At 65.8% G+C, this 57,671-nt stretch carries 51 protein-coding genes, 1 tRNA gene and 3 pseudogenes (1 of these 55 running past the window's edge); 38 read left to right on the top strand and 17 right to left on the bottom strand.

Annotation, left to right across the window (positions count from 1 at the left end; genetic code table 11):
• Window positions 1–41 precede the first annotated feature (41 nt).
• Window positions 42–1,135 (bottom strand): annotated as a pseudogene (locus tag IPP98_15455) (IS3 family transposase).
• Window positions 1,136–2,009: 874 nt separating this feature from the next.
• Here IPP98_15455 and IPP98_15460 point away from each other — a divergent pair.
• The 7 genes and pseudogenes from IPP98_15460 to IPP98_15490 all read left to right on the top strand — a co-directional run bounded on the left by IPP98_15460 (window position 2,010) and on the right by IPP98_15490 (window position 10,907).
• Window positions 2,010–2,640: pseudogene (locus tag IPP98_15460) on the top strand (hypothetical protein).
• A gap of 96 nt (window positions 2,641–2,736) precedes the next feature.
• Window positions 2,737–3,844: pseudogene (locus IPP98_15465) on the top strand (site-specific DNA-methyltransferase).
• 1,495 nt (window positions 3,845–5,339) lie between these two features.
• Window positions 5,340–5,663: a hypothetical protein gene (locus IPP98_15470; protein ID MBL0180491.1), complete on the top strand. Its 324-nt coding sequence runs from the start codon at window positions 5,340–5,342 to the stop codon at window positions 5,661–5,663.
• Between the two features lie 179 nt (window positions 5,664–5,842).
• A complete protein-coding gene (locus IPP98_15475) occupies window positions 5,843–6,343 on the top strand; it encodes a hypothetical protein (protein MBL0180492.1) in 501 nt (166 codons plus the stop codon).
• A 567-nt stretch (window positions 6,344–6,910) separates the two neighbouring features.
• Entirely contained in the window at window positions 6,911–7,768 is an 858-nt protein-coding gene (locus IPP98_15480) for a hypothetical protein (GenBank protein ID MBL0180493.1), read from the top strand.
• On the top strand, window positions 7,705–8,151 hold the full coding sequence (locus IPP98_15485; GenBank protein MBL0180494.1) for a hypothetical protein: 447 nt from the start codon (window positions 7,705–7,707) through the stop codon (window positions 8,149–8,151). Before IPP98_15480 ends, IPP98_15485 begins: the two co-directional genes overlap by 64 nt.
• Window positions 8,152–8,384: 233 nt before the next feature.
• Window positions 8,385–10,907 carry a carbohydrate binding family 9 domain-containing protein gene (locus IPP98_15490; GenBank protein MBL0180495.1) on the top strand — a complete coding sequence of 841 codons (2,523 nt, stop codon included), beginning with the start codon at window positions 8,385–8,387 and terminating at the stop codon, window positions 10,905–10,907.
• Window positions 10,908–11,066: 159 nt separating this feature from the next.
• Here the strand turns inward: IPP98_15490 and IPP98_15495 are convergent, their stop codons facing one another.
• A complete protein-coding gene (locus tag IPP98_15495; protein MBL0180496.1) occupies window positions 11,067–11,450 on the bottom strand; it encodes a hypothetical protein in 384 nt (127 codons plus the stop codon).
• Between the two features lie 710 nt (window positions 11,451–12,160).
• Between IPP98_15495 and IPP98_15500 the strand changes: the two genes are divergently transcribed.
• The 20 genes from IPP98_15500 to IPP98_15595 all read left to right on the top strand — a co-directional run bounded on the left by IPP98_15500 (window position 12,161) and on the right by IPP98_15595 (window position 28,872).
• The gene (locus IPP98_15500; GenBank protein ID MBL0180497.1) at window positions 12,161–12,748 is read left to right on the top strand and encodes a hypothetical protein; all 588 of its coding nucleotides are present in this window, start codon (window positions 12,161–12,163) and stop codon (window positions 12,746–12,748) included.
• Window positions 12,749–12,922: 174 nt separating this feature from the next.
• A complete protein-coding gene (locus IPP98_15505; GenBank protein ID MBL0180498.1) occupies window positions 12,923–13,336 on the top strand; it encodes a PH domain-containing protein in 414 nt (137 codons plus the stop codon).
• A 352-nt stretch (window positions 13,337–13,688) separates the two neighbouring features.
• On the top strand, window positions 13,689–13,964 hold the full coding sequence (locus IPP98_15510) for a hypothetical protein (protein ID MBL0180499.1): 276 nt from the start codon (window positions 13,689–13,691) through the stop codon (window positions 13,962–13,964).
• Between the two features lie 57 nt (window positions 13,965–14,021).
• Window positions 14,022–15,077 carry a hypothetical protein gene (locus IPP98_15515; protein ID MBL0180500.1) on the top strand — a complete coding sequence of 352 codons (1,056 nt, stop codon included), beginning with the start codon at window positions 14,022–14,024 and terminating at the stop codon, window positions 15,075–15,077.
• Between the two features lie 37 nt (window positions 15,078–15,114).
• A complete protein-coding gene (locus IPP98_15520) occupies window positions 15,115–16,260 on the top strand; it encodes a hypothetical protein (GenBank protein ID MBL0180501.1) in 1,146 nt (381 codons plus the stop codon).
• 105 nt (window positions 16,261–16,365) lie between these two features.
• On the top strand, window positions 16,366–17,520 hold the full coding sequence (locus IPP98_15525) for a hypothetical protein (protein MBL0180502.1): 1,155 nt from the start codon (window positions 16,366–16,368) through the stop codon (window positions 17,518–17,520).
• Window positions 17,521–17,621: 101 nt separating this feature from the next.
• A complete protein-coding gene (locus IPP98_15530; GenBank protein MBL0180503.1) occupies window positions 17,622–18,014 on the top strand; it encodes a hypothetical protein in 393 nt (130 codons plus the stop codon).
• 383 nt (window positions 18,015–18,397) lie between these two features.
• Window positions 18,398–18,901, top strand: a complete 504-nt coding sequence (locus tag IPP98_15535) for a hypothetical protein (protein ID MBL0180504.1) — start codon at window positions 18,398–18,400, stop codon at window positions 18,899–18,901.
• Window positions 18,902–19,447: 546 nt separating this feature from the next.
• Window positions 19,448–19,888 (top strand): hypothetical protein, encoded by a 441-nt coding sequence (locus tag IPP98_15540; GenBank protein ID MBL0180505.1) that lies wholly within the window; start codon window positions 19,448–19,450, stop codon window positions 19,886–19,888.
• Window positions 19,889–19,948: 60 nt separating this feature from the next.
• Window positions 19,949–20,257, top strand: coding sequence for a hypothetical protein (locus IPP98_15545; protein MBL0180506.1), 309 nt, complete (start codon window positions 19,949–19,951; stop codon window positions 20,255–20,257).
• Window positions 20,254–20,445, top strand: coding sequence for a hypothetical protein (locus tag IPP98_15550; GenBank protein ID MBL0180507.1), 192 nt, complete (start codon window positions 20,254–20,256; stop codon window positions 20,443–20,445). The genes IPP98_15545 and IPP98_15550 overlap by 4 nt, the downstream gene beginning before the upstream one ends.
• A gap of 45 nt (window positions 20,446–20,490) precedes the next feature.
• Entirely contained in the window at window positions 20,491–20,889 is a 399-nt protein-coding gene (locus IPP98_15555; protein MBL0180508.1) for a Gmad2 immunoglobulin-like domain-containing protein, read from the top strand.
• Between the two features lie 72 nt (window positions 20,890–20,961).
• A complete protein-coding gene (locus tag IPP98_15560; protein ID MBL0180509.1) occupies window positions 20,962–21,966 on the top strand; it encodes a hypothetical protein in 1,005 nt (334 codons plus the stop codon).
• A gap of 25 nt (window positions 21,967–21,991) precedes the next feature.
• Window positions 21,992–23,236: a hypothetical protein gene (locus IPP98_15565; GenBank protein MBL0180510.1), complete on the top strand. Its 1,245-nt coding sequence runs from the start codon at window positions 21,992–21,994 to the stop codon at window positions 23,234–23,236.
• An 80-nt stretch (window positions 23,237–23,316) separates the two neighbouring features.
• Window positions 23,317–23,805: a hypothetical protein gene (locus IPP98_15570; protein ID MBL0180511.1), complete on the top strand. Its 489-nt coding sequence runs from the start codon at window positions 23,317–23,319 to the stop codon at window positions 23,803–23,805.
• A 193-nt stretch (window positions 23,806–23,998) separates the two neighbouring features.
• Window positions 23,999–24,994 carry a hypothetical protein gene (locus IPP98_15575; GenBank protein MBL0180512.1) on the top strand — a complete coding sequence of 332 codons (996 nt, stop codon included), beginning with the start codon at window positions 23,999–24,001 and terminating at the stop codon, window positions 24,992–24,994.
• 227 nt (window positions 24,995–25,221) lie between these two features.
• A complete protein-coding gene (locus tag IPP98_15580) occupies window positions 25,222–25,719 on the top strand; it encodes a TonB family protein (protein MBL0180513.1) in 498 nt (165 codons plus the stop codon).
• Between the two features lie 350 nt (window positions 25,720–26,069).
• Window positions 26,070–26,924 (top strand): hypothetical protein, encoded by an 855-nt coding sequence (locus tag IPP98_15585; GenBank protein ID MBL0180514.1) that lies wholly within the window; start codon window positions 26,070–26,072, stop codon window positions 26,922–26,924.
• 167 nt (window positions 26,925–27,091) lie between these two features.
• Window positions 27,092–27,547 (top strand): hypothetical protein, encoded by a 456-nt coding sequence (locus IPP98_15590; GenBank protein MBL0180515.1) that lies wholly within the window; start codon window positions 27,092–27,094, stop codon window positions 27,545–27,547.
• A 101-nt stretch (window positions 27,548–27,648) separates the two neighbouring features.
• Window positions 27,649–28,872 carry a beta-lactamase family protein gene (locus IPP98_15595; protein ID MBL0180516.1) on the top strand — a complete coding sequence of 408 codons (1,224 nt, stop codon included), beginning with the start codon at window positions 27,649–27,651 and terminating at the stop codon, window positions 28,870–28,872.
• A 10-nt stretch (window positions 28,873–28,882) separates the two neighbouring features.
• On the opposite strand, the gene IPP98_15600 is transcribed toward IPP98_15595, so the two are convergent.
• The gene (locus IPP98_15600; protein ID MBL0180517.1) at window positions 28,883–29,863 is read right to left on the bottom strand and encodes a phosphotransferase; all 981 of its coding nucleotides are present in this window, start codon (window positions 29,861–29,863) and stop codon (window positions 28,883–28,885) included.
• 182 nt (window positions 29,864–30,045) lie between these two features.
• On the opposite strand from IPP98_15600, the gene IPP98_15605 reads away from it, so the two are divergent.
• Together IPP98_15605 and IPP98_15610 are read left to right on the top strand one after the other, a co-directional pair.
• Entirely contained in the window at window positions 30,046–31,749 is a 1,704-nt protein-coding gene (locus IPP98_15605; protein MBL0180518.1) for a beta-lactamase family protein, read from the top strand.
• Window positions 31,750–31,814: 65 nt separating this feature from the next.
• Window positions 31,815–32,351 carry a hypothetical protein gene (locus IPP98_15610; GenBank protein ID MBL0180519.1) on the top strand — a complete coding sequence of 179 codons (537 nt, stop codon included), beginning with the start codon at window positions 31,815–31,817 and terminating at the stop codon, window positions 32,349–32,351.
• Window positions 32,352–32,406: 55 nt separating this feature from the next.
• Here IPP98_15610 and IPP98_15615 read toward each other — a convergent pair whose 3' ends face one another.
• From IPP98_15615 to IPP98_15625, 3 genes are all read right to left on the bottom strand, one after another.
• Window positions 32,407–34,203 (bottom strand): putative Ig domain-containing protein, encoded by a 1,797-nt coding sequence (locus tag IPP98_15615; protein MBL0180520.1) that lies wholly within the window; start codon window positions 34,201–34,203, stop codon window positions 32,407–32,409.
• A gap of 86 nt (window positions 34,204–34,289) precedes the next feature.
• Entirely contained in the window at window positions 34,290–34,667 is a 378-nt protein-coding gene (locus IPP98_15620; protein MBL0180521.1) for a type II toxin-antitoxin system death-on-curing family toxin, read from the bottom strand.
• A 21-nt stretch (window positions 34,668–34,688) separates the two neighbouring features.
• A complete protein-coding gene (locus tag IPP98_15625) occupies window positions 34,689–34,916 on the bottom strand; it encodes an AbrB/MazE/SpoVT family DNA-binding domain-containing protein (GenBank protein ID MBL0180522.1) in 228 nt (75 codons plus the stop codon).
• 175 nt (window positions 34,917–35,091) lie between these two features.
• Between IPP98_15625 and IPP98_15630 the strand changes: the two genes are divergently transcribed.
• Window positions 35,092–35,165: transfer RNA gene (locus tag IPP98_15630), tRNA-Pro, on the top strand.
• Window positions 35,166–35,234: 69 nt separating this feature from the next.
• Here IPP98_15630 and IPP98_15635 read toward each other — a convergent pair.
• A complete protein-coding gene (locus IPP98_15635; protein MBL0180523.1) occupies window positions 35,235–35,999 on the bottom strand; it encodes a hypothetical protein in 765 nt (254 codons plus the stop codon).
• Window positions 36,000–36,073: 74 nt separating this feature from the next.
• Entirely contained in the window at window positions 36,074–36,820 is a 747-nt protein-coding gene (locus IPP98_15640; GenBank protein MBL0180524.1) for a hypothetical protein, read from the bottom strand.
• 163 nt (window positions 36,821–36,983) lie between these two features.
• Between IPP98_15640 and mscL the strand changes: the two genes are divergently transcribed.
• The 5 genes from mscL to IPP98_15665 all read left to right on the top strand — a co-directional run bounded on the left by mscL (window position 36,984) and on the right by IPP98_15665 (window position 43,117).
• The gene (mscL, locus tag IPP98_15645) at window positions 36,984–37,412 is read left to right on the top strand and encodes a large conductance mechanosensitive channel protein MscL (protein MBL0180525.1); all 429 of its coding nucleotides are present in this window, start codon (window positions 36,984–36,986) and stop codon (window positions 37,410–37,412) included.
• A gap of 630 nt (window positions 37,413–38,042) precedes the next feature.
• On the top strand, window positions 38,043–38,852 hold the full coding sequence (locus tag IPP98_15650) for an ERF family protein (protein MBL0180526.1): 810 nt from the start codon (window positions 38,043–38,045) through the stop codon (window positions 38,850–38,852).
• Window positions 38,853–40,248: 1,396 nt separating this feature from the next.
• Window positions 40,249–40,989, top strand: coding sequence for a hypothetical protein (locus tag IPP98_15655; protein ID MBL0180527.1), 741 nt, complete (start codon window positions 40,249–40,251; stop codon window positions 40,987–40,989).
• Window positions 40,990–41,107: 118 nt separating this feature from the next.
• Complete coding sequence (locus IPP98_15660; GenBank protein MBL0180528.1) at window positions 41,108–42,199, top strand: DUF4935 domain-containing protein; 1,092 nt, start codon at window positions 41,108–41,110, stop codon at window positions 42,197–42,199.
• A 258-nt stretch (window positions 42,200–42,457) separates the two neighbouring features.
• Complete coding sequence (locus tag IPP98_15665; protein MBL0180529.1) at window positions 42,458–43,117, top strand: hypothetical protein; 660 nt, start codon at window positions 42,458–42,460, stop codon at window positions 43,115–43,117.
• Window positions 43,118–44,219: 1,102 nt separating this feature from the next.
• On the opposite strand, the gene IPP98_15670 is transcribed toward IPP98_15665, so the two are convergent.
• The 5 genes from IPP98_15670 to IPP98_15690 form a co-directional block, all read right to left on the bottom strand.
• The gene (locus IPP98_15670) at window positions 44,220–44,798 is read right to left on the bottom strand and encodes a hypothetical protein (protein MBL0180530.1); all 579 of its coding nucleotides are present in this window, start codon (window positions 44,796–44,798) and stop codon (window positions 44,220–44,222) included.
• A 92-nt stretch (window positions 44,799–44,890) separates the two neighbouring features.
• On the bottom strand, window positions 44,891–45,346 hold the full coding sequence (locus tag IPP98_15675) for a hypothetical protein (GenBank protein MBL0180531.1): 456 nt from the start codon (window positions 45,344–45,346) through the stop codon (window positions 44,891–44,893).
• Window positions 45,347–45,539: 193 nt separating this feature from the next.
• Complete coding sequence (locus IPP98_15680; GenBank protein MBL0180532.1) at window positions 45,540–45,695, bottom strand: hypothetical protein; 156 nt, start codon at window positions 45,693–45,695, stop codon at window positions 45,540–45,542.
• A 70-nt stretch (window positions 45,696–45,765) separates the two neighbouring features.
• On the bottom strand, window positions 45,766–46,233 hold the full coding sequence (locus IPP98_15685; protein ID MBL0180533.1) for a hypothetical protein: 468 nt from the start codon (window positions 46,231–46,233) through the stop codon (window positions 45,766–45,768).
• Window positions 46,234–46,279: 46 nt separating this feature from the next.
• Window positions 46,280–46,528 (bottom strand): hypothetical protein, encoded by a 249-nt coding sequence (locus tag IPP98_15690; protein MBL0180534.1) that lies wholly within the window; start codon window positions 46,526–46,528, stop codon window positions 46,280–46,282.
• A 139-nt stretch (window positions 46,529–46,667) separates the two neighbouring features.
• Here IPP98_15690 and IPP98_15695 point away from each other — a divergent pair, with 139 nt between their 5' ends.
• Window positions 46,668–47,519, top strand: a complete 852-nt coding sequence (locus tag IPP98_15695; GenBank protein MBL0180535.1) for a hypothetical protein — start codon at window positions 46,668–46,670, stop codon at window positions 47,517–47,519.
• Window positions 47,520–48,060: 541 nt separating this feature from the next.
• On the opposite strand, the gene IPP98_15700 is transcribed toward IPP98_15695, so the two are convergent.
• Window positions 48,061–49,425, bottom strand: a complete 1,365-nt coding sequence (locus IPP98_15700) for a copper resistance protein CopC/CopD (GenBank protein ID MBL0180536.1) — start codon at window positions 49,423–49,425, stop codon at window positions 48,061–48,063.
• 301 nt (window positions 49,426–49,726) lie between these two features.
• On the opposite strand from IPP98_15700, the gene IPP98_15705 reads away from it, so the two are divergent.
• Window positions 49,727–50,404, top strand: coding sequence for a response regulator transcription factor (locus IPP98_15705; GenBank protein ID MBL0180537.1), 678 nt, complete (start codon window positions 49,727–49,729; stop codon window positions 50,402–50,404).
• On the top strand, window positions 50,340–51,824 hold the full coding sequence (locus IPP98_15710) for a HAMP domain-containing protein (protein ID MBL0180538.1): 1,485 nt from the start codon (window positions 50,340–50,342) through the stop codon (window positions 51,822–51,824). The genes IPP98_15705 and IPP98_15710 overlap by 65 nt, the downstream gene beginning before the upstream one ends.
• Window positions 51,825–52,374: 550 nt before the next feature.
• On the opposite strand, the gene IPP98_15715 is transcribed toward IPP98_15710, so the two are convergent.
• The 3 genes in view from IPP98_15715 to IPP98_15725 are tightly spaced (at most 6 nt apart) and all read right to left on the bottom strand, a layout consistent with a single transcriptional unit that may run on beyond the window.
• Complete coding sequence (locus IPP98_15715) at window positions 52,375–55,644, bottom strand: efflux RND transporter permease subunit (protein MBL0180539.1); 3,270 nt, start codon at window positions 55,642–55,644, stop codon at window positions 52,375–52,377.
• 6 nt (window positions 55,645–55,650) lie between these two features.
• A complete protein-coding gene (locus IPP98_15720) occupies window positions 55,651–57,093 on the bottom strand; it encodes an efflux RND transporter periplasmic adaptor subunit (protein ID MBL0180540.1) in 1,443 nt (480 codons plus the stop codon).
• Window positions 57,094–57,671, bottom strand: the 3' end of a protein-coding gene (locus tag IPP98_15725) for a TolC family protein (GenBank protein ID MBL0180541.1). 748 nt of this gene lie beyond the right edge of the window; 578 of the gene's 1,326 nt are visible here — the last part of the coding sequence; its start codon lies off the right edge, out of view; it ends in the stop codon at window positions 57,094–57,096.

Here is a 57,671-nt window from a genome sequence, read left to right on the forward strand (position 1 = left end):
CGTAGGCTTACCCGTCAAGGATACAGTCCCAAGCTAGACTCTCAGGCCGCTTCCGATCTCGGCAAAAAGGTCCGCGGCGGCACTCGGCCGAGACTGCGATGGGGCCGCGCGGTGTTGTAGAGCTCCAGCCAGTCCTCGGTCACCTGCCGCACCTCCGCCAGCGACGTGAAGACCCAGGCATCGAGGACTTCGTGGCGGTACGTCTTGTTGAAGCGTTCGATGAAAGCGTTCTGGTTCGGCTTGCCCGGCTGGATGTGATGGAGCACGACGCCATGCTGCTCACACCACCGCACGAGGGCCTGCGCGATAAACTCCGGCCCGTTGTCGCACCGCAGCATCGCCGGCGCGCCGTGCATCGCCACCAACTGTTCCAGCACCTGCACCACGCGCACGCTCGGCAGCGACGTACTGATCTCGATCGCCAGCGCCTCTCGATTGCCTTCGTCCAGCACATTCAGGGTCCGGTAGCAGCGCCCGTCGTAGAGCGTGTCGCCCATGAAGTCGAGCGCCCAGGTCCGGTTCAGCACTGCTGGAGCCTCCAGCGCCAAGCGCGGCCGCGTCAGCACCCGCTTCTTCCCCCGGCGCGGCAGATTCAGCCGGAGCGCGCAGTACACGCGATGCACGCGCTTCCAGTTCCACCCGTGGCCTTGGGCGCGCAGCGTGTCGAAGCAGTGCCAGAAGCCCCATTTGCTCTGCGCCGTGACGAGCGCCGTGAGCGCGTCGATGATCGGCGTGTCAGCGGCCGAGCGGTCCTGGGCTGGGCGATACCACGCCGTCCGCGAGCATCCAGCGATCCGACAGGCCCGCACCACCGACAGGGTGTGCTCCTGCACCAGCATCGCCGCGACGACCCGTCGCGCAGACGGCCCTACAGTTTTCGGTTGAGCACATCCTTGATCGCGGCGTTCTCGAGGGCCAGCTCCGCGTACATCCGCTTCAGCCGGGCGTTCTCCTGCTCGAGCTCCTTCAGGCGGCGCAGCTCTGGCACCGAGGTCCCGCCGTACTTCGACTTCCAGGCGAAATAGGTCGGGCGACTGATGCCGTGCTTGCGGAGCAGCTCGGCCACCGGCATCCCGGCCTCGGCTTCCTGCAGCACCGCGACGATCTGGGCCTCGGAGAACTTCGACTTCCTCATATCCCCTCCTTCGGGCGAGAAAGTCTAACTTACTGTGTATCCGCTGAGGGTAAGCCTGCAGAATTTACTCTAGTTTTTGAACTGCCCAAGTTTTTGGGGGGAGACGTCAACTGGGTCCGCCGCCGGCGTAACACTGAGAAGCCCCGGATGGGGCAGGTGGCGGGGGTGGTGCCACACAGGCGGGGGGGTGGCTGTAGCTTCCTTGTAGGGTTCTTGGACAGGCGGATCTGAGGGATAATTGTAGTTAGGATGACGACCTACAATCACGACAGAAGATTTTTGGTGGTCGATTGCGACGCGGAGTCCGTCGCGGTGGCACGCAGGGTGGGATCGGTGCCCGGTGCGCCGCGCAGGAAGCGCTTCTCGAGGGCGGGGCCGCACGACGCTCCGCGGGATGGCCGACAGCGGCCGACCGATTGCCCAAGCCGGCTTGCCCGGTAGCCGCTGCGGCCTCCCGCCTTCCCTGCTCCGTCGAGGCAGCTGCCCCACGGCCCCGCGCAGGAGGTGCTGGCCCAGGCGCAGCGCACCCGTCTCGCATCGATAACCGCAGTGCCCCACGACCACCGTGCACGGTCTGCATCCTAACAAGCGTTTGCTGCGGGCGTGGCCATGGCGGTGCGGCCGCCGCCAAAGGCTCTACCTTTGAGGTACGCGGCGGCCGCACCTGGCCTCGCCGCAGAAACGCACGCCGTTAGACGGCCAATGGGCGAGCCCATCTCGCAACCCAGAGTCGCCCCTGATCGGCAGTATCGGCGAGGGCTCAAGCGCCGTCCTACACCAGAACAGGCAAGCTAGATTGTGCGAACTAGCTTCCAGCGCCAACACGAAATGCTCGAATTCCTGGTCACGCCATGCCACCAGCTTCTGGGGTCTCATGCCCGACAAGACATTTGGGGACTACCAATCCGATGGTCATCTCTGGGTTACCCTCGCCAGCGGCGAGTACTATCCCGACATCCTCCCTTTGGCCTGCAGAGCTCTACAAACCGGTTTTGGTTTCGTTTGGGTTGTTGGTAAAGTCGGCCCATTCTTCGACGGATCTGCTGACCAGCATCGCTGAAGAATCCGATGGCTGGATGCGAATCCAATTGTCGAGAGTATTTCGAAAATACGTGAGCCCAGAGACACCGGTTGAGATGCTGAAGAAGAAGAGCTCCATTCCTGTTCCCAGATTACCCAAGCCGGACCGCCCGGCCGATTTTGTGATCTTCGATGGTGATACTCCGATCGCTGTGGGCCTCGCGCGATACGACTCCGACCGCGGTGGCGCTCAGGAGGACGATCGCACAGGCCAATACCGTGACTGCGCCCAAGAGGTTCTCGGGTACGCCGCGAAGCACGGATTGAAAACAAAGGTCATCTTTGTCAATGATGGTCCTGGGCTACTACTCGGTTCGATGTGGCGCGACTATTCCACGCTTGAGTCGATGTGGTCCGGTAAGGTCAAGGTTGTAACGCTACGCATGCTCGAAGAGCGCATTTCGCACGATTGGTTGTTGTCCTAACTGAGGTGATCGCAGGTGGCTACTGGTGTCCCGAAGTCACGTCGTTCAACGCTCGGGGGAGAACCCCGCGAGCACGTCACGCGTACAAACGCGTCCATTGAGCTCACCTATGCCGGCAAAGCCCCAGCGGAGGAAGTGCTCAAAACGGAGGCTGGAGACTTTCAGCTTCAGGCTGGTGCCCCCTCGTCGAGAAACCGGCTTTACTTCGCCGACAACCTTCGCGCACTCGCGCACCTGAGAGATGATCCGGCCATCGCAGGCAAGGTGAATCTCATTTACATCGACCCCCCATACGCAACGGGGACCGTTTTCCATTCGCGCTCGCAGACGCACGCGTATGAAGACACCCTCGGTGGCGCCGCTTTTGTGGAGTTCCTCCGCCAACGACTGATCCTACTGCGTGACCTGCTCGCAGACGACGGATCCATCTATGTCCACCTTGACTCAAAGATGGTTTGCGAAATCAAGCTTGTGATGGATGAGATCTTCGGTCCAGCGCAGTTTCGCAATCTCATTAGCCGCAAGAAGTGCAATCGAAGAACTACACGACAAAGTCGTTCGGCAACATATCTGATTACATCCTGTTCTACACGAAGGGCACGAAGTACACGTGGCAACGGCCGGTCGAGGCCTGGACTCCAGGTCGTGCCAAAGAGTATCGCTATGTGGAGCCCGAGACGGGGCGAGCCTTCATGAAGGTCCCAGTTCACGCCCCGGGCGTCCGCAACGGTGAAACAGGAGGTGAGTGGCGTGGGATGCTGCCACCTCCCGGCAAGCACTGGCGAGTATCGGCCGAGTACGCTCGATGAAATGGATGCACGCGGGGGAAATCGCATGGTCGCCGAGCGGCAACCCGCGCCGGAAGGTCTACCTTGACGAAGCGCCGGCGTACCCGTTCAGGATATCTCTGGCCCGACTTCAGGATGCGCACAACCAGATGATCTGCATTAAGAGGGTATCCGACAGAGAAGAATTCAGACCCTATCAGGCGAATCATTCTGGCCTCATCAGATAGAGGGCGACCTTGTGCTCGGACTGCTTCGCAGCGTCCGGCACCACGTTGGTCTGCGCCGAAGAACTCGGGAGACGCTGGATAGGAGTCGACAGCAGCCCAGAAGCTGTGCGTGTCATGAGCTCGCGGTTCCGCGGTGGATCAACCCGTATGGGAGACTTCACCTCCACAGAAATGGGATACAAGAGGTAGAATCGCCTACTGGCAGCCCGCTCTCGAGCTATTCGGTCCGGAAGGTGACGACTCCCTCAGCGAGGAGCCCCTCGCGGCTCCCCAGATCACTGACTACTCGCTTTGGGTGCAGCGAGAGCTTGTCAGCGAGTTGCCAGAAGCAGTGGGCGAGAGCGTTGTGAGTAAATGATGCAGCTAGTCCGGCTTGCCGTCATGGCGGGTACGCACATGCGAATATGCTCTTCCTCTTGCCTACTTTCTCGTGTCCCAGAAGCGCGATCCAAGCTCGAGCGGTCATTGCGCACGGCAATCGCCAACGAATCCACTGCCACTCGCCCGGTTGTCGTCTAACAAGCGTTTGCTGCGGTCGGGGCCTGACGCCTCGGCCCGCGCGCTGTACGCTTCTTGAGGTACGCGCGGGCCTCGGCAGGCCCCGCCGCAGAAACGCACGCCGTTCGGCAGACTCGACTTGGGGGTAACCGAATGTTCGGCTTAGGTCGAATCAGTGCTCCTAGGTTTCTGCTTGTGGCTGGAGTAATCGTGGCCATGCAAGAGCTTCGTGCGCTCACTGGACACACGGCTCAGAGCGTGGGAAGCGCATTCGGCGTGGCCACCTAATCTCATTGCAGCAATCGGCTTCGTTCATCTTTCTGCCTTTCGAGTTGCGCGTTCACTGGCGGCGCTGTGGATGCATCGCGTTGGCCCTCAGGTTGTGAGCTGGCCCAGGGCGCGGGCTTATCCCGGCTCATTCCCAGTGTGACCCCATTAACGACCTCCTCGCTTCCATATGCGGGGCAGGGTGTTGCGTACGCACTGGGTGCTGCGGGCACGGCGTATTCGCGGGTCGAGTGACCGCAGGGAATAGCGCCTAACGAGCGTTTAGCGGTCGGGACCTGACGCCTCTCGGCCCATGCGCTGTAGACTCATTGAGGCACGCGCGGGCCTCGGCAGGCCTCGCCGCAGGAACGCACGCCGTTAGGCAGATGTGCAGTGGCCCCGTCGGAGGCGGAGTGTGCGATGGCTCGATTGGTCGAGCGGCCGTGCGCTCCCGGACCGTGGCAACAGCTGTCCGTCACGTTCCCCTTCTGGGACTCTCACCACCAAGCAAGGGAGGCACTGTGGACATCGAAAGTGTGATCCGGTTCTATGCCTTCTTGGCTGTTGCTGCAGTGGCATCGTCAGGTGCGTTCGCGCTGGCCTGGATGAATGGGCGCCGACGGATCCGTGGGCTGGAAGCGCAATCGAAGATCGAACCGCGAGGCCCGACTCGCCCACGAGGTTGAAGACTTGCGGGCGGGTCTCTGACCAAGTCTCGGAGCAGATGGCCCGCCTCGCCGACGGGCAAGCGTTTCTCGCACGGGCGGTGACGGAGCGTCGCTCCGACCTGACGCACCGGCGTGATGACTCTCGCAAGTGTCGCGGACCCCTCACTAGTCGACACACCTGTCATACCAGCGTTTGTTGCGGCCGTGGCCCAACCTCTCCACCCACATCATCCCCCCGACAAGGCGGCCTGATGCATCACTTTGCCCTCTCAGTTGCGCTCCTCGCCCTGGCCTGTGGCCCCCTGACGGCCCAGAGCCCGGCCGACACGCCCCGCGCCCTGTTCAAGGCCCTGCTCGACCTCGAGCCCGACCCGGCACGGGGCGCCACCGTCACCAACCTGGTCCTCACCCGGGGCACCGGGACGATCACGCTGGAGAGCGGCACCCCTCTCGCTCGCCAGGCCGGTGGGCCGGTGAGCCGCGTGGTCGGCGCGATGTTCGTGGGCACGGGATCGTTCCGGTTCACCGCACCCACCGCCATCGAGCGCGGCCAGCTCGACCCGGCTGGTCGGTGACTCCACCGTCAGTGCCAAGATCAAGCGCGTCTTCTTCCTCTTCACCGACTCGACCCGCGCCGAGCTGGAGCGGAGCGTGAAGTTCGGGCCGCAGGTGCCGGCCCCGGCTGCTGCGCGGCTCGCCAACGACGCCCTGGCGTACATCAAGCCGCCGGAGGACGGGCTTCGGCCCCGAGTTGATGCTGCCGCTCCTCAACAGCTCGGCCGGCGCCTTCTACGCCCACATCGACCGGGATGGCGGAAACCCGGTGATGCTGCAGATCGATCCCTTCAGCACCGAGCCGGTCCGACTCCTCACCAAGGCGCGCCGCGTGGGATGGCTGCGCACCACCGAGAGTGCCGCCCAGTTCGGCCCGGCGCCGGTGCCGACCGATGGATCGGACGTGAAGGCACCCTACGCCGCGCCCGAGTACCGCATCGACGCGACCATCGCCCGGACCGGCATGGGCGAGGCGCGCTTCTCCGCCATCACCACCATGCGGATCACCGCCAGCGAGGCGGTCGGTCCCTGGCTGCCGTTCTATCTCGCGCCCATCACGGTCGACTCGGCCCTCCTCCCCGACGGCCGAGCGTTGGCGCTCCAGAAGGCGAAGGACGGCACGCTGCTCTGGCTCGGCCTCCGGCGCCACTCCCGGCTGGTGGCTCCACCACCGTCCGACTGGTGTATGGCGGGGACCTGATCGATCGCTACGGCGACTTCTTCTTCCTCAAGTCCTCGTCGGTCTGGTACCCGCGGCCCCTCGAGAGTCGGCAGCGCGCCAACTTCGACCTGACCTTTCACACCCCCGAGTCCTACCGCTTCGCCTCCGTCGGGCTGCTCAAGGATTCCACGGTCGCCAACAAGGCGCTGACCACGCACTGGGTCAGCGACGGCCCGATCCGCAACGTCTCGTTCAACCTCGGCTTCTTCGAGGACCACCTCGTCGCCAGCAACGGGAAGCGCCCCGAGATCGTCGTCCTCCACTCCGACCAGGCGCTGCGGTCGTTCGGGATGCGCTCGATGGCGAAGGCCAAGGAATCGGTGGGCCAGGACGTCTCCCAGGCGGCAGAGTTCTTCACGGCCGTGTTCGGAGAGACGGACCATAAGCGATTGTATGCGACGATCATCCCCTACGGGCATGGGGAGGCCTTTCCCGGCCTGATCCACCTGAGCTACTCCACTTTTGCGGATGACGAAGGCGCGAACGGCGACTTCAACCAGTTCTTCCGCGCCCACGAAGTAGCACACCAGTGGTGGGGGGATTGGCGTGGACTTCGCCAGCTACCGGGACCAGTGGCTGAGCGAAGGCTTTTCCAATTTCTCGGGGCTCTGGTACACGCAGATCGCACTGAAGAAGAGCAAGTACTACTTCGATCAACTCGATCTCTGGAAGACCGACCTGCGCGCACGGCAGGGTGAGGTTGGCCCGGTCGGCCTGGGCTATCGGACCGCGACGGCGTCCGACGGCTCGGAGTACGGCCTGGTGGTGTACCAGAAGGGCGCGTGGGCGCTGCACATGCTTCGGATCCTGATGCTCGACCTCCGCACCATGAAGGAGGAGAAGTTCGAGGCCACGATGCGCGACTATTTCCAGACCTACAAGGGGCGCGCCGCTTCGACTGACGACTTCCGGCGGATCGCCGAGCAGCATGCAGGGAGCCCCCTCGACTGGTTCTTCGATCAGTGGCTCACCACGACCGCGATCCCCGAGTACCGGGTGGCATGGACTGCCGCTCCGGGAGAGGCTGGGAAGTACGTGGTCAAGCTCCGGGTGAAGCAGCAGAACGTGTCGGAGACGTTCCTGGCGTACGTTCCAATCAAGCTCGAGCTGGAGGGCGGGGGGGTGGCGAGGCTCCGGGTGAAGGTGCAGGGGCCGCTCACCGAGATCTCCCCTGCCACCGATGCCGGCGAAGCCGACGTCGCTGCTGTTCAACGACCTGTCAGGTGTGCTGGCGGACGTCCGCATGGAGAAGTGGTAGGGCGAGTCGCCATACCTGAAAGCGCGAGGGGGTTTCCTTGGACGGTTTCAATTTCACCGACCGTGTCCGGCATGGACTCCAGTTGGCCCGTGAGGAGGCAGGCCTCCTCGGCCACGAGTACGTCGGCCCCGAACACCTGCTGCTAGGTCTGCTCCGCGTCGGCGGCCGCGGCCTGGCGGCGCTCGAGGCCCTCCCGGTCTCCATTCCGGACCTTCGTGCCAACCTGCTGGCAGGGCTGACGCCTGGTCGAAGCGTCATCGCCGACCCCGAGTTGCCCTACACCTCGCGCGCCAAGAAGTCGTTGGAACTCGCGATGGTCGAGGCCCGTGAACTCGGGTATACCTACATCGGCACCGAGCACCTCCTCCTCGGGCTGCTCCGCGAAGAGAAGGGGATCGCCGCGCGAACGCTGCTCGCGGCCGGCGTCACGCCTGCGATACTTCGGGCTGAGGTCGTCCGCTCGCGCGGGAGCTCGGCGGACGCAACCCCGGCGGCGCAGCGTCGGCGCGATCTGGTGCCGTCGCGGTGACCGTGGTGCTCGAGCATGCTGATGGTCGAATGGTCGCCGCCAAGTTTGCCGATCGGGCAGCGCGATCAGCTACCTGGCTGGGTCCGCCGAGGGCTGACATCGGTCACTCTTGCCCCCCGTGACCACTGCCCACATCCTTGGGAAGCCCACGCGAAGCATGCCATTCACCTGTTGAGCGGGATCTGACCATCCATCCAGCCATCACGCGATCCGCCCTGGTCGCCATCCTGACGATGGCGCCGGCGCACGCGCTCGTCGCACAGTCGCCGCCCAAGTCCACCCGCGCATCGCGACTCACGGGGCAGGCACCACAGATCGATGGCCTGCTCGACGATGCCGCCTGGGCCAGCGCGACGGTCATTTCGGATTTCGTGCAGCGGGACCCCGACGAGGGGAAGGCGCCGAGCGTGGGGACCCAGGTCCGTATCCTCTATGACGACGACGCGCTCTACATCGCGGCGCGGATGCACCGGCCGGACGCCCACGCGATTCGCCGTTCGATCAGTCGGCGCGACTCCGAGAGCGACGCCGAAGTCTTCACGGTGTCGCTCGACCCGTACCACGACCGCCAGACCGGGTACTCCTTCTCGGTCAACTCCGGCGGCGTGCGTGGCGACTGGTACCACCCGCAGGACCAGGAGGGTGGGCGCGAAGCGCAGTTCGAGCCGGTCTGGAGCGCCCACGCTCGCGTGGACGACCAGGGGTGGTCGGCTGAGATGCGGATCCCGTTTTCACAGTTGCGGTTCAACCCGGGGGACAACCAGATCTGGGGGCTGCAGCTCACGCGGAACATGCCCGACAAGAACGAGAAGGACAGCTGGGTCCTGATCCCCCGCAATGTGGCAGGGTTCTTCTCGAAGTTCGGGCAGCTCGAGGGGATCAGCGGGATTCCCGTGGCACGGCGCCTGGAGCTGCTCCCCTACGTCACCGGCGGGCTGACCTATCGCGCCAATGTGAACCCCCGGAATCCCTTCGAGGAGAAGGCATCCGGCCGCGTGGGGGGCGATCTCAAGATGGGGCTGGGTCCCAACCTGACCCTGAATGCCACCGTGCTCCCCGACTTCGGTCAGGTTGAGGCCGATCCCGCGGACGTCAATCTCTCCGCCTTCGAGACCGTGTTCACCGAAAGGCGACCGTTCTTCACCGAAGGGGCGGAGGCGCTCACCGGGCTCGCGCAGAACTTCATCAACCGGCCAGTCTATTTCTACAGTCGCCGCATCGGCGCACCGCCGCGAGGAACGATCAGCGGCGACTTCGTCGATCAGCCGAGCAACACCACCATTCTCTCGGCCGCGAAGGTCACCGGGCGGCTCACATCGGGGCTCTCGATCGGCATGCTCGCGGCAGTGACACCGTCGGAACAGGCCCGCTCCTACGATTCCCTCCCCGAGCGCTCCGATGCCGTCGCCGTCGAACCGGCGAGTGCGTTTGCCGTGGTACGGATGCAGCAGGACTTCGGGAAGCAGCAGTCGAACGTGGGGTTCAATCTCACCCACGCGCATCATTTCGTCGACGAACGCGGTGGCCTGCAGGACATTCTCGCTCGCGACGCCATCAGCGGCGGCCTCGACTTCAAGCTCCGGACCCAGCAAGGGAAGTACGAGCTCACGGGCTTCGTCGGGGGCAGCTACGTCGCCGGTGATTCGACGGCCATTGCGCGGTTGCAGCGCGGCAGCGCGCACTTCTTCCAGCGGCCGGACCAGGATCACATCCGGTACGCCACGGGTCGCACCTCGCTCAGTGGCTATACCGCCTCGCTCCGTCACGACAAGAACGCGGGCTATTCATTCTGGGGCATCCAGCTGCTCGCCCGCTCACCCGGCTTCGAGATCAACGATCTCGGGCGGATGCAGACGGCCGACGACATCGATTTCAACGCGGATTTCGGCGTACGCAATTCCAAGCCGAAGAAGGCATACCGCTTCTACATGCTCAATCTGGCCACGCGGGCGGGATGGAACTTCGGCGGTGTGCGCCAGTATTCCAACCTCGGCCTCAGCTCCAACCTCACCTTCAACAACTTCACGCGGGCCTCCCTCAACCTCTCCTACAACCTCCGCTCCACGAGCGATGTGCTCACCCGCGGCGGTCCGCTGATGGGAACCCCCAACTCGTGGAGTATCACGAGCGGCTTCAACAGCCGCCCGAACATTCCGGTGACCTGGAGCGTCAACCTTGGCCACACCGACGACGAACTCGGTGGCTGGTCGTGGACCGCGCGCTCGACGTTGTCGGTGCGGCCCGGCGCGCGCTGGCAGGCGTCCGTCGACCCGACCTACACGCGCTCCATGGACACCCGGCAGTACGTCACCACCAGGAGCGGCGGCCCGGCGGCGACCTTCGGCAGCCGCTACGCCTTCGCGACCGTCGAGCGGAGCCAACTCTCGGCGCGGTTCCGGCTCAACTACGCCATCACGGCCAACTTCACCGTCGAGGCGTACGCCGAGCCCTTCGCGGCGAGCGGCAAGTACTCGACGTTTGGCGAGCTCGCTGCACCAAGGAGCCGACTGCTTCGGGAGTATGGTGCGGCAGGATCCGGGACGGGGATTGTCCGCAATCCGGACAGTTCGTATACCGTGACGGATGGCGCGCAGAGCTTCGCCCTCCCGAATCTCGATTTCAACCGACTCTCCTTCCGCTCAAACCTGGTGCTTCGCTGGGAGTGGCAACCGGGGAGCACGGCGTATGTCATCTGGCAGAACAACCGTCAGCAGTTCACCCCTACGGCACGGTGGTCAGTGCGGGGCGGCTTTTGATGCGATCGGCGCGGACGGAGACAACTTCCTGGCGCTGAAGGTGAGTTACTGGCTTGGGGTGAAGTAGCGAAGCCACACGGTGGCCGCGATGGGCCCCGCCGGAGAACCGCACGCCGTCAGGGTGCAATCACGAGGTATCCAATGAGCACTTCCCGACGCCTACGCGCGGTTTTCCAGCTCGCCCTGATCTCCGCGGCCTGCTGGGGTCTCGTTGGAGTGATCCTCAACCTGATTGGGGCCATTGCCATTGGCCGGGATCTGGGCTCTTGGTCCCCGATGCCGGTCTTCGGCCTCTTCGGCTTCTATGGCTTGATCGCCGGGGCGGCGTTCGGTGTCGTCCTTGGCCTGTGGCGACCCGATCCCAATGGCGCTGAACTCCGGGCACGACGTGCCATCGGATTCGGCGGAATCGGCGGCGTGCTCGTCTTTCTCCTCGTGGCGGTTGTTGCCAGGCGATCGATGCCCGGAATCTCGATCGGCGACCTGGCAAGTGGTGCGGCGCTGTTTTCCGTCATTGGCGGTGTGACAGGACTTGGTATCCAACGGGTCGCGAGACGCGGGGCGCTACCGGCCGGCACTGACACCCCAAAGTCGATTGCGCCCTAACAGGCGTTTGCTGCGGTAAGGGCCGGACGCCTCGGCTCACGCCCCGTAGCTTTGCGAACGCACGCGCGGGCCGCGGCAGGCCCCGCCGCAGCAACGCACGCCGTTGGGGCAACTGAGGGTTTCTCGAACACGCGGACGATGATGCATCCTATCAAATGGCCTGCGACGGCGGTGGTCTTGGTGTTCGGGCTCTCAGCGTGCCGGGACCAAGAGGTGCTGAGTACCGAGCTTGCAAACGCGAGAATGGTTCCCATCGTGTGGGACACCTCTGCGTCGGCCGCTGCCAACGATTCACTGCAGGCTCCAGCAAGCACCTGTGCCCTTCGGTTGCGGGACTCTCTGACAGGCACGGAATACCAGATCCAGCGGCTCTCAAAAACGCGAACAAATCCGGGCGCTCCAGCAGGGACGGCCCCTGTCTGGGCGCAGCGCGGAGACTATGGAAGATCCTGCCTGAGCCGAACAAGGGCTCGCCGACCGCATACGTTCGCATTGAGTGTGGGACATGGAAGGTGGAGGGGCTTGTCCCAGCTAAGCGACGTGCGGCGACGCCCTAGGCCGGTGTGCAACCTGGTAGATGGTTGACTCCGTCATCCGGCTCCATGGTTGACACTCCGAGTTACTCCCTCCCGCCCAGAGACCACTGAATGTCCCGCTCCTCAAGTATCCGGCTCAGCCTCGCCACCCTCTGCCTCGCGGCGAGCCTTCCAGTCGCGCTGCCGGCGCAGGGCCCCAAACTGAGTGTTTGGCCGGTGGCACAACTGGACCCGATCGGGCTGGCGGGGAACAGCCGTTCCCCCGCGATGTACGGCGGGCAGTTGCTGCTGCTCTACCACCCGACGGACGCGCAGTGGCGCTACGGGGTCAGCCTGAGCGCCTCCGGCGCATCGACTCGCTCCGGGCCGGATCGCTTTTCCAGTACGTCGGCGGGTCTTGGCCTCGAGGCGCGCCGCCTGCTGGGGTCACCTGGCGTCCGCCCCTATCTGGTTGGCACGGCCGCGATCGCCAACCTCCGAGTCGACGAACCCTATGAGATCGGTGGAGGGCTCACCCTCTTCGGCGGGAGCGATGCGACGAGCGCGATCCTTGGGACGGGCGTCGGGGTCGAGGCCGAGCATGGCCGATTCCGGCTCTTCGCCGATGTGCAGTATCACTGGCGCAGCAACGCCATTTACGGCCGTTCCGCCCTCCCGCTCCGCCTCGGCATGCGCCTCGGCAGGGATGCGGCACCCTGAGCCGGGAGCGCCTCCGCGGACTGGGTGGCGGGGGTGGGCCCTCACCGGTGGCCGGGTGGCAGTAGCTTCAATGGAAGGGGGGGCAGTCCGGGGCATTTGTGGTTGCATGGCCAGCATGGAGATACCGTGAACGAACCAGGAATGCGTTTCCCCTCGAAAGTCGATAAATGGCTGGTGGCACTCGTTGCCCCCGCGCTCCTCGTCGGCCCGGTATCGCTGATTGCCCTCGGACAGACCGGCTCCATCGGTGCGATCCTCTTCACAGTGGCGGTGAGCGTTGTTGTTGCAGCGCCGATCGTCTGGATCTTCACCGCCACCGCGTATTTCGTGACCGACACCGAGCTCATCGTCCGCTCCGGTCCTTTGCGGATCGTGGTGAAGCTCCAGGCCATCGAGCGCATCCGCTCCACCGCCACGCTGCTCTCCTCGCCGGCGCTCTCGTTGGATCGACTCGAAGTCCAATACGCCAAGCGCAAAGCGGTGGTCATTTCACCCGCGGACAAGGCAGGCTTCGTGACGGCGATCCAGCGCCGCGTTCCGGGTGTTGTCGTGGAGCTCAAGACAGCGGGTCGAAGTTCGGCCACCTAGCCGCTGTCTGCTGCGGTGGGGGCCCGACGACTCGATCCGCCCGCTGTAGCTTCACGAGGGCACTCGCGGGCCTCGACGGGCCCCGCCTCGGAACCACAACCCTGTGGGCCCCAACAGGAGCATCATCTCCGTGCTGCATCTCGGTCCCCTCGTGGCGAGTCTCGTGTTGTGCGTCCCCCTCGGACTCGCGAGCTTCGCGCTGGCGGAACGGTGGCTGGGCAGGCGGCGCAATGCGGCGCAGCGCTGCGCGCGCTGCGACGGGCCACTCTATGCGCCCGGTACCCGTCAGGGACCTTCGTTGCTTGAGGGCCTTCAAGTGTGCGGGCCGTGCAGCACCAGGAGTCGGCAACGGTTGCAGCGCGCGCTTCTCCTCGCAGGGGTCCTCGCCATCCTGTCGGTCGGCGCTGGTGTCGTGCTCGCGATCTCGGAAGGCGGCGTGTGGTGGGCAGCTCCGCTGGCGGCGGCCGTTGAAGGCGCACTGTTGTATGGCGGGACGCTCGCCGTGATGAAGCGACTTAACCGGAAGCGGGCAGCTGAACTCGCAGCGAACGGTGAGATGTGGCCGGGGGTGGAAGCGGGAAGCGGTCGGACGAGTGTTCCACCGATCCGCGGCAGTGTCGCGCCCTAGGTAGCTTGGCCGCCGAACCGCACGCCGATCGATCACCATTCGACGGGGGAGAATCCCATGATCCGGCTTCGCCACCCCGTCAGCCTCGTCCTCGCCCTGGCGCTCTCGTCCTGTACCAGGAGTGCTCCGAAAGTTGATCAAGTGTCCCACCGGCTGGTGGTGGACACGGTGGCGAGCGCCGATGATGGCGTGTTCTTCCGGCCGGCCGATATGGTGATGCTACCCTCTGCGCAACTTGCCGTTCTTGAGTACACCCCCTCGTCGATCATCGTGATTGACCCATCCACCGGCGCCCTCGTGCGTCGAATCGGGGAACCGGGGAAGGGGCCAGGCCAGTTGCTCACCCCGCTGGGCCTTCAACTGGTCGGTGACACGTTGGTCACCCTGAACGTCGGGAATGGCCGCATCGAGCGCTTCCTCAGCGAAGGAAAGAGCCTTGGCTCGAGCCCGGCTCCAGATGGGATTGCGCTGGGGCGATTCGTCCTCAATCCCGACGGTGGCATCCTGGCACCGACCGCAGGCGCTGAGGGGACGCTCCTCCGCGTTCTGACTCCGTCAGGAGCGGTGGCGCATACCATTGGTCAGCCCGTTGTGGCATTCAACCGCGAGTACGACTTGGGGGCGTTCCGCCAGTTGGCCGCACAGGCCAAAGTGCCGCCCTACTACGCCAATGATGTCCTGGCCGCGATGACCGCTGATTCCCTATTCTGGCTGGCCTTTGCGTCTGTTCCGGAACTCGCCGTCTACGAACGCGGTGGCCAAAGGAAGGCAGTAGTGCGATTGCCAGATTCTGCCGCTGCTCCCATACTCGACGAGTATCGACGCCGGAACCAGGAGGAATCGCAGACTCCCCGGTTTCACCCGTTGCTCTACTTCGCTGACGTGCGAGTTGTCGGCAACATGGCGTGGGCTCTGCTCAAGAGCCCTCCCGATGTGGATGCGCGAGTCCTCGTCGCTGATTCCAGTGGGAGGGTGGTCGCTGATCTGGTTTTTGCAGGAGCAAAGGACGTCTGGCGGATTGCCCCCGATCTGTCGCGGGGGAAGATCTATCTCAGCTCAGCACCGGCCTCCGAGATCTACAGCGCCACGTTGCCGAAGGCGCTGGTCAGGTAGCAGCTAGCTCGCGAGCGTGGTTTCCTAGGAGGAAAATGTGAAGCGCTTTGTGTCGTCCGGCGGCCGTCTCCTGCTCGCCATGCTCTGCTTTGGAGTGATGGGACTCTCGGCACAATCACTCGCTTGCCGGGAAGGCCCCAAGACATCCGGCCCGGAGACTGTCGGCCGGCTTGAGCCGTGGCCCGCGCTTTCAGAGGAGCTCTTCATCGGCCCGGATGCCCGCTCCACGCTTCTCGCGGATGGCAGCGTCGTGCTCGTTGATCGCGCGAAGAACGACTTGATCCGCATCGATCGGACATCGGGACGAATCACACGACTGGCGCGCCAGGGCGAAGGCCCCGGCGAGATCAAGGGCGTGATTGCCGTGCTGTCGGGCCCGGGCGACACAATCGCGGTGATCGATCTCGGCAATCACCGAATCATGCGGTGGACCCGGTCGGGTAAGCCGGTATCGTCACAGCCATACAAGTTTCTTCCGATCCCAACCGCACATTGGCAGCTTGGACCTGAGCTTGTCGAGGTTGCGCGCTCCTTGGGGGCACGCGGCAAGGCCGAGGCCACGGAGATGAGCTTTCGACTTCTCCGAGCCGACAGCACCGTGGTCCTCCGTAGCTTGAAGCTGCCGGACCCGCCGAGCGAGATCGGGATCTTTTCCCAGACCGGCATTTCTGCACCGCTCGGTGTCGCCCGGATCATGCTGGCCACCGGAGCCTCCCCCGACATCACGGTCGCCGAGCTTCGCGGAGGCCAGGACCGGATCGTCCACCTCGGGATTGGCGAGCCGGTCCGGACGAACCAGGCCATGGCGACCCGCCTGGTAACCCTCGCGTCCACGCAGCTTCCTGAGGCAAGCCGCGAGGCAACGGTGTCGGGGATGCTGCAGATGGTGCCGATCAACCCGACCTATCCGCTCTTCAGTCGGGTCGTGGCCGGCTCGGGAGGGACGATCTGGGTCCAGCGCACGTTCAGTGGCACGGATCCGGGGCCGAAGGATCCCCCCGTCACCTTCTCGATGAATGACCTGAGCGGATACCGATGGGAGCAGTTCAGCGCCACGGGAGCACGGATGGCGGAATGTCTCATGCCGCAGGACTGGAGAGTCCTGGGGGTCGGCGCCGGGTGGGTACTGTTTGCGAAGGATGATGCTGACAACATGCGGCTCTTCACCTGGCACCCGAAGTAGCCTTGCCCCATTCACTGTAGCCCTACGAACGAAGGCGCTGGTTTGCGTAGGCACCGCCTCGAGGAGCGCACGATCCTCGAGCGACTCGATTCCCCCGGAGCCACAGTGACCTCTCCCCGCTGGTTCATCTCGTTCGCCGGCCTCATGGTGCTCGCTGCCTGCAGCGACCGCGCACCGAGTGCCACCCCACTGCCGACGTGGACCCTTCGGGAGGAATGGCGCGTGGGTGGCGAGGCCGAGGGGCCGCATTCCTTCGATGCCAACTTCGGTGTGGCGATGCTCCCTGGCGACACCCTCATTCACTTTGACTACCAGGACCAGCGATTTCACCTCCTCGATCGTAACGGACAGCCGGTGCGCAGTTTCGGCCGGAAGGGCACTGGCCCGGGTGAACTCGCCGATGCGAACGGCTTCGTCGTGACCCAATCCGGGCTCATCATCGCGCACGATCGCGGCACCCACCGACTCAGCCGCTTCGATGCCGCCGGGCGTGCCCTCGGCTCTGTCGTGGTGCCGAGCGAGTACAGGCCGGGCGTGCGCTGGGACGCGCAAACGCTCGATGATGGTCGGCTTCTGGAGCGGTACGCCACGATCGTCGACTCGCTCGGCACCGGGGTGTGGTTCGACCGCGCCCGGCTCTGGGCCACGGATCTCGCCTCGTCGGAGGAGGTGAAGCGCGACTCCTGCATGGTGTCGCACCGGCCGGCGGGTGGACAGACCAACATCGCCACCATGACGGGCCCCAACGCCGCGATTGGGCTCCTCCCCCTTCCGTTCTCCGGCCCTTGGTTCGCGACAGCGGTCGACCCGGCAGGGTTCATCTGGGCGCAATCCGCTCGTGGCAGCTCGGTGCTGAAGAAGTTTCCGATTGGCCAGTGCGCGCCAGTCGCGCAGCTGACCTTGTCGGCGGAGACCCCCGCGATCCCGGCCCCGGTTCGCGACTCTGCCAGGGCGGCATTGGCCCGCTTCCCAGCTGCTGCCGGCGGCGCCTTGCCGAAGGACCTCGTGCTCCCGGATCGCTTTCCACCGTTCTTCACCCTGCATGTGGACGATCGGCACCGCCTCTGGGTCCAACGCTTCGGACCAGGCGGGGAGCAGGTGATGGAAGTCTTCGACTCCGCCGGAGTAGCGGTCGCACGCGTGGACAATTTTCCGCTCAATGCGCGCGGGCCGCTGCTGTTCCAGCAGGGAAGGGTCTACGGCTTCGTCGCGGACGAGTCAGGCGTCAAGCACCTGGTCGCTCTGGCGATTCAGCAGTAGCGTCGGGGGCGAGGTCTAGCCGGCGGTTGCAGCGTTCCCCGGCTGGAGCGCACTTGGCGGTCGGCCATAACCAGTATGCGGTACCACGTCTGGGAGGAACCATGACTACGTTGAAGTTCATCTCCGCGAGTCTCCTGGTTGCGCTGTGCGCCGCGTGCACCGACTCGCCCACTGGGAGCCCGGGCCGGTCGGTGTTCATCGTTGTCCCGGAACAGGTCGCGGTCCGCTCCGGGGCGAGTGCGCAGCTGGTAAACCACAGCGGCGGCCCGATCCATGTCGGAGCCATCTCGTGCGGCGTGCAGACCGACCGACAAACAGACGCCGGGTGGACTGAGGTCCCACGCCGCGGGAGCGACTGCCCTCAGCCGGACTTCCTCCTGGCGAATGGGACAGCCTACACCTTCGTCTTCTCGACCCCGACCACCAGCGGCAACTTTCGTTTGCGCCTTGGCGCTGACGACCCGGTGATTTCCAACAAGTTTGCCGTGCGGTAGACCCCGGACCTTGGTGGTCTGGACAGCCAACGCTTCCCGCTGGCCCGACCTCGCCTGCCGGATTCCGAGCTCTGCTCACAACACTGGCGTCATTCGCCGTCCCGCCCACACTACAGCCCCACGACTGCCGCCCCTCGCCGACCACCGGAAAGCCCCCCGGGTGGCTTCGGTGGTGGCGGTGGTGCCTCACGGGCGGGCAGGTGGCTATAGCTTCCTTGGAGTCGCCGGGAAGGGATCTTCCGCAGGGCTGTCCTCGCTGTATGCTGCCTGCACCTCTGGGGCTGCAGTCGCTCGGCTCGCCTTGCCGTAGAAGCACACGGCCGCAGGCTGCGCTAGGTGGATCCGAATCTCACTCCCCCGTCCCCGTAATCGCGGAGCTTGCAATGCGCGCATTGAGCCTGATCGTCACCCTCGCCTTCCTTGCCGCACCGGCGCACGCACAACGGGCCGAGCCCGCGCTGCAGCCGCAGATGCGCTCGACATCGTTCCTGGCCGGGGTCGGCAATGCCATGGGGTGGTTGGGGGTCCAAGGCGAGAAGTACCTCGGCAGTGGCCGGATGTCTCTCTTCGGGGGCCTCGGCTACACCCCGTCGGTCATTGAGGGCGATGCCAACGGCGTCACGGTCGCGGTCGGTGTGCGTGGGTATACCGCCGGTGTCAGGCACCGTGGCTTCCTCGAGCTCAGCGTGGCGCAGATCGAGGTCGAGCAGAGCTGCTTTGCGCACTGTCGTCGTCCCTACGGACCGGGCCTTCAGGCCGGCTACCAGTACGTCGCCAACGGCGGCTTCACGGCGTCGCTCTCCGGTGGGGTGGGCTACGCCCCAAACGGGTCCGGCAACGCCGCGGGATTGATGGGTCTTGGCTTTGGATACACGTGGCGTCGATGAGCTGCCCTCCATCGGCCGCCTGAGCAGCCTAACCCGCGTCCGTTGCTGTCAGCGCGTGACGCCTCGGGATCGCGCAAGGCAACACATTGGAGTCAGCATGCGTAAGAGCCTCGTTCTCTTTGCCCTCCTCGCCGCCATGCCGAATGCACTCCGACCCACCATGTCGGCACAGGCCGCAGATTCGAGTTATCTGAGTCTCGTCCGGCGACTGGTGAGTGATTCGTTGCGAAGCGCAGGCAGCAGACAGGGGGAACAGTTCTTTGCCGGCGATTCCGCCACGCGTGCGCTCCTGAAGGCGAGCGGCGTCATTGGCGCGAGCATGGACCCGCCACCTCCAGTGCTGAACTGTCCCGATATTCGCCTCACGGGTGCCGAGGCGTCGCCGGTTGGATACCAGGTCGTCGTGCGGGGGGCTCCCGGTGCTGATTCCGTCCGGAAGTGGGTAGAAGTCACCGTGAGCTGCAGCTATCCTCACCGTGCGCCGTTCAGCGGACGTTTCAGTTTCTTTCAGTCGTGCAGGTGGGAGCTGCGGCGGACGACAGGCGGATGGACGATCGCAGGGAGGGAGTCGTGCAGGATCACCTGATCGCGGTGGTTGGCATCGCCGGGGTCGTGTTGTTCGCGCTGTACCTGCTCACTCTCGGCGGTGGGGCGATCATCTACCCCGAGACCACGAAGCGATTTCTTGGCGGCTTCGCGACGTCGCAACGGACGCACTTTACCGAACTCGCGCTGCGCGTCGTGGCGGGTGCCTCGCTCGTGTCGAGCGCACCACGGATGGCGTTTGGCCAGGGGATCGCGCTCTTCGGTTGGATGCTCGTTGTCACATCCCTTGCCCTGGCGATGATTCCCTGGCGACTCCACCATCGCTTCGCGGCGTGGGCCGTCCCACAGGCCACACAACACATGACGCTGGTCGGTATCGTATCCATCGTCGGTGGGCTGGCTGTGCTGGCGGCGCTGCTCCTTCCGCGCATCGCCGGCTAACACGCGGCAGCTGAACGCGCCGTGATGTACCATTCTGCGTCAGTCTCCTCGGAGGTTCAGATGGACCCGCAACTCAGCGGCGTCGCGATCGGCCTCCTGTTCGGGGCCGCCAAGGTTGGCCTCATCGCCACAGTGGGTTTCGCGATCGCCTGGTGGAGAGGGCGGAGAAGGGTCGCCGAATTGGAAGCCGCCCGGTCCGATCCGGACCTCATCGAGGAGCGATTGGCGGCGCTCGAACGCACGGCGGACTACACGGCGACCCAGCTCGAACGCCTCCTCGAAGGCCAAGCCACGCTGCTTCGGCAATTGCCCGCGCCCCAACCACGAGCGACAACAGACGCCGCGACCCCCACAAGGTCTGCGTCATGAAGCCCCGACACCTGGCAGATATCGCCCTGCTCACCCTCGCTGCACAGTTTGGCGCGCAGAGCCCCAAGCCGCCAATCATCGAGCTGCGCATCGCGGCGACGAAGGACCATGTGTGGGACAGGTGGCGTGATGGCCTCCTCGAGGTGAACACCGGGACCCGCGGGCCTTCGCAGCTCCCGCCACAGTAGATGCCTGAGAGTCTTGCGGGCCCAAGTGCTGGAGATCTATCTCTGATGAACAGACTACCCCTGCTCCTGGCGCTTCTCCTCTTGGGTTGCAACCGCGAAGCCGCCCGCGAGCCCGCCGCGATACCGGATCTCATCGAGCTCCGGACGCCGCTGCCCAATGCGATTGTCCAGACCCCCCTCACCCTTGAAGGCAGGGCCCGGGGGCCTTGGTTCTTCGAGGCGTCATTTCCCGTCCACCTCCTCGATGCGGACGGCGACACCCTCGCCGTGATGCCCGCACACGCCGACGGGGAATGGATGACCGAAGCATTCGTGCCGTTCAAGGTCACCCTCACCTTCACACCGCCTGCCTCGCAAACGGGAACCCTGATCCTGGCCAAGGACAACCCGTCGGGCCTGCCCGAGCATGCGGCCGAACTCCGGGTTCCGATTCGGTTTCGCTAACCGTACCGACTCGAGGCGTCGCAGGAACGCGCGACGCCAGACGTCGTTCTTGAACCCCCGGAACCCCACCCAATGCTCGCACTCCTCCTGACCCTCATCGCCGCGTCGCCGCCTGCCTGCGGCACACCCGATCGGCAGCGAGACGTCCGCCCGCACAACTACGTCTTCTTTGGGCAGGAGCGAGGCCGCATCGCCGACACCGCCTTCCTGTCGAACCCGAACATCGTCGGCGCCCAACTCAAATACACCTGGCGCGAGCTCGAGCCCGCCCAGGGGCGCTATGACTTCCGCGCCATCCGCCACGATCTCGCCTTCCTCAAGCGCCACGACAAGCGGCTCTTCCTGCAGCTGCAGGACGTCTCGTTCAGCAAGACGCCGGTGACCCCGGACTACCTCCGCACCGACCCCGCCTACCACGGCGGCATCGCCGCCAAGTACGAGGCCGACGCCGACGGCCGGACACAATTCGCCGGCGCGGTCGCCAGGCGGTGGGACCCCGCGGTCCGCGATCGCTACGCGCATCTCCTGACGGCACTGGCCAAGGAGTTCGACGGCGCCGTCGAGGGGATCGTCATGCCGGAGACATCGATCGGCTTCGAGGACCCAGCACGGCAACCCGCCGGCTACTCCCCCGCGTCCTACGCCGCCGGCATCCGTGAGATGCTCTCTTCGGCGCGCGGCGCGTTCCAACGGTCCTGCGTTATCATTTATGCCAACTTCATGCCCGGTGACTCGCTCTCGAATGACGGTCGCGACTTCCTCCGAAGCGTGCATGCCCACGCGGCAACGATCGGCGCCGGGGTCGGCGGGCCGGACATTCTCCCCTACCGTCCCTGGCAGCGGATCAACAGCCTCGGCCTGATCGAGAAGCGCCCCCCAGGGGTGATCGCCGCGATGGCGGTGCAGGACGGGAACCTCGCCGACCGAGACCGCGACACCGGGCAGCAGATCACCGTCCCCGAACTCTACGCCTTCGCCACGACCCGCCTGCGGCTCAACTACATCTTCTGGGGTACCGAAGAGCCGTATTTCACCTCGGCCGTGCTCCCGTTCCTTCGCGCGCTCACGAGTCGGTAAACGCAGTCCACCCACCGGAAACCGGATGACGCAGCCAGTGAAGTACCTGCTTCTCACCTTGGGAGCCATCGGCTGTTCGGACGGAGGCGCTCCGGGCCGAGTTGGTGCGGCCTCGCGCGACAGCGGCGACATCCGGATCGTCGAGAACGCCTTCGATGGTGGTGGAGGGCGACTCGCTGTCGACACCACTCCTGCCTTCCGGATTGGCAGTGGGGCGGACGCGGCGACGCCACTCTTCGGACATGTGACGGCGGTGCATGTCCTCGCGAGCGGCACGATCGCCATCCTCGACCTCACCGCGCCCAACCTGCTCTTTGTCGACACCACGGGGACGGTGCTGGGCCGAGCCGGCGGGAAGGGGAGCGGCCCTGGGGAATTCCCCGGAAGCCAGGGCGGAATGGTCCAGACCTTTGCGGGTCGAGGCGATTCGATCTACGCCGTGATCAACCGCTCCGACGTGGCCGTGTTTGTGCCGGGTCGTTTTGTCCGGGCGTTCAAGCTCACCGCGCTCCCGGACGGCGGCTTTCCGATGCCGGTGGCCGTGGTCGGGTCGAGCCTCGTCGCCACCAGGCGGCTGCCGCAATCGCCGCGCGCTCCAGGGGTGTATCGCGACTCGGTCACCCTCCAGCGCTATGCCCTCGACGGAACGCTCGGCGAAGCGCTCGACGGGGTGCCCAACGTGGAGACGCGGCAGCACCCGATGGGGTCGTACCCGGCGCCGTTCGGGAAGCGGCTCCAGGTGGCGAGCAAGCAGGACTGGATGGTGACCGGCTTCCCTGAGCACTTCGAGATCGCCTCGCGGAATCCCAATGGTCGGGTCGCCAGGGTTGTCCGACTGTCGATGCCGGCGGTTCCGATGACCGAGGCGGTGGTGGATGGGCACAAGTCACGGCTGTTCGACAACTTTGGTGGCAGCCCCGAAGAGCGGAGCGCCATGGAGGCTGACCTCTCCCTCGATCAGCTCCCGAAGACCCTGCCAGCGTACTCGGCAGTGAAGTTGGACGGGATGGGGCGGGTGTGGGTGCGCGAGTATATCGAGCTGGACGGGATGGGCCCCATGAACGCCGACATGGGGAAGGGCCCTCGGTGGCACCCGGATCGTCCCGCCCGGTGGTGGGTGTTCAGCAACGACGGCGAGTTCCTGGGGACCGTGCGGTTGCCGCTGGGCTTCGTGGTGCATGACATCGGCAAGGATCACATCGTCGGCGTCGTCCGCGACGCGGACGATGTCGAGTATGTCGTGGGCTATCCCTTTCGGGTAGCACGGTAGGCTGTGGCCGCGCGGGCCTCGGCAGGCACCGCCGCAGAAACGCACGACGCCAGTTGTCCACGATGGAGTGAGGAACCACGATGATCTTCTCTCGTCAATTCCGGGCATTGTTCAAGCTCGCCGCACTCTGGGCCGGTCCGTGGTTCCTGCTCGGGCTGGTCATCGGATGGCGGAGCTGGTCGTCGCCATCGGAGCTGCCCGGATCGCGCGATCCGTTCTCGCTCGGCGGTTGGCTGATGCTCCACGCTCTCGTCTACGCGATGTTCGGGGTGATCTCGGGTACCGTGGCCGGACTCGTCATCGCCCGCTTTGAGCGGGGCCAAGACACAAGCTCGCTCTCTCCGCGTCGAGTCGCTGCCTGGGGTGCCCTCGGCGGACTGGCGCCGCTGGCGCTTCTTGTAGCGCTGGGTCTGGCGTTCGGACTTCCCAACCTCTCGCTCATCCCAGTCTTGGCCATCGGGCTGGCGAACTCGGCACTGACCGCCTTCGCCACTGCCTCCGCGCTCTCGGTGGCCAAGCGCGGCATTGGCAGCGAAGGTGAGGTCGCGCCACAATTGCCAAGTGTCTAGTGCGCCTGGAACCAGCTCAACCATGATTCCCAAGCGGCGGGCGATATTGGCCACGTTCTGCCTGGTCTCGGCATGCAGTGGCCCGAGTCAGGACAACGCCTCCCCCGCGAGCGACCACGGGCCCACGCCGCTCGCATCCATTCCTTATGAGAGTTGCGCGCTCGCCCCGACGGCCGAAGCACGCGCAGTCGCCGTGGCCTCGATCGCTCCGCAGGCGGTGGACTGGGAGGGCGCGCGCTCCGTGGCGTCGTGGGCGCCCACCAGTGTCACTGCCGTTGCGGTAATCGGCGACACGCTTGTCGTCCTGGATGGCCCCCAAGCGCAGGTGACCGCCTTCAACGGAACGCTGAACCCCATCGCCACCTTTGGTGGGCCAGGGGAGGGACCAGGCGAGTTCCGGCGCGCGACCGCCCTGACCATCCTCGGCGGCAACCGAATCGGCATCGTCGACGCCGGCACCAAGCGCCTCACGATGCTCACACCAGAGTTCAAGCTGGGCGAGACTCGATCCATCCCGGTCGGGCAACTCGCTTCGGCCGCTGCGTTCTCCGGGGAGGAGTTCTATCTCTCGCAGGATGTCATGGTGGAAATGGCCATGCGCAATCCGGCGCTGGGGGAGGCGCTCTCCCTGATTCCTGTCGGGGCGGACGGCTCGACGACGGTTCTTCGACTTGTGCCAGGCACCCCAGCCGCCGACTCGCTGCTCCGCCTCCCTGGCCCCAATCCATTCCGCGTGGTCGCATCGGGTCAGTCCCTGCTGTTTCTCGCACCGGCCGCGGGGATCGTGGATCTCTACCGGGACGGCGCACGAACCGTCCGTCTTCGGACCTGCATGCCGCCGATGCTGGACAAGGCGCTCCAACAACAGCGCGCGGCGTATCGTCCAGGTACCGGCTCCGGTGCACAACAGGACATTCCGCTCGTGTCTGACGCCATCGTCGTGGCAGACACGGTCTTTCTGGTCGGCCCGGTGCCGGACGCCGGGGGCCGACTTCACATCGACGCCTTCCTCGTGGGCGGTACGCCTGTCGGGAGCGTGTTGGTGAACACGTCAGGCCTTGGCCTGCCGCGCGAGATGCGCTTCTGGGGCACACCCGATCAGTTGGTAGCGTACGGGGCCGACGGGGTGATTGTGAAGCTCCGGATCGAAGGCAGGACCAGCTTCGCTGGGGTTGCTGGTGACCGATGACCGTTGACCGGTAAACCATTGCACGCCTGTCGCTGACAAGCGCCAACCCTCGCACTTTCGTTCCTGGCCGTAGATTTCAATCCATCGGTCCGCCTCGCGAACGGATCCTCCGCCACGCCATGTCCCTCATTCGCCCAGCGAGCACCCTTCGTCGTCGTCCTCCCTCTCTCCCCGAGGAGTTGCGCATGTCTCGTCAGGCAATCGTATCGGCCCTGGGGTTGAGTGTCGTGCTGCTGACGCCCAACGCGGCGCCCGCTCAGGACGCCCTTGGGGGAGACTGGGCGACGATCATCCGCAGCAGGCGGTGCCCGGTCGCAAAGGACTGCCCACCGCGGCAGGGGCTCGTGTGGGACACGACCAACGCGCTGCCGATTTATCCCCCCGCCATGAGGGCTGCTGGCATCGGCGGCGAGGCCGTGGTGTCCTTCCAGGTCGGTGCCGACGGGACCGTCGACTCGAGCTCGGTCACGGTGGTGCGCGCCACGAACACCGCCTTCAAGGCACCCGCGATCAGCACGGTCCGCAGGTGGCGCTTCGGGTTCGAGGCGGAGGGCCGCCCGTCACCGTCGATCACGGCACAAGTTCATCTCTTGTTCGCCCAAGAGATCGGCTGCAAGGAAGGTCCCAGCCGTCAATGGACGGGCTGGGCCGGTCCGAATCAGCTCGTCATGGCCATGTGCACGCCGGTGATCGCCCGAAGCCAGCTGCGGCGGCCGCCGAAGTAGTCCGGTGCTTCCACTCCCAGCGGTAACCAAGGAGATGACGGTGACGGTCCCGCGGCATCCGAATACCAGGCCTGCACGGCGAAAGGGAACTCTCATTCTCGCTGCGTGCCTCGTCATGCGCTCGCTCCCCGCCACCCTCCCGGCGCAATCGGGCGTGCCCACCCTCGCCCTCGGCCCACAGCGGTTCACGACCGGTGACCTCGAGCTCGATCAGGTGCGTGGGGCCGGCGTGCTGCCCGATGGGCGTATCGCGATCGCCAATGCCGGCACGTCGAACGTGCTGATCGTCAACCGGCGCGGGACCGTCGACAAGCGCTTCGGCCGCCAGGGGGAAGGTCCCGGGGATTTCGGTGGCCTCAACCGGATCGCCACCTTCGGCGACACCAGTCGTCACCTACGATGGCCTCCTGAATCGTGTGACGCTCTGGCGACCCGACGGTACCGTCATCCGCTCCTTCATCGCGCAAGCCGCGCCCGGCCAGGAAGGGCTGGTGTCGCTCGAGGCGATCGCCTCCCCATCGAGTTACCTCGCGACCGTCAGGGTGTACGGCGAGCAGCCGCGAAACGGCCTCTACCTCAACCGCTTCGCCCTCTTCGGCGTGCGCGGCGCGGAGCGGACCGCTCTGGGGACGCATCCCTGGTCCCACAGCTACTTCTACGCGGAGACAGACAAGGAGGGCGGGCGGGGCACCGCGTCCTACGGGACACCCTTCCTGGGAGCGACCCTCGTCGCCTCCGCCGCATCGAAAACGCTCCTCCTCGTGGTCGGCGAGTCACGCGTCACCATTCGCCGCGCCGATGGAACCCAGGGCGGCGTCGCGCTACCGATTGTGCCAGTCTCCGGACGCGAGCGCGCCAAGGCGTACGCCGATGCGATGATCGCCTCGGTCAAGGACCCCGATCCCGACTGGGTGCGGAAGTTCCGGCTCATGTTCGGGGCGAACTTCCCTGCGGTCTCGCGTCAGGCCGTTGCCCAATATGCCGTGACCGTGGGAGGCACCGTCTGGTTTCAGGAGTTCCGGAAACCCAAGGACGCAGTGGCGACCTGGTGGATCGTCGACGCGCGGCGCGAGGCGCTCGTGGGGCGCCTCACCCTGGCGGCCACCTCGACCATCCTCGGCGGCAACGACCAGTTGCTCCTGGTGCTGCAAACCGATCCGGACGGCGTGCAAAGTGTCGTTGGCTTCGACATGCCGAAGTATTGATGCGCTCCCTACCGGAGAGCGGTACCAACGAAGTCGAAGGCTGGCACCTAATATTTCGGAATCTGCGCCTGTTCGAAGTTGCGATCGAATCGCGATCGACCGTGGCCGCTTGGCTCAAGCGGTTACCATTCCAACTCCTCCATGGGCACCCTCTCCCGCGAGGCCAAATGCCAAATGCACCCTTCGCCGCCCTTGCGCCGTGCACCGCTGCCCTCCTCGCTGGGCTCGTTGCTGGCTGCCAGACTGCGCCGGCCGGCTCCCAGGAAGTGCTCGTCGGGGGCACCGACTACGCGTTCGACGCCCCGAAGGCACCCGCCGCGGGCGTCACCGACGTCCGCTTCGTCAATCGGGGACGCGTCCCCCACGAGATGGCCCTCGGCCAACTCCACGCAGGGGTGACCGCCGACTCGGTCATGGCCTATGCCGCGGCGGGCCACGACCCAGGAGACTTGGCAGACGTGGTGGGGATCCTCATCGCCAATCCCGGGGACACCGCCGTTGGCGCCCTGCGAGCCAACCTGCTCCCGGGACGCACCTACATGATGATCTGCAGCTTCCGCGACGCGGACTCGCTTCCGCCACATCTCGCCATGGGGATGCAGGCGAGCTTCGTCGTGAAGTAGTCGGGCTGCAATGGACCGGGACTATCGCCGCAGGGCGTGACGCCTCGGCCCACCGCATACTCGCGCGTCTCTCTTCATTACCGCGTTACGAGGCACCACCAATGTGGCAACGCATCCATAGCGGATTGCTCCTGGCGGTGACGTGCGCGTCGCCCGCGTTCGGCCAGGGCACGCGCGCGCCCGCCGCGGCGCGGTGCTTCGCACTCGACTTTCAGGCGGAGGTGCGCAGTGCGATCGCCGGCTACGCCAAGGTCGCCGGGATCCCCGGCGTCAGCTTCGGCGTGGTGGTGCGGGACGCACTCGTCTTTGCCGACGGCGTGGGGTACGCCAACGTCCGCCGGCGCATTCCAGCGACGGCCGACACCCCCTACAACGTGGCGTCGGTGACCAAGCTCTTCACCGCAACGCTCGCGCTGCAATTGGCCGCCGAGGGGCGACTCGACCTCGACGCTCCGGTGGCGCGGTATCTCCCCGACTCGGTGCGCCTCCCGACCGACGCATCGGGGACGGCGATCACCGTGCGGCATCTGCTGACGCATACCGCCGGTCTCCCGAAGCAGCCACCGAATCGCCGCAATCAACCCGTCGCCGGCCCGATCGACCCCGGCGTCTGGGATGCCTACGAGGTGGCCGACCTGTACCAAGCGCTGCCGATCACCAAGCTTCGCGCGCGGCCGGGCACCGCCATGGAGTACTCCAACTACGGCTATGCGCTGCTCGGCCACGTCGTCGAACGCGTCGCTGGCGTACCGTACGAGCAGCAGCTGCGGGTCCGGCTGCTCACACCCCTCGGCATGACGTCCTCCGGGATCACCCTCACGGCCGCGCAGGCAGAGCAGCTCGCCGCGTTCTACTGGGATCTGGACGATGCGCGGGCTGAGCAGTCGGTCCACGCGCGCTACGGCAGCGTGGCCGGCTTCATCGGCCTGACGTCCACGGTCCGGGACTTGTCGCGATTCCTGATGGCGCATCTGGGCACGACCGCGGCGGGGCGCGCAGTGATCGCCCCGGACGTCGCGCGCCGCATGGCCGAGCCGCAGGTCCAGCTGGACAGCGCCAACGCGACCCATCGTGTCGACATGGCGCTCGGCTGGTTTCAGGAAGCCCCACTGGCGTCGAGCCAGGCGACGCCGCTGCTGTGGCATTTCGGCAACGTGGATGGCCACGCCTCCGCCGTCTTCCTCCAGCCGAAGGCGGGCCTCGGCGTGATCGTGCTGCAGAATCTCGGGGGAGAGATGGCCGGCGTCGCGACCGAACAGATCGGCCGATGGCTGATGCAGCGCACCGCCGCCGAAGTGGCACGGTGCCGGCCCGCGCCCCGCTGAGGCGACCCGCCTACCGCGGCAGCCCCGCCGCCTCCTTCACCAGCGCCAGCCCGAACGTCCACTGACCCGCCACGCTCTGGATGTCGATCGTCCCGGCGCGCAACTGCTGATAGACCTCGCCGAGCGATGGCGTCGCCTCGGCCGCGATCTCGCCACCTGCATGGCCACGCGACCGCGCCGCGCCGAGCGCGGCCACGCCCGAGAGCGCGGCCGCACATCGGCGGTATGTGCGGAACGCCTCGGGCAACTCCCCAATTGGCGCATCGTCGTGCGCGGCGACCAGCTGCTGACACGACTCGTGGTCCATCCGGAAGAACATCGCGACGGTCGCGAGGTCGTACAGCGGGTCGTTCGGTGCCGCCGTGTCCCAGTCGAGCAACATCACGCGCGTGCCGTCGAAGACCAGGTTCGACGGATTCACGTCGTTGTGGCTCATCACCAGCGACTCGCATGCTGTCACCGGCGGCTCGGCGAGCAAGGCCGTGACCGTCTCACGCACGAAGAGGGGAAGCGTGGCCTCAGCGCTCAGCGCGCTCCACATCGCCTGGAGCACTGGCCGCACGTCCGCTCTCCCCATGCCGGGTGGAGTCGGGAGGTGGGCCCGGTGCGCGAGCATCCGGCCGAGCGCGTGGATGGCCGCGCCGCGCGTGGCGGGATTCCCGAACTGCGCCGGCCAGGAACGGTCGACCACCAGCGCGCTCAGCACCGCGCGCCGGGCCTCGTCGACGTGGACCAGCTCGGGCGCCAGCCCCGCCGTCGCCGCCGCACGCTGTACCGCGAGCCGAGCCTGCCACGGGCCGAGCGGCTCGTCTGGCGAGGTGAGCTTCAGGACGTACGCGTGGTCGCCTGCGTCCACCCGAAAGACCGCCGCCCCCGACATTCCCATGCCGATCCGCGTCAGTGTCGTGGCTGGGCCGCGCATGGCGCTCGGCAGTGCGAGCTGCCAGTCGGCGGGGGAGTCGGGGGGCGTCAATTCGGGGGGCAGAGCCACGGGGTGTTCCCTGGGCAGAGGGGCAGGCGTCCGGCGAGCGCGGAAAGATGCCACGGCACGCGTTGGGCTGGAATGCTGGGGCAATGCTGCCACCTGGAGAGCGGCACGACGCTGGCGCACCCGGGACCCGCGGCGGTAAGCTTGGGAGGTCCGGCCCCCGCCCCCACTCCCAGAGCCTCCTCATGCACCTGCGTCCCAGCCTGCGCGCGCTCGCCCTCCTGTTCGGCCTCGCCGCGCTCCCGGCCGCCGTGCACGCCCAGCACATCATCGGCGAGCGCGACGCACGCGCCCTTCGTGCCGACAGCGTCTTCCGCCGCTTCGACCGCTCCGACGCTCCCGGCTGCGCGCTCGGCGTCTACCAGGACGGCGGGCTTATCTACGCGCGCGGCTACGGCATGGCGAGCCTCGAGCACGGGATCGCGCTCTCACCCCGCTCGGTGCTCGACGTGGGGTCGATCTCCAAGCAGTTCACGGCGATGTCGATCCTCCTGCTGCAGCGGGACGGCAAGCTCTCGCTCGACGATCCCATCCGGAAGCTCTTTCCCGAGATGCCGGCCTACGCCGACGGTATCACCTGGCGCCGCGCGCTGAGCCAGACGAGCGGCCTGCGCGATCTCTGGACGCTCTGGGGCCAGACCGGCCGAACCTTCCGCGGCGACACGATCGACGCGTTGCAGGTGATCACCCGCTCGGCGGGGACCAACTACGCACCGGGGGATCGCTACCTCTACACCAACTCGGGATGGATCCTCGCCGCGCAGGCGGTCTACCGCCTCACCGGCAAGTCGCTCGCGCAGTTCGCCGAGTCGCGGATCTTCGCGCCGCTCGGCATGCGGGACACGCGCTACTTCGGCGACAATGCGATGGTGATCCCCGGCCTCGCGACCGCGTACTCGCCACAGACCAGCGGCGGCTTCCGCGTGGCCCGCACCACCTACGATGGTGCCATCGTCGGCGCTGGCGGGGTCCACACGACCATCGAGGACTTCGGGCGCTGGCTCGACAACTACGACCGCCTCCTCGTCGGCGATGCGGCAATCGTGCGCACCATGACGACGCCGACCGCGCTCAGCAACGGCTCGCCCGCGCGCGTGAGCTTCACGCAGGCGTACGCGGTCGGCCTCAACGCCGGCACGTTCCGCGGGCTCCCCGTGGTCTCGCACGGCGGGAGTTGGGCCGGCTATCGTGGGCACTTCCTGCGCTTCCCCGACCAGCGGTTCGCGGTGGCGACCTTCTGCAATGTCGCCAACGCCGGCGCCGACACGCTCGCGCGGCAGGTGGCGGGTGTCTACCTCGGCGACCGGATGGCGCCGGACACCGTGGGTGCCTGGGTGGCGGCGCTCGACGCGGCGCCGGCGGTGACTGTTCCGGCATCGGACCGGCAGGCGATAGCGGGCATCTGGCGCAACGTCGCGCGCGGGGTGGTGCAGCGCATCCGCCTGGCGGGGGACACGATCATCGCGGTGGGCAGTGAGCGGACACGCGTGATCCCGCTCGGCGGCGGGCGCTTCCGGGTGGGGCGCGGGACCGAACTGCGGCTCGCACAGGGCGACGCTGGGAGACTCCTCTCCCGGTCGGCCTCCGACACGACGACGTATGAGCGCGTCGACTCAGTGGCGCTCACGGCGGCCCAGCTCGCCGAGTATGCCGGCGAGTACCGCAACGAGGAGATCGAGACGACGCACAGTTGGCGCGTGGAGAAGGGCGCGCTCGTGGTGTACGCCGCGGGGCGGCGGCTCGGGACGGTCGACCCCACCTACCGCGACGGCTTCGTGCGCAGCGGGGCGGTGATCGACGTGACGCGTGATGCGCGCGGACGCATCACGGGGTTCGTGCTTCAGTCGGGGCGTGTGCGCGACCTGCGCTTCACGCGGGTGCCAAAGTAGTCGGCGGCGTCGTCGGGAGCGCGCGGGCCTCGGGAGGCCCCGCCGCAAGACAGAGGGGGAGGCAAGTGTCCAATCGCGCGTGGTGTCGGCCGATCAAGGTGTTCTACGCTGGCTTGTGGGTGGCGGTGGCGACCGCGGCTCAGCCCCTGCAGGCGCAGTCGCGCGATCCGGTCGAAGGGGAGTATCTCCTCACCGTGGTTCGCGGGAATGTGCCCGGGCGCGCCCTCCGCAACGATAGCCTGCTGCTGGTACTGACCGGCGCGCCCATCCCGTCCTCCCTTGCGCGTCGGATGCGTGGAGTTGAGCTGGAGCGGGGACCGCGCGCCGCGACGCATGGTGCCTGCTGGCGTTCTGTATCGGCCGATCCGTCCATCCGTGCACAATCCGCTCCCACACACAGCCAGTGGAAGGCCACCGCGGATACCTTTGCCGTCCTGCTGTGGGCGGGAATGGACGCCGGCGAGCGTCTCCAGTTCACGATCGGTCAGGCTGGCGCGCGCGGATTCCTCGAGTGGTGGGGACACATCCTGGGCTCCGGTGGCCGTGACAGCCTGATCGTGGAACGGCGCGGGCCGGCGGATCCGGCGAAATGTCTGCCGTAGCTGCCGGCCCACGCGGTCCAGTCGCCTTCCAATAGTCCCACGCTCCGCGCAATGCCTAGCGCGCCACACGCACCGGCGTCAACCTCGGTGAGACCGTCGTTCCGTCGCCGAGCTGACCATTGGTGTTCCAGCCCCAGCAGTAGATGGCGCCCTGCGCAGTGAGGCCGCAGCTGTGGTCTTGCCCTGCGGAGATCGCCGTGAAGGTGACGCCGACCGGCATCGAGACGGCGGTCGGCACGTTGCGATCGGTCAGAGTGCCGTCACCGAGCTGGCCGACGGTGTTCGCGCCCCAGCAGTAGGCGGCGCCGGTCGTGCTGAGGGCGCAGCTGTGAATCACCGACGTCGCGAGGCGCGAGAACGTCACGCCGCCGGGCGCTGTCACTGGCACCGGGGTGGCACGCGTCGCGTTGGCTCCGTCGCCGATCTGGCCGTTCGCACCACTCCCCCAGCAGTACACCACCCCTCCGAAAGCCAACCCACAGCTCACCGAGCCGCCCGCCTGTGCCGCCGCGAAGGTCACGCCGCCCGGCGCCGCCACGAGCGTCGGTGACAGTCGGTCGACCGCCGCACCGTCCCCGATTTGCGAGCTCGTGCCGGCGCCCCAGCAATAGGCGGCACCAGCCTGCGTCGTTCCACAGGTGGTCCCACTGCCGGCGCCGATCGTGGCGAAGAGGCCTCCGCCGGGAGCCGGGACCTGCGTCGGGAGTGGCCGATTCAAGCCGGTGCCGTCGCCGAGCGCACCGCGGACCCCGATCCCCCAACAGTACCCCGCGCCGCCCGCCGTTGTGCCGCAGCTGTGGACCCCGCCGGCCGTGATCGAATTGAAGGCGACGCCGCCCGGCGCCGCGACGAGGGTCGCGGTGAGGCGATCGAGCAGGGCCCCGTCTCCGATGTTCCCGGCGGAACCGGACCCCCAGCAGTAGGCGGCGCCGGTAGTCGTGCGACCGCAGTTCGCGACTCCAGCGGAGGCGTCGCGCCCATTCTGCGCGACGGCCAAGAACTGCACCCCGCCGGGAGCCACGACACGCGTCGGGAGTGAGCGGTTGACGATGGTGCCGTCGCCGAGCTGGCCGAGGTCGTTCCGGCCCCAGCAATAGGCGGCTCCGGAGACGGAAACACCGCAGGTCGTGAAGCTGCCCACCCCGACGCTGATGAAGTTGATGAGGACATTGAACGGCGTCGACGTCGTGCCGGTCAGCCCGTTGGCCGCGGCCGTCAGCGTGTAGGCGGTCCCCGCCTGGTTGATGCTCAGCCCCGGGAAGGTTGCCACACCAGCGACGGCCGCGGCGGTCTGCGTCCCACCCAGGGTGCCGTTCCCTGCGTTGTTGCCGATCGCCAGGGTGACGGTGTTCGTCGCGCTGGTCACCAGCGCACCGTCGGCATCGCGAATCTCGACCCGGACCGACGCTGGCAGCGCGACGCCTTCACTGGTGGTGGCTGGCTGGGTGGTGATCGCAAGCTGGGTGGCAGTGGCGGCCGTCTGCGTGACGGTGATACTCAGGCCGACGGAGGCACTGCCGCCGGCATTGGTGGCGGTCACCGTGTAGTTGGTGGCGGGCGCGGCAGTTCCCGGCGTCCCGGTGATGACACCGGTCGTCGTGTTCAGCGTGAGGCCAGCCGGGAGCGCGGGGTTCACCGCATAGGAGCTCACGGCGCCACCGCCGCTGCTCGGCGTATTGGGCGCTATCGCGACGCCCTTGGGATAGCTGGCCGGATTCAGGCTGTAGTTCAGTCCGGTCGGCGCCTGGACTTGAGGCGTCGTCGGGGAACTGGAGCCACACCCCGCGAGCAGGATGGCAACGCTGCCCAGCAGGGCCCGCCCGGTCACGCGCATCTGGACGCCTCGGCGCATCGTCGCTTCTCCTGGATTGTTGGGTCTGGACCTAGTGTCGGACGTCGGTGCGCGAAAGTCGTGCACTGGGGTCGGGCAACGGCGCGTTACAGGCTCAGGCGCACGATGTGGCCGCGCACCCACGCCACCAGCTGCGGTTCCTTGAGCGATCCGGCCGCCAAGGCGGTCATGACCTGGACCAGCTCAGGCTCCGTGACGTCGAGCTCCTTGCCGTTCAGGCCCAGGAAGACGGCCATGGTCAGGAAGGCGATGCGCTTGTTGCCGTCGTTGAAGGGGTGGGCCGTTGCCAGCCCGAAAGCATAGGCGGCCGCTAGACCGGCGAGGTCAACACCCTTGTCGTAGTGCCATTTTTGTCGGGGTCGGGCCAGGACGGCCTCCAGCGCATCGTCGTCGCGCAGCCCCGGCAGCCCGCCATGCTCGCGCAACTGGTCGAGATGGACGGCCTCGACCACGAGGCGGGGCACCCAACGGGGCTCACGCACGAGCTACTTCGCCAGCTCGCGCAAGGCGTTCCGGAACTTCTTGGCCGCGTGCGCGGCCAGCGCCAGTCCCGCCTCGACGTCCGGGTCGTATGGGCTCAACAAGATGCCGCGCTCCGTCTCGACTGCCAGGACGCGGTCGCCGACCGCGAGGTGGAGCCGGTCGGCCATGTCCTTCGGGAGGGTTGCACCGATCGAGCCCCCGACTTGGCGCAACGTGATTTCGCGAACCATGACGCACTCCAGTAGCACGGGTATGCTCTCACAGTAGCACGCCGGTACTACAACCGTCAAGCAGCGAGCCCCGCCGTCTCCTTCACCAACGCCGACCGGACCACCACGGGCGCCAGCCCTGCGGCGGGTGCCGATTCGTGGCCGAACGCTGTAGTTTCCTGCGCCGTACGTACCACGGGGCGTAGCGCAGTCCGGTAGCGCGTCCGCTTTGGGAGCGGAAGGTCCCGGGTTCGAATCCCGGCGCCCCGATTTGCTGAACAGCCCCGTCACGAGATCCTCGTGGCGGGGCTGTTTGTCGGACGGGCCCGCCTCGGGGCGCTAGCGAACCCGCGTCGGCGTCCCGAAGACGTCGGCCAACGGCCCCACCCAGGCCGGGAGCTTGTATGGCCCGGGGAGGAAGATTGCCGGGTCGATCTTCGCGTTGTTCTTGATCTCGTAACGCTCCTCGACCTGCGACGGACGCCCGCCCAGCGTGATCAGCACGAAGCCCTCCATCCACCCGCCACCGAGCTTGGTGTACTTGGTGAACTGCGCCTCCATCGGCCGCGTGGGATCGGCGCCGTTCGGCTCGATGAGCCGCATCACGATCATCCGCTCCTTCTCCAGCCAGAACTGCTTCGAGCGGAGGTCGCCCTGCTTGGCGCCGACCACGATGTAGCGCACGCCCTTGACCGATTCCTCGTGCGTGATGTCGAGGTTGAAGCCGAACGCGCGCAGCCGCTTGATCGTCTCGGCCGGCGGCGCCACATGCAGGTCGCCGGTGAGCACCAGGAAGGAGTTGGGCCACCAGCTCCGGGTCTTCATCTGCTTCGCGCCGTAGCTGTAGAGCGAGTCGTTGCGGTAGATGATGGCGCGGCCGGTGATGTCCGGCGCGACGTCGATGCGCACCAGGCCCGGGAGCTTCACGGCGTGGTACCAGGTCTCGTTCCGGCCGTCGGGGAGAACCGTCTTCTGGACGTAGGTGAACGACGTGGGCCACTTGCCGGCGTACTTGGCGTACGCCGCCTTGACCACTGCTTCGCCAGGGGACACCCCGGGGCCACCCAGAGCAAGGGCCAGCAACAGGATGGGGGATGCGAACATCGACACTCCTCACGGACTCGGACCGACAGCGCCCCGGCACGGAAGTGACCGGAGCGCGAAATATAGACCGACCGTCAGATACCCGGAGCGGGCGGGACCGGCCAGCGTTCCTGACCCGCGCCAACCCACGTCGGCGTGGTGGTGCGCGCGGGGTCGAAGAGCCCCGGCTCGTGCTGCACGCCGGTCTTCACGTCGGTGTATTCCTCGAGCTGGGTGAGCTTCCCCTTCTGCCAGATTTCGATCCTCCCTTCGACCCAGGCCGAGCCGTGCTTGTTGTAGCCGCTGAAGCGGGCGTCCATGCTGGGGTCGATCAACCGGACCAGCAGCAGGCGCTCCTTCTCGAGCCAGAACTGCGACGACGTCGTATCGCCCGCCAGCGCGCCCACCACGATCACCGCCTTCCCGTCCCACGTCGTCTCGTGCGTCTTCGCGAGGTCGAAGCCGAGGCTGCGCAGCTTGGCGACGGTAGAGTCGAGCGGTACCGCGTGCACGTCGTGCAGGAGGATGAGCATCGGGTGCTTCATCGCCCGCGCCCCCGACTGCTTTCCCGCCGCGAAACGATAGAGCGTGTCGTTGCGGAAGAGCATCCCCTGGCCAGCGGAAGCCGGCGCCATGTCGATGCGCAGCTTGCCGGGCACCTCCATCGCCTCGTACCAGGTCTGCACCTTGCCGGTGCCGAAGGTGGTCTTCTGCACGAAGGTCATCGAGGTGAACCACTTGCCGGCGTAGCGCGCGTGCACGGCGCGGAGCACGTCGACGCCGTCGGCTGGTGGCGCGGTGAGCAGGGTCAGGGCGGCGAGGGCAGCAGCGGGAGTGAGCATGGCCAACCTGGGTCAGGGTGAGCGGGGTGATTCGGCCCGCAATCTACGATGGCGTCGGCGTCCGGGTTTCCTCGGGGCGAATTCTGGGCTATGATCAACCGGATCCTCCTGGCCACCCGTATTACACTCCTCACCCCTCACCCCATCCCACCAAAGGACCTTTATGTCCATGTCCTCCGAATTCAAGGAATTTGCCCTCAAGGGGAACGTGATGGATCTCGCCGTTGGCGTGATCATCGGCGGCGCATTCGGCAAGATCGTCGACTCCGCCGTGAACGACCTGATCATGCCACTGGTCGGGAAGGCCGTGGGCGGGCTGGACTTCAGCAACTTTTATGTTGCGCTCAGCGACGTGCCGGCCGGGACGGCCAACACCCTGGCCGCGGTGAAGGAAGCCGGCGTCCCCGTCTTCGCCTACGGCAACTTCCTCACGATCTTCCTGAACTTCCTGATTCTGGCGTTCGTGATCTTCCAGATGATCAAGGTGATGAACCGGATGAAGCGGGAACAGCCGGCCCCGGCACCCGCGCCGGCGGTGACGCCCGAGGACATCGTCCTCCTCCGCGAAATCCGCGACGCCGTTCGCAAGTAGTGGTCGGGGCCGGGGAGGGGGCTACATTTCGGCTCCCTCCCGGCGCCCGTAGCTCAGCTGGATAGAGCAGCAGCCTTCTAAGCCGTCGTGCGTAGGCGCCAGCCACGCTAAATGTGTTGTCCCACAACGACTTAGCGCGAGACCTTGACGCCGAGAGCCTTCTGACAGGGCCGCTTAATGCGGCTTGTATCGTGAAATCGTGCGACCAGTTCATGCGACCAGCCCATCTGGTGGCTTGGCGGCATCCCCGGCCAATGCCATCTGGGAGTATCGGGCTGAGCTCGCCCCGACTCCCACTGATGGCGCACCATGCCCGCCGGCCGACCGCAACGCCCTTGTACCGCGACCGACACGAAATCACTCATCCGCATGAAGGGCAAAGGCCATGCGTATGCGGAAATCGGGAGTACCCTCGATCGCACCGTTGCCCCGCGGGCTCGACATCCCGGGGCCGGGGACGGCACCGCTTGCCGACGCCTCGCGACCAACCGTGTGCGCGCTGCCCTTGGCGCGAGCCCAGACAAACTCCCGTCCGACGGTATGCTGTGGCATCCCACTGAACCGGAGACTCGACATGACCAACCCTTTCAAGCGCGCCACCTGGACCGACCGGATGCCTGGAGGTGGGTCATGAGGCACAGCGAGACGCTCGATAAGCTGGCGTTGGCTCTGGTGCAGGCGCGCGGGAAAATGCGGCCCATTCACAAGGACGCCTCGAATCCCCACTTCCGGAACAGCTACGCGTCGCTCGCCGCCATCAGCGAGGCGGCAACGCCTGCGCTGCTCGAGCAAGGTGTGATGGTGATCCAGTCTGGCGGCGCTGCGGACGAGGCGGGAACCGAGGTGATCACTCGGCTGCAGCACGTCAGCGGCGAATGGATTGAGACCAGCGTGCGGATGCCGATGGACAAGGCCACGGCACAAGGGGCCGGCTCCGCGCTCACCTACGGCCGGCGATATGGCCTGTCAGCGGCACTCGGCATCGTGGCGGACGACGACGACGACGGCAACGCAGCCAGCGCGCGTGGCGCCTGGCGCGAGCAGTCAAGTGCCCCGCGCTCAGCCATTCCGGCGCCTCGCTCCGAGTCGGGTCCTGTGATCCCGTTCGGCAAGACGAAGGGGACGTCCCTCTCCGCGATGTCGGACGACGACCTCCAGAGCGCTTTGTCCTGGGCCCAGGCGAAGGGGTCGTTCACCGAGTTCCAGGCCCAAGCGGAGGCGGAGCTCACGCGTCGCCGCGGCGGGACTGGTGGCGTCGCGAGCGCCACTACGGCCGCGATCGATGAGGCGCTTGCTGCCTTGCCCGAGGCGAAGCAGACGCCCGCGCGCCGCCGGTGGATCCAGCGCCGAGACAAGGGGGTCTCAGACGCCGAGGCGCAGGGCATTCTGGCCTCGATCCAGAGCATGGCAACGGGCACTCCAACCCGGATGGCAGGGTAGGGGAGCCCACAGTTATTCAGCCCGTCTCGCCGGATGAGGGGTCGAGGCGGGCGGTGCATTTCGGCCCTCGGGTGCACTGAAGCCGCATCACCGAATGACGTGAATCGTCATGCCAGGAGGGTGGCGGTTCGGGCTGAGATTTTGGGTTGATATGCGCCCGATGTCGTCGCTGATATGTGGTCGCGTGGCAGGGTAACAAGCGTAATTCCCTGAGGGTTCTATCCCCGTCTTGGAGGCTAATTCCGAATGCTCACTCGTCGCCATTTTCCGGCCAATCGTTGACGTGCCTTGGTGACAGTTGCGCGGGGTTTGGCGCGGAATCGGCACTCAGAAACGGCGGCATTCAGGTTGATTTGGTCCCTAGGGGGCATTCGTACCCTATTTCCGACCCGCGCGGGCGCGGCGTCGGCGCCCAAGCCTTGATCCATCACATTCGTCGCTATTCGAACCTCCGCCGCAAAACCCCAACAGACTACCCTCACTTCTCGGAGATAGGCCTTCGGCGCAGTCTCGGCAAACCGACCAGAGCCATGAACGCGAAGATGCCCTGACTGGGCAAATGCCGACAAAGGTCGACTGGGAGATCCGGCCGTGTGACGCTGGCACTGAGCCCCAGGGCGAGCCATTCCGTTTGACCCTGCAGGTGCCAGCTTTCCTGATTGCGGTCTCCATTGGCCATCGTCCGCCGGCCAACCCGCCACCCCTTCGACCGGCCCCGGGTACTCGTAGATTGGGAGCGCCCCGGCCTGTTCGCACACCACCAGCGCCTCCTAGCAACCCTAATCGAAGAGCCCGATGCCCCCTCGCCGCCATCCGTCCGTTCCCCTCAAGCTGCCGTTTCGGGTGGGGGAGGCAGGGCTTCAATCCTTGGACGGGAGACCCCTCCTTGGGCTCCGGATCGGCGCCGTTGGCGAGCTGCTAATCTCCTCGGCGGATGTGGTGGACGATGAGCTGGTTTGTCGGCTCGGGGCCCCATGCGGTCGCCATCGTTGACTGCGAAGGCTACTTGATGCCTCGTGGTACGTGCGAAACGACGCACCTCGATGCTTAGTCGCCGCTCACCATTCAGCCAGAGGGCATGATGGCCTATCTACTTGAACGGAAGTTGGTCGTCGGTGTTGCATCTAGCGCACTCTTCGATCTTACCGAATCCCACAATGAATCGCCCCATGTCTTCCGGAGACTCGGTTAGTTGAGCACCAGCGCCGGGCGGTCGGGCCTGGCTCGGCCGCGCTCTCGGGTGTCGGTCGAGGGCAAGGTCCAGAACGGAAGGGGGTGATGGGGTGGCGCGGAACAGTGGCGGGGCGTCGCGTCGGCCCTCAGATTCCCGGTAAGCGTTCAACTGCCGGTGTCGACTGTGGAATAGTTGTGCGATCCAACGAGGAGGCCGTGGAAGATGGACGCGTCGCCAGTGGTGACTTGGAAAATTCCGATCGAAGGCGACCCCTCAGATCTCGAAAATCTAGCGGTCGCGCTGGAGTCCCGTGAGGTGGGTGTGACGCGCTTTGAAGGGGGCTTTGCCCTTTCGCTATCCACTTCGATTGCCGGCCTCGACTACGCGCCGGTTCGGAGCCTTGCTGAAGAGCACCTCGCGGCGGTCAACGGCGTCGGCAAAATTCTCGACCCGGCCTTCCGCGCACTACGACTGACCGGACGGCTCCTCGGGGTCGACGCGGCCGGGCGGACCGTTCACACTGTGATGGCTTTGCAGGGAATCGAGATACGTGTCAGATTGGGAACGGCCATCATGTCCATCAACGGCATCCCGCAGGCGGACCCGAGGACAGTCACCGCGTCGGCGGTCCTCGACGGCGCCCTGACCTCGTCGCTCGCGTGGGACGCGCTCGCGGTGATCGGCCGCGACGAACCGACATGGTCTGAGCTCTACTTTGCATACGAACTCGTCGAGTCCGGTACGAACGGGCGGGTCGCGGAAGTTTGCGGAGCTACCAAGGCGGAGCTCGAACTCTTCTGTCACACTGCCAACTCCTATCGAGCCATCGGACGCGAGAGCCGGCATGGAACCACAGACAGAAAGCCGCCTGCAACTCCAATGAGCCATCGAGTTGCCACTCGGCTTGTCCGGCGAGTGGTGGAGGCGTGGCTCAGGCATCTCGGCCGCAAGCCAGCTTGCTAACACGCGTGCGTTGGGGACTCAGCAAGCTGTGTCGCCCGACCCGTTTGCGACATTCGGAGGTACACCCAGGGTTCAGGGCAGGCGCGTGTGGAGCCTCGCTGTCAAAATAGGGGAATCAATGACCTTAGCAGTCATCATCGACACCAATATCTGGGTGGCCAATCCGCTACTGAATAGTCCGCTCGGATCGGCGTTTCTTTTTGAGGTGGAGCGCCTCGGCGGTCGCGTGGTGCTGCCCGAAGTTGTCGAGCGCGAGGTTCACAAGCACACATTACGTCTGGTTGCTGAGGCGAGGGAGTCGATCGCCCGAGCTTACGGAATCGTGAGTGTGATTATGGGCGGGCGTGACGACTACCAAGTACCTACGGACGAGGAAGTCCAAGCGCGCGTCAGGACACGACTTGGCGAGCTCAACCATCTGATCGAGCGGGTCCCGCTGACGCTGGACCACAGCAGCCGCGCGTTGACTCGCGTTCTGGAGGACCGGCTTCCCAATTCTCCGAAGAATCAACAGTTCAAGGACTCCCTCCTTTGGGAATGTGCGATCGACCAAGGGGTCACGACCGACTTGCACCTCGTGTCCTCCGACACCGCCTTTTTCGAGAATCGGAAGTATGACCAGGGAATGGCGAGCGAGTTGCGCGCGGAGTGCGCGGCAGCCGGCGCCACGATCCATCTGCATCAAAGCGTGGACGCCATGCTGCAAATGACGCGAGATGGTCAACCGCCCTTCGATGCCACGGCGGTGGTCGAGGCTATTCAGAGTGTGGTGCTCGAGGAGGCCAACAGCATCGCCGCGCGGAAGGGCGTCCGCCTGTCGCATGTGGTAGGCCGCGACGTTGAAGCATATGTCACACAGCAGTACGGGCAACTGGCCGTCAAGTACCACTTCGTCTGCACGGCGAACCTCAATTCCCCTGAAGGCCCGACGGGCGTGTCAAGTGACTTGGTGAACCTGTCCGGCTCAGCGACCTTCAAGGTCGCGGATCAATCCGCAACGGATGTGATGCTCAACGACTTCGAATTCCTCCGCAATGGGGTGGAACCTGCCCCAGATCGCTCAGAGCGGCGGGTCTTCGCCTCAGCGAGCATATTTCTCGGCCGAGGAACAGTTCCCCACCAGTATCGGGCCCCCGTTCCGGTCCAACTCCCCGTGACTGGACGGCCAGCAGCAGCTGGTGAACAACCAGATGATCCGGTCGGGGCCTGACGCCATCGCCCATCCCCCCTAGCCCGACGCTTGACGCGTTCGCCATGGCAGGGCCAGCGACGCACGTACTGAGCAACTATTTGCATTCAAGGGGTTTTCTTGATGGATGATGGGTCAGATCCGACTGCAGGCCTTCGAGAGGCGATTCGGGCCCTTGCGGTTGGGATCCGCCCGGTCACAATCGTGGAGCAGGGTAGCGGAAAGATCTCACCGTCAGGTACCACCTTCATTTTGGCAGCCGGTCCACGGCGAATCCTGGTGACCGCAGAGCATGTCGTCGTCGGGCCAGAGACGAAGTTGTTCGGTGTCTCCCCGCATGGCAGCACTGCCTGGCCGAATCGTCATTGGAGGCTGGTGGCCTCAGGTGATGGTGTGCCGCTTGCCGACATAGCCTGGGCTGCGGCAACGATCGGCGAGGACGCGGATGAGCCGACGGCAGCAGCCATTCCGCTCGAAGCGGTGCTGCCATTTTTCCGATTTGAGGAAGGTGCGTCCGTCGTCGCCGTGGGGTACCCCGCGTCGCGGGCGAAACTTCGTGATGCTCAGCAGACCCTGTCGTCCCAACTGATGTCGGTGGTATGCAGTTGTTCTCCCAGCTCCGTGTACAGGGCCCTGCGGCTCGATCCTCAAGTGCATTTCGCCATGTCTTACGACCAGGCTTCCTGTGTGGGGTTGGACGGCGCGGGAGTTGTCGGGGCGAAACCGAAGGGGATGAGCGGCGGCCCAGCATTCCTCGCTACTTATGAGCCTGTGGGCGACGGTGCATACACCGCTGTGCCGCGCTTAGTTGGGATTATGACCGAGTACCATGGACCGCCGGACAACGTCATAGTGGGCGTGAGGATTGAGCACTTTCTCGACGGGGTGGAATTCTGGGCCGACCGTGAGGGCGCTCTCTACTGCGCTGAGGCGGTCTGATCGGCGCGCCGCGGTGCGCGGGTCCTCCACATCCGGGGCGCCTGCCGTCAGCGGCGATCCTCCGCGTTAGGTGGAAGCCGCATATCAGGCTCAAACTGCGGCACCACCGTGGGATCGGTGCCGAGTCGCTCGCACCGCCAACGCCATTCCCGTGCGAAAAAGTCCGACCCTGGGGCATCTGCCCGTGGAAACGCCCCGCATCCAAAGGTCGGGCACCACCAATACGACACGCCGTCGTAGCCTCGGAGTCGCTGGATCCCCCAGATGTTGTCGGTGCGCCCGCAGGCCGGGCAGGTTGGGCGGGCTGTCGGGTCAGACATGATGCCTCCGTTGGGGTGGTCGTCTGTCCCACCATACCGCCACCGCTACACTCCTCAATCACTCATCGATCCGGGGCTGGCTTCAGGCGAGGTGCCCAGGGCCACGCCCACCCGACTGGCGGGAAATACGGTGTCCCCCATTCGTCGCACCGACCGAGCCAGATGTCGAAAAGCTGCTGGCAGTGGTGCGGTTCAGGCGCGGGGTGCGCATCGACCTGTCGGAGCCTCGCGACAAATCGCGTGTGTACCGCCCACGCGCTCCCGTCCGCATTCTCGTGACATTGCCCTTGCCATACAGCCGCGATAAACGCGTTGTGTACGCGCCTAGTGCGGTACCTGGACGCAGGCGTATCGAAGCCGTGCCGCACCACCTCGTGGGCCATCGCACGGAAAGCGGGCGACCAGTGCGCGGTCAGATCGAGGACGACCTCGCGCACCGTGCGGATGTCCCACGTCGGCTCAAGCCTCGAACCACGCCAGGGCGAGACAGGAAGTGCGGGGCGAGGAGGCTGCTCTCTAATGATCGTCACCTTGTCGTAAAAGTCAGACCAATCCTCGTCCTTGTTCGGCGGCGTCCACTTTTCGTCAATCCAGCGCGTCATGGCCAGAACCGCCGTGCGCGTGCCCGGCGCGCGCACTCCGGACAACGCCAGAGACGCATAGGGCGGCGCGACCACGCCGCCACGGCAAGAGCGAGTAACCCCACTGCTGGCGCGAGCGGCAGGAGCGCGGCGCTGCCAATGGCGGCTATCAGTCCAAAAGCGAGTGATCTTCCCATGCGGTCAGGATACCGCGCGACGCTTCGGTCGCCGGGCCCTACCATTGTGATCAGCGACCCAACCTTCACGGCGCTCCCAAGCGTCCAACTCTGCCTCCTCCTCCAGCTCAGCGCGCCTGAATTCCACGGCCTCCGCTCTGTCTGCCCGCCACTGGTCAAACGCCTGCGACATGTATTCGCAGTATTCTGGCACGTCCAGCCAGGGGTCGTTGTTACTGGCAACGATCGCGTGCAGCTCCTCGACCGCCTGTGACATCAGCGTCGAGTCCAACTTCGCGCGGAACGTGACCGTCATTGCCGGCCAGGCCTCCCTCGAAACGTCACGTCGTCGATATTCCGCCTCGAACCAGGCGAGGACGGCCTCGGCCTCAGCTCGTCGACGACGCGCGATCACGAAGATGAAGCCCGGCTGACCATATCGTCCCTCGGCATCCACGCCCCACACGGTGGCGAAATGCAGCTGTTTGGGGAGCGGCTTCGGCCTCTCGCCCGCCCGATGGCCCACGATGAATTCTGCTCGCTGCTGGAACAGGCTTCGTGGGCGGCGGCGGGAACGGTTCGGGGGAGTGGGCGGGGTGGTCATCGAATCTCCGAGTGGGTGCGGACTTCGGCATCAGCCGAACTCCGCACCATACAGCATCTCGGGGGGCCCGCAGCAAGCGCTGCTGTGGGCGCTTAGCGTTCATCCTCCGGGTCGGTTGGGTCGACCAGGACCTCTCCGTCGTCGCTCAGGCGAAGTCGTGGCCAAAGATCGGCGGTCTCGCGGAGGATCAGCTCGAGTGTCGATACCGTCTCGCGGGCCTCGGTGCGACCAAGGTCGTCCTCGGCGAGCTTGTCGAGCACGCCCTGAGCGTACCACCGTATCGTGGCCTGCAGCAGTGCTTCGCTTGCGACGAGGGGGAGAGGACCACGCACAACGCGGGCGGTGGCAAGTTGTACCGCGAGCGTAGCAGGTCCAGGCCACTCCACCGGGTTGCGCCCAAAGGCGGTCAGGGCCGCGCGAGCGTCGGCTTTCAAGGCCCATTCCAGCAGGCTCCGATCGCCAGGGCCCCGCGGCGCGGTGGGCAAGCGCACCTTCGCGATCGCCGCACGCTGTGCCGGCGTCAGATCAACATATTCGTCGCTAATCACGGTACCCCCGATTTCGTCCGTGGTCGTCCCGCGCTACCAAGTTCAGCCTCAGGCGGCCTCACCTGGTGGATCTGTCACAGCCCATGGCGTTCATGAGTTGGTTCCTCTCGGTCCGTGCACCCCCCGATGAGGAGCACGCGTGCGGTGCGCCCGACGGCGTGAAGCCGGGCCACGATCATCGCCGCGAGTGCCATCAGGTAATCACCGCCAGCAACGCCGGCAGCACAAAGCGCCTCGATAGCGTTCGATCCGCGATGCCTTCCTCACACAATGACGGCAGCCCCGCCTGGTCGTCCTCGGGGCTACCGTCCAGATCGTCGGGCTCAGGGTGCTTCGGGCGTCGAGTCATGCGGCCACTATACCGCAGGCCGACGCCTGGGGTGCCCTCCCGCCACCACGGGAGCGCACGCCGCAAGCCGTTACCGTCGGCGGTGTGGGATCGTCACCTCCAGGGCGTCGTTGGTCATGGTGAGCCCGATGTTGGGGTCGCCAGAAAGCGTGTGGACGGCACAGAGTGTGATCAACAGATCGAGTCGCTCTACGATCGCGTAGATGGACTCCGGGGTGATGGTGCCGACGCGACGCCACTCTGCGATCGCAACCAGGTATGTGTACACGACCGCTACCGAGAGCTCGGCGACTGGGACGTCCACGTCGGCTGTGAGTGACAAGGTCGTTCCGATCATCTCCTGCAGTTCGGTGGGGCATTCGGAAACGAGCTCGTGTGTCGCGCCTTTGACTGCGCGGCCGAGGTGTCCGCATGCTCGCACGTCACGAATGATCTGCCGGATGCCGACGGGACTGAAGCAGGGATCGTCAGGCAACGGAAAGTGTTCGCGGAAGAGTTCGTGCAGTGCGGTGATGGTACGGAGCGGGGGAAGTGCCATGGGGAACGGCATGGTCGGCTCGGCTGATTGGGGGGATTAGAAGGGGTTAGGCGATGTCCTGGAGGTCAAGCATCAATTGCTCATGCCACGCGTCGAGGTGTTCGGCGTAGTCCTGATCCATCTGCCGGTCCAACTCGTCGCAGGCATCGATGCCGTCCAAAATGGCCATGATCTCCTCGCGCTCGGCTTGCTCTTCGGCCAGGTAGCGAAGGTCCTCTTCGGTGAGGTCAGCAAACGGGAGGGAGGGCTGGACATAGGACGGTGCTGTGGGGACTGGCTGTGTCGAGGCATGCATGGCAGGCTCCTGAGATGCGGTGGACGACTATGGTCACCATGACACAGGAGAGGGGGGTGGAGCCAAGGGGTAGGCGGAAGGGGGGCCTGGACGTGCGGTATGGTGAGCTGCACCACTCACCCCGACGCAGGAGTGTCTCATGTTTGTTCGCTGTGCCGTCCTTGGTCTATTGCTCTTGTCCCTCGCCGCACCTCATGCAGTCGAAGCGCAATCGGATACGGCGCAGACCAACCGCGCCAAGCGTGAGTTGAAGCGCGCTGAGGTGCCGGATACGGTCGTAGTTGAGGTGTTGCCCGCCACGGAGAGGCTGGTTGTTGCCGTGGCCGCGTTCGATTTCACAGCCCTCTTCAATTCCAAGCGATACCAGGAGCGATCGGACCTCGGACGATTCGCTGCGGCAATTCAACAGGGCGGCGCAACCAACCAGTCGCTCGACGCGGCGGAGCGTGAAGGGGCGACGCTGGGCAAGCAGATCGGCGAGCGCTTCCAAAACCTCCTCAGTGCCACGCAGTCATTCCGCTTCCGGAATACGGACCCGAAGTTCCTCGAGACCCAGGCACGGCTGGGGCTCTCCACCGACCAAGGACCGTCGGTCGAGTTCATCATCACGGGCTCCCTGATGGAGCTCTCGAACGAAGACAAGGACATCGCCGCGGGATTCGGGAGCGTCGGCGGCGGACTGCTCGGCGCGTTCTCCAAGAACAAGTCCTACGCTGAGGTGGGCTGCACCGTGACCCACGTCTCGGGCGAGACCGTATTGCGCACAACGGGCCGCGGGCTGAGCAAGAAGGGCGGGGGTGGCGGGGTAGGGGGCTTTGCGAAAGGCTTCCTGGGAGTCGCCGGGACCAAGACCAACAACGAGCAGGAAGCGGCGTACACGGAAGCCGTCGAGCGCGCGGTCCAAAATTGTGTCGCGGATATCACGAAGGAGCGGGCGGTGCTGACGCGGTTCTTGAGTGAGAATGGATTCCGGGGCAGCAGCCCTCAGTAGCCCGGTGTCTCATCACGGGAGGTCCCGGCCCCAAGGCAGCTGATGCCTTGGGGTCGTTCCGTGGGCCAGATCGCTTCCCGAGGGCTACGCCCCGGAGGAGAGGGATTGGTCCCCTCGTCCCGTGACCACATCTCGAGAAGGAAGATGATGCTTGTCCGCCAGCGCTGGTGCCGGCGGCAGTTGCTATCTGGGCGGGCCGACTCCTGTGACTGGGCTCGGCGAGGCTTGACGCGAGGGCGTGGCGGGTGGCCGATTGGCAAGTGCCCTAGCTGTCAGATCGTTTCGCACGGCTTGTGGGGAGAGATGCATGCCTGCATGTGAAGCTTGGCGCGCGCCTGCCGCCGGTGAGCCTTGATAAACTTGTAGCCCTGCCGGACCCGGCTGAGCTGCTTCATGACCAGCCTCAGTTTGGAGTGGGAGCCTAGATCTACGCTCTCCACCAATGGCTGGGAACTCCAGGCGTGAGAGACCAAGTAGAACACGCGCGGACTCCCGGGGAGCCGATCGAGCGATCGTGCTTCACGCCTCGCGATCAGCTCGCTCAGGGGCCGCTCGTGGGGAGCGGAGTCGGCAGGGCTACCAGAACGGCGGTGACGAAGAGCACGAGCATGGCGACCATCACTTCGGCGCTGGCAGAGCGAACGACCCGGACAGCACCGATCTGATCCCCAAGCGAGGGGAGCACGCGTCGCCAGTTGTAGGCACCGGTGGCGACAACCACCGAGAGAATGGCGAGCTTGAGCAACAACACCCGGCCGTACGCTGTCGTCCAGAGTAGGTCGAGTTGGCCGGTGTGAATCCAGGTCGAGGCCACGCCGGTGAGTCCCGCCAACGCGGCGCATCCGAGCGCCACGGGGGAGTAGGCCGTCACCAACTCAGCGGCCAGCGCGCCGTGGTCCTCCATCGGTCCCAGGGCGGCGGTGATGGAGACGATCAACATCACAGCCAGCGTGCCGAGCCAGCCCGCAGCACCAATGATGTGCAGTCCATCGGAAAGGACGGCCAGCGGGATCCACCGCTCAGCGGCAATGGCGTGTCCCGAAAGCGCTGGGGTAAACGCCAGCAAGAGGCCCACGACGCGGATGGGCATCCACCGCCCGGTCGTTTGGGCCCGCCTGAACAGGATCACGGCCGCCACGCCGAGGAGCACTTGCGCCGCCCAGGCCCATCCCCACGTGGTGTGCACGATCAACCCACCGATCATGTCTGCCTGAAATGCCTGTCCCGGTGTGTGCATCGCCACCGACTGCGCGGCCAGGCGCAGCGGCAACGTGACCAGGAGCAGGACGGCAGCGACGTGCCCGACGGTGGCGCAGAGCGCGGTCAGCCCCGCTCGCGGGGCGATGCCGAGACGGCTCCAGTGCAGCTCGACGCGTCGGAGGACAGCCATCTGAAATACCGCAGCGCCAACGATGCCGGTGAGCGCGATGTACATCAACCAACGCACTCCGACAAAGAGCGGGTCGGACACGTCAAATGGTGGCCCAGCCGTTGCCGTCGGCTGATGGACTTCGTGCGGAGTGTCGGGCGGCGCCACACTGCCGGCGTCGCCTTCCGCGCGGAGCTGTTCGGGAATGTTCACCACGAAGCGGAATTCACCACGCACCACGTGCGCATCCGCGCCCGCCACTTGCCATCGTACCAGGTATGATCCGTTCCCGAGGCGGCGGTCGAGCGTGGCCACGATGGTGCCCTGTGAATCCGGGATGGTGGCGAGTGGAGCCAATGCCACCGTTGTCCCCCTGGCGTCGATCAACTGGATCTTGGAGAAGCGCAATTCAACCGGCTCACTAAAGCTGAGCCGAAGCAGTCTCGGCGGAATGGTCAACGTCTCGGCCGCGGCGGGTATTGATCGCCGGAGGACCGGATGCGCACCCGCCACGTCGGCTTGGGTGAGAAGTAGCAATCCCAGGCCTAGCGCGACCCGGGTGAGCATTCGACTGATTCTTGATCTTGGGGTGCGCGGCCTCCGTCGGCCTGTGGCCGCGAGCCACTCACTCTGCTCATCGGTCACCAATCGTCGCATCACCGCCTCCCGCTGCTAAATTTGACCTGATCGGCCCATTCCCCCGTGCTTGATGATACCGGGCCAACGATTACGGGACCTTCGATCCGAGGTTAAGGTTTCTTGGATTCGTTCAAGTCCTCGGCCCGTCGATGGGGGATTCCCCCCCCCATCGCGGCCGCCCAACTTCTCGGGAGCCGGCATGCGCATCTTGGTCGTCGAGGATGACTCGCAAACGGCCCGCTTTCTCAAGCAAGGCTTGGAAGAGGAGGGCCATGCCGTCGATGTGGCTACTGATGGTGAAGAGGGTTCACACCTCTGCCACATCTACTCGTACGACCTGATTCTGTTGGACGTCCAGATCCCGAAACGGACGGGACTCGAGCTCTCGGCCGATCTCCGGCGCGAGGGAATTGACACGCCAATTCTGATGCTGACGGGGCGCGATTCGACACCAGACGTGGTGCGCGGTCTCAACGCCGGCGCCGATGACTATTTGACGAAACCGTTCGACTTCGATGAGCTGTTGGCGAGGGTCGCCGCCCTCACGCGGCGACGGAGTGGGTCTGTCAGTGGCGTCCTGCATTTCGGCAACCTGCAGGTTAATCGGCTCAACCGCCAAGTGCGCGTCGGGCACCGCCGTGTCGAGCTCTCGCCACGGGAGTTCCGGCTGCTCGAGCACTTCATGTTGCACCCAGAACAGGTGGTGACACGGGTCCAACTGCTTCAGCAGGTGTGGGATATGTCGTTTGACCCCAAGACAAACATGATCGATGCCCATATCTCGAACCTGCGCAAGAAGCTCGAACGGTACGGTGACCCGCGGCTCCTCCAAACGATCAGGGGCGCTGGCTATGCGCTGCGGCTGGGAGATGAATAGGGTGCGTTCGTTCCGCCTCGCCCTGGCGCTTCGCGTCGCCCTCGGGGCGCTTGCCATTCTGGCCACAGCTGGTCTGGTCAGTATCCTCGCATTGCGGACCATTCTGTATCAACAGCTCGACGATACCCTCCTGCATCTTGCTGAGGTGGAAGCGCGGGCCGGGGCGGCCACCAGCGGACCCGCGTTCCAGTTCCATGAGGGAGTCCTGCTCGCCGCCCGCGTGGGCCCGCCGGCGGAATTGATCCGGTACGCACAACTCTGGGATTTCAGCGGACAGCCGGTGGTGCGGAGCGGTAACCTGACGGCAAACCTCACCCTCCCCCCGTCGGCGCTGACAGAGGCGCGTGCCGGCCGCGTGGCGAGGGTGACGCACCGCTGGCAGGGGCGCGCGCTCCGCAGTGTGGTGTATCCGATGGAATTGGTCGGGGCGGCGCATCAGGTCCACGTACTGCAGGTCGCGGCACCGACCGGCCCGCTTCGGCAGACATTGGTGCGATTCGCGTTGTTCCTGGTCCTTCTCACCCTGGTCGGCACGGTCGGGGGATACGCGTTGGGTCGAAACTTGGCGGCGGTCGCCCTCCGGCCGACCGGAGAAATCACCGCGCAAGCCGAGGCCATCTCGGAGGGCACCTTGTCGGAGCGGATTACCGCTCACGCCGACGTCGACGAATTCGCCAGCCTGGTCACCGTGCTGAACGGCATGCTGGACCGACTGGACCGTGCCTTTCAGGTGCAACGTCAGTTCACTGCTGACGCGAGCCACGAGTTGCGTGCCCCACTCACCGTGCTCAAGGGTGACATCGATGTGACCCTGAAGCGGGACCGCACCGTCGAGGAATACCGAGCGACGCTCATCCGTTGTCGCGAGGAGGTCGAGCGGTTGACACGACTTGCCGGCGATCTCCTCCTCCTCGCGCGTGCGGATTCCAGTGTGCCGCTGGAGCATGTGGAGGACGTGGATTGTCGGGCACTCCTCGATCGGGTCCGTGTGCGGTTCGAATCGATTGCGACGGCCCGCGGGATCCGTTTTGTGGTCCACGCGGATGACGGACGGATATCGGGGGATGAGCGGATGCTCGACCGGGTCGTGAGCAACTTGGTTGACAACGCGATGAAATACTGCCGGGCGGGCGGGGAAGTATCCCTTGAATTGAAGTTGCAGGATGAGATGACCCTCACCGTGCGTGACGATGGCCATGGCATTTCCCCGGACCAACTGCCACACCTGTTCGTGCGGTTCTTTCGTGGTGATCCCGCTCGGCGACGCAGCGATGGGACCGGGCTTGGCCTCGCGATCGCCCAAGCCGGTGCGGAAGCCCATGGGGGCAAGCTCGAATTCCTTGGCAATGCACCCGGTGCCGTGTTTCGCCTGTCGCTGCCGCTAGATGGCACCCCAATCGCACACGCCAGCCACGCGTGAGGGCTTGGTGTCATGAGCAGGGTCGGTGCGACACGCACGGCGAAACCGAGCGGAACCGTCGAAGGAAGGGGTCTCGCCGGTCCGATCGATTTGTCGCGCCTGCCGCTCAGGCCATTACTTCGCAGGCCTGCGCACATGCCCGGCATACTTCTGCGCAACGTTGCATGGTTGCATCCTCGCCGAATGCTGCACACGAGTCGGCGCACGTGTTGCAACGCTCGGCGCACTCACGGCACACGGCACCGACGGACGGCGACATCTCCTGCATCGCCGTCGTGCACCCCTTTCAGCGGGGCTGCGTGCGCACCGCCCGCGCAGCGGTCTCGAGGTACGGGCACTGCTGCGCGAGTTTGCATCGTTGATCCTGATGGCCCTCCCGCAGGGGGGGGGGGGGGCGCGTGCCTAGCCGGCGTGGAGCACCGGCCGGGAAAGCATCGCTGAGGATGATCATCCGAAGAGATGACCGCGGCTTCCATGATGGTCCGGAAGCCGGTGGGCATGCAGAGCAATCGAACTGGTGGCCTTGAAGTCGGCCGCGTGGGACATCCCGTCAATCCGTCCGTTCGTTCGAAGTCGCCGCCCGCACCTCCCGTTCCTTCCACAGCGAGTAGACGGCCGGAATCACGATCAGCGTCAACACCGTGCTGCTGATCATGCCCCCGACCATGGGGGCCGCAATGCGTTTCATCACACTGGCACCGGCCCCGGAACCCCAGAGTATGGGGAGCAATCCCGCCATGATCGCGGTGACGGTCATCATCTTGGGGCGCACGCGCTCCACCGCACCCTCCATGACCGCCTCGTAGAGATCGCGAAGCGACGGCCGGTGTCCGGTGGCCGTGCGCGCTGCCCACGCGTGATCAAGGTAGATCAGCATCACCACCCCGGTCTCGGCGGCGACGCCGGCGAGTGCGATGAAGCCGATCGCCACCGCGACCGACCAGTTATACCCGAGGAGCCAGATGAACCAGATGCCGCCGACCAGCGCGAACGGCAGCGAGAGCATGACGATCAGCGATTCTGGTACGCTCTTGAAGTTGAAATAGAGGAGCAAGAAGATGATCGCCAAGGTGGCGGGGATGACCACTTTCATCCGTTCCTTGGCGCGCTGCATGTATTCGTACTGGCCACTCCAGACAAGAGAGTAGCCTGGAGGGAGCGACACGGCGCGTTGCACCTGTTGCTGCGCCTCCGCGACGTAACTGCCGATGTCCCGCCCGACTACGTCCACGAACACCCACGCCGTCGGCTGGGCGCCCTCCGTGCGAACCACCATGGGACCCGCCACCTGCCGGATCGTGGCGATCTGCCCGAGCGGGACGAACGCTCCCTCACCAGCCGTGGCGCCGGGTGCCCCCATTCCGGTCGGCATGCCGACATCAGGGCTGGCGTCGCTGCCGATGCCATGGGCGACGGGAATCAGGACGGAGGCGAGCCGCTCGGGGTTGTCGCGCAGCTCGAGGGGATACCGGATGCGCACGCCGTAGCGCTCGCGGCCCTCCACGGTCTGGGTGATCGTCATGCCGCCGACGGCGGTAGCGATGACGGTCTGCACGTCACCGACGTTCAAGCCGTGCCGCGCCGCCTTCGCCCGATCGATGTCGATGTCGAGGTAGTAGCCGGAAACCGCCCGCTCCGCGAACGCGCTTCGCGTTCCCGGCACCATCCGCACCACCTGCTCGACCTCCTTGCCCAGCCGCTCGAGCTCAGCCAGGTCAGGGCCGAAGAGCTTGATCCCGACAGGGGTCCGGATGCCCGTGGCGAGCATGTCGATACGTCCCTTGATCGGCATCGTCCAGGCATTGGTGATTCCGGGAAGCCGTACCGCCGAATCCATGGCGGCCACCAGGGCGTCGTAGGTCATCCCCTCTCGCCATTCCGATTCCGGCTTCAAGGTGATCGTGGTTTCCACCATATCGAGCCCCGCCGGATCGGTCGCGGTATTCGCCCTTCCTGCCTTGCCCCAGACGTGATCCACTTCCGGGAAACTCTTCAGGATGCCGTCCTGGACACGGAGAATCTCGCGCGCTCGCGCGACACTGACCCCCGGCAGGGTCGTCGGCATGAAGAGGATGGTCCCCTCATCGAGTCGCGGCATGAACTCGCTCCCGATCTGGGACCACGGGATGGCAGTCAGGATCAGCCCCACCAACGCCGCACCGATGACCGGCCACCGTTGCCGCAACACGAAGGTGATGACTGGTCGGTACAGGGCAATGAGCAGGCGATTGACCGGATTCGCCCGCTCTCGGTAGATCTTGCCCCGGATGAAGATTCCCATGGCCACCGGCACAAGGGTCACCGACAGCAGGCTCGCCGCGGCCATCGCGAACGTCTTGGTGAAGGCCAGGGGCTTGAACAGCCGGCCTTCCTGTCCTTCCAGCACAAACACCGGGACGAAGGAGACGGTAATGATCAACAGCGAGAAGAACAGCGCAGGCCCGACCTCCTTGGACGATTCTCGAACTACCTGCCAACGCTCCGCCGTGGTCAAGATCGACGTGTCGAGTGATTTGCCAGCCGCTGGGTGTCCCAGGGCAACGTGCCGCGCATCCACGGCGCGTTCGAGGTGCTTGTGCATGTTCTCGATCATGACAATCGCCGCATCGATCATTGCGCCAATGGCGATCGCGATTCCCCCCAATGACATGATGTCAGCGCCAACCCCGACCCATCGCATCGCGATGAACGCGATGAGGATCCCGAGTGGCAGGGTGATGATGGCCACCAGCGCTGACCTGGCATGAAGCAGAAAGACGATGCACACCAAGGCGACGACGAGGCTCTCCTCAAGCAACTTGCCACGGAGATTGTCGATGGCCCGTTGGATCAGGTCGCTCCGGTCGTAGACCGGCGTCAGTACAACGCCAGCGGGGAGGCCCTGCTGGACCTCCGTAATCTTGGCCTTGACGCGTGCGATGGTGGCGAGGGCATTCTGGCCAAACCGCATGACCACGATGCCGCCCACCGCGTCGCCCCGCCCGTCTAGCTCCGCGACCCCTCGTCGGACCGCTGGACCGACGCTCACGCGACCGAGTTCGGCCACTCGGACCGGTATCCCGCTCTGAGTCGCACCCACCACAACATTCTCGATATCGTCGATCGACTTGAGGTACCCGAGTCCCCGCACCATGTACTCGCGCTCGGAGAGCTCGACGACCATCGCCCCGATGTCGGCATTGGCGTTCTGAATTGCCGACATGACCGCCGTGATCGGGATCCGAAACCCCAGCAGCTTCGCGGGGTCGAGATCGATCTGGTACTGCTTCTCGAACCCCCCCAGGGTCGCAACTTCGGAGACGCCCGGGACGGCCGTGAGGGCATACCGGAGGTACCAGTCCTGGATACTCCGCAGCTCCGCCAGGCTCTTTTGTCCGGTGGTGTCTTCGAGCGCGTACTGGAACACCCAGCCAAGACCGGTGGCATCGGGCCCGAGGGTCGGTGTCACATTCGCCGGCAGCTTCCCCTGGATACCGTTGAGGTACTCCAGAACCCGTGAACGCGCCCAATAGAGATCGGTACCGTCTTCGAAGATGATGTAGACAAACGAGATGCCGAAGAACGAGTAGCCCCGGACCGTGCGGGACCCAGGCACCTTGAGCATCTCGGCCGCGATCGGGTAGGTGACCTGATCCTCCACGATGCGTGGCGCCTGATCATTGTACTCGGCTTGCACGATGACCTGCACGTCGCTCAGGTCGGGCAGTGCCTCCAGCGGTGTCTGTTTGACCGCCCAGATGCCGCCGGCGATGGCGGCGAGCGTGAACAGGGAAACCAGCAGCAGGTTCGCGGTCGACCAGTCAATGATGCGCTTGAGCACGGCCGGTCAGCTCCCCTCGGGCATCTTGTGCCCGGTGTGCTCGTTCTCCGCTGCCTTCGCCTTCGTCGAGTCCTTGGTTGGCGCTGGCGTTGGTGCGACCCGGCGCGGCGACGGCTTCGCCACCGGGGGGACCTTGGGCGCCGTCATGTCCATCCCCGGCATGCTGGATCCGGGATCGGCGGCGGGCGGTGGTGCGGCGGGCGCTGCCGGCGCGGTGACATCCATTCCCGGCATGTTGCCCATGCCGCCGAGCAGTGAGCCGAGATTGGATTCTGCGTCCACCAGAAAGGTGGCGGAACTCACCACCGTATCACCCACCACCAGACCCGCGAGAATCTCGAGTCGGTCGTCGGTCGCCTGGCCGAGGCTGACCTCCCGGGGCACCAGCATGCCGTCCGGCATCTTGACGAACACGAGGTTCCGTTTGCCGGTCGAGAGAATCGCCGAGCGGGGGACGCTCAGCACCGGCTCGGAGGCCGCCGCAAAACTGAAGGTCGAATACATCCCCGGCTTGAGGAGGAGGCCCGGGTTCGCGAGGGTGACGCGAACGCGAGCGGTCCTGGTTTCAGGATTGATGGTGGGATAGATGTACGAGATCCGGCCGGTTCGGATGTCACCGGGGAGGGCCTGAAATTCGGCGACAACTTGCCCACCGAGCCGCACCGAGGGAAGATCCCGCTCGTACACTTCGCCGTCCAGCCACACGATGCTCAGGTCGGCAATGCGATACACCGCCTCCCCGGCCATGAGGCGCTGCCCGGCAAGCACGGACTTCTCGATGACCACGCCGCTCACCGGGGATCGGAACGTCACCGTTTTGCGGATCTCGCCCGATTCCTCGATCTGACGGATCTGGTCCGGCGGGATCTCCCAGTACAAGAGTCGGCGCCGGGCGGATTGGAGCAGATCATCGGAGCTCTGGACGGCCGCCGAGGTGCCGGTGGACAGATCGCGATTGAGCCGTCGGGCGAGGAGCAGCTCCTGCTGGGCGGCAACCACCATCGGCGAATACAGGTCGAACAGCGGCTCTCCCACACGGACCGCCTGCCCGGTGAAATTGACATGCAGTTGGTCGACCCAGCCATCCACGCGGGCGGTGACCGACTTGAGCATGGTCTCGTCGTATGTCACGATGCCCACCGTCCGCACGACGCGGTCCAGCGGTCCGAGGATGACCGGGGCGTAGGTGACCCCGATCCGTCGGGCTGCTTCCGTGGAGAGCATCACGGCACGCGCACTATCGGAGGTCGGCGTCGCGGCGTGATTGTGGGCGGCCGGTTCGGCGGGGGACGCTGATGGCCGACTGAAGTACCAGGTGACAATCGCGGCGATCGCGAGTACGCCGACGAAGCCCATGACAGCGACGGGACGCGAGAGGCGACGGCGATTGCCGGTCTGGAACGGCGAAGACTCGGGGGCCGGATTCAGGGGATCGTGCTGCGTCGTCATCTATCGTTCTCCCGGCGCGCCGGCCGAATTGGACACCGTGGGGTCGAACAGCGGCCTTCCAAGGAGCATCTCGAGCTCTGCGAGCGCAGCACCCTCCTCGGCCTCCAACTGGAAGACCTGTTGACGGTAGCGATTGACGGTCATCTGGGCATCGAGGAGCATCGGTAGATCCACATCCCCGACCCGGTACGCGGAGAGCGTGGAAGAGACGGTGGCGAGCGCCTGGGGCATGATGGTCCCTTGATACAAGGCCCGGAGGTCTCGGCTCCTCCGAATCGACGCGAGGAGTTCCCCGAGACGGCCCCTCGTGTCGGCGCGCATCGCGGCGAGTTCCGCCTCCGCAGCAAGCCGCATCGCGCTGGCCTCATCGCGCATCTTGAACTGTCGCCGTCCCGCCCAGATCGGGACCGAGAAGCCAGCCATGAGGCTGATCATCCGTTCGGTACCCATGGCCATCGGTCGCTGGCCGTAGATGACGCCAAGTTGCAGGTCTGGCCAGATCTCCCGGCGTGCTCGTTGCTGCGCGGCACGGGCAGCTTCGACCTCGAGTGCGCCGGCCGCGAGCATCGGCCGGCCGT

It is taken from the genome of Gemmatimonadota bacterium (assembly GCA_016720805.1).
Taxonomy (GTDB): domain Bacteria; phylum Gemmatimonadota; class Gemmatimonadetes; order Gemmatimonadales; family GWC2-71-9; genus Palsa-1233.

Coding starts and splice junctions, on each gene's coding strand:
- IPP98_15470 (MBL0180491.1), top strand. CDS start 5,340: ATGCATCACTTTGCCCTCTCAGTTGCGCTCCTCGCCCTGGCCTGTGGC.
- IPP98_15475 (MBL0180492.1), top strand. CDS start 5,843: ATGCTGCCGCTCCTCAACAGCTCGGCCGGCGCCTTCTACGCCCACATC.
- IPP98_15490 (MBL0180495.1), top strand. CDS start 8,385: ATGGCGCCGGCGCACGCGCTCGTCGCACAGTCGCCGCCCAAGTCCACC.
- IPP98_15500 (MBL0180497.1), top strand. CDS start 12,161: ATGTCCCGCTCCTCAAGTATCCGGCTCAGCCTCGCCACCCTCTGCCTC.
- IPP98_15515 (MBL0180500.1), top strand. CDS start 14,022: ATGATCCGGCTTCGCCACCCCGTCAGCCTCGTCCTCGCCCTGGCGCTC.
- IPP98_15530 (MBL0180503.1), top strand. CDS start 17,622: ATGACTACGTTGAAGTTCATCTCCGCGAGTCTCCTGGTTGCGCTGTGC.
- IPP98_15535 (MBL0180504.1), top strand. CDS start 18,398: ATGCGCGCATTGAGCCTGATCGTCACCCTCGCCTTCCTTGCCGCACCG.
- IPP98_15540 (MBL0180505.1), top strand. CDS start 19,448: ATGGACGATCGCAGGGAGGGAGTCGTGCAGGATCACCTGATCGCGGTG.
- IPP98_15545 (MBL0180506.1), top strand. CDS start 19,949: ATGGACCCGCAACTCAGCGGCGTCGCGATCGGCCTCCTGTTCGGGGCC.
- IPP98_15550 (MBL0180507.1), top strand. CDS start 20,254: ATGAAGCCCCGACACCTGGCAGATATCGCCCTGCTCACCCTCGCTGCA.
- IPP98_15555 (MBL0180508.1), top strand. CDS start 20,491: ATGAACAGACTACCCCTGCTCCTGGCGCTTCTCCTCTTGGGTTGCAAC.
- IPP98_15560 (MBL0180509.1), top strand. CDS start 20,962: ATGCTCGCACTCCTCCTGACCCTCATCGCCGCGTCGCCGCCTGCCTGC.
- IPP98_15565 (MBL0180510.1), top strand. CDS start 21,992: ATGACGCAGCCAGTGAAGTACCTGCTTCTCACCTTGGGAGCCATCGGC.
- IPP98_15570 (MBL0180511.1), top strand. CDS start 23,317: ATGATCTTCTCTCGTCAATTCCGGGCATTGTTCAAGCTCGCCGCACTC.
- IPP98_15590 (MBL0180515.1), top strand. CDS start 27,092: ATGCCAAATGCACCCTTCGCCGCCCTTGCGCCGTGCACCGCTGCCCTC.
- IPP98_15595 (MBL0180516.1), top strand. CDS start 27,649: ATGTGGCAACGCATCCATAGCGGATTGCTCCTGGCGGTGACGTGCGCG.
- IPP98_15605 (MBL0180518.1), top strand. CDS start 30,046: ATGCACCTGCGTCCCAGCCTGCGCGCGCTCGCCCTCCTGTTCGGCCTC.
- IPP98_15615 (MBL0180520.1), bottom strand. CDS start 34,203: ATGCGCCGAGGCGTCCAGATGCGCGTGACCGGGCGGGCCCTGCTGGGC.
- IPP98_15625 (MBL0180522.1), bottom strand. CDS start 34,916: ATGGTTCGCGAAATCACGTTGCGCCAAGTCGGGGGCTCGATCGGTGCA.
- IPP98_15635 (MBL0180523.1), bottom strand. CDS start 35,999: ATGTTCGCATCCCCCATCCTGTTGCTGGCCCTTGCTCTGGGTGGCCCC.
- IPP98_15640 (MBL0180524.1), bottom strand. CDS start 36,820: ATGCTCACTCCCGCTGCTGCCCTCGCCGCCCTGACCCTGCTCACCGCG.
- mscL (MBL0180525.1), top strand. CDS start 36,984: ATGTCCATGTCCTCCGAATTCAAGGAATTTGCCCTCAAGGGGAACGTG.
- IPP98_15650 (MBL0180526.1), top strand. CDS start 38,043: ATGAGGCACAGCGAGACGCTCGATAAGCTGGCGTTGGCTCTGGTGCAG.
- IPP98_15655 (MBL0180527.1), top strand. CDS start 40,249: ATGGACGCGTCGCCAGTGGTGACTTGGAAAATTCCGATCGAAGGCGAC.
- IPP98_15660 (MBL0180528.1), top strand. CDS start 41,108: ATGACCTTAGCAGTCATCATCGACACCAATATCTGGGTGGCCAATCCG.
- IPP98_15670 (MBL0180530.1), bottom strand. CDS start 44,798: ATGACCACCCCGCCCACTCCCCCGAACCGTTCCCGCCGCCGCCCACGA.
- IPP98_15680 (MBL0180532.1), bottom strand. CDS start 45,695: ATGACTCGACGCCCGAAGCACCCTGAGCCCGACGATCTGGACGGTAGC.
- IPP98_15685 (MBL0180533.1), bottom strand. CDS start 46,233: ATGGCACTTCCCCCGCTCCGTACCATCACCGCACTGCACGAACTCTTC.
- IPP98_15690 (MBL0180534.1), bottom strand. CDS start 46,528: ATGCATGCCTCGACACAGCCAGTCCCCACAGCACCGTCCTATGTCCAG.
- IPP98_15695 (MBL0180535.1), top strand. CDS start 46,668: ATGTTTGTTCGCTGTGCCGTCCTTGGTCTATTGCTCTTGTCCCTCGCC.
- IPP98_15705 (MBL0180537.1), top strand. CDS start 49,727: ATGCGCATCTTGGTCGTCGAGGATGACTCGCAAACGGCCCGCTTTCTC.
- IPP98_15720 (MBL0180540.1), bottom strand. CDS start 57,093: ATGACGACGCAGCACGATCCCCTGAATCCGGCCCCCGAGTCTTCGCCG.